The organism is Microcella alkaliphila, assembly GCF_002355395.1.
GTDB lineage: Bacteria > Actinomycetota > Actinomycetes > Actinomycetales > Microbacteriaceae > Microcella > Microcella alkaliphila_A.
In genome coordinates this window covers 1363573-1420060 of sequence record NZ_AP017315.1, presented here as the reverse complement: position 1 = coordinate 1420060, position 56488 = coordinate 1363573, and the positions used below count along the sequence as shown (strand labels likewise).

General features: G+C 68.8%; 56 protein-coding genes, 4 tRNA genes and 1 pseudogene (2 of these 61 running past the window's edge). 6 read left to right on the top strand and 55 right to left on the bottom strand.

Annotated elements, in window-relative coordinates:
• The 34 genes from coaBC to CPY97_RS06790 form a co-directional block, all read right to left on the bottom strand.
• On the bottom strand, positions 1-426 hold the 5' portion of the coding sequence (coaBC, locus tag CPY97_RS06955) for a bifunctional phosphopantothenoylcysteine decarboxylase/phosphopantothenate--cysteine ligase CoaBC (protein ID WP_096423470.1). It extends 753 nt beyond the left edge of the window; only the first 426 of its 1179 coding nucleotides appear in the window; it begins with the start codon at positions 424-426; its stop codon lies beyond the left edge, outside the window.
• Positions 427-453: 27 nt separating this feature from the next.
• The gene (gene rpoZ / locus CPY97_RS06950; RefSeq protein WP_096421372.1) at positions 454-711 is read right to left on the bottom strand and encodes a DNA-directed RNA polymerase subunit omega; all 258 of its coding nucleotides are present in this window, start codon (positions 709-711) and stop codon (positions 454-456) included.
• Position 712: 1 nt separating this feature from the next.
• A complete protein-coding gene (gmk, locus tag CPY97_RS06945; protein WP_096421371.1) occupies positions 713-1642 on the bottom strand; it encodes a guanylate kinase in 930 nt (309 codons plus the stop codon).
• A complete protein-coding gene (gene pyrF / locus CPY97_RS06940) occupies positions 1639-2472 on the bottom strand; it encodes an orotidine-5'-phosphate decarboxylase (RefSeq protein WP_096421370.1) in 834 nt (277 codons plus the stop codon). Before pyrF ends, gmk begins: the two co-directional genes overlap by 4 nt.
• On the bottom strand, positions 2469-5753 hold the full coding sequence (gene carB / locus CPY97_RS06935) for a carbamoyl-phosphate synthase large subunit (RefSeq protein ID WP_096421369.1): 3285 nt from the start codon (positions 5751-5753) through the stop codon (positions 2469-2471). The genes pyrF and carB overlap by 4 nt, the downstream gene beginning before the upstream one ends.
• Positions 5753-6916, bottom strand: coding sequence for a glutamine-hydrolyzing carbamoyl-phosphate synthase small subunit (gene carA / locus CPY97_RS06930; protein ID WP_096421368.1), 1164 nt, complete (start codon positions 6914-6916; stop codon positions 5753-5755). The genes carB and carA overlap by 1 nt, the downstream gene beginning before the upstream one ends.
• Entirely contained in the window at positions 6906-7430 is a 525-nt protein-coding gene (locus CPY97_RS06925) for a hypothetical protein (protein ID WP_096421367.1), read from the bottom strand. The genes carA and CPY97_RS06925 overlap by 11 nt, the downstream gene beginning before the upstream one ends.
• A gap of 1 nt (position 7431) precedes the next feature.
• Positions 7432-8757, bottom strand: coding sequence for a dihydroorotase (locus CPY97_RS06920; RefSeq protein WP_096421366.1), 1326 nt, complete (start codon positions 8755-8757; stop codon positions 7432-7434).
• Positions 8754-9707 carry an aspartate carbamoyltransferase catalytic subunit gene (locus CPY97_RS06915; RefSeq protein WP_096421365.1) on the bottom strand — a complete coding sequence of 318 codons (954 nt, stop codon included), beginning with the start codon at positions 9705-9707 and terminating at the stop codon, positions 8754-8756. The genes CPY97_RS06920 and CPY97_RS06915 overlap by 4 nt, the downstream gene beginning before the upstream one ends.
• Positions 9704-10234: a bifunctional pyr operon transcriptional regulator/uracil phosphoribosyltransferase PyrR gene (gene pyrR / locus CPY97_RS06910; protein WP_096421364.1), complete on the bottom strand. Its 531-nt coding sequence runs from the start codon at positions 10232-10234 to the stop codon at positions 9704-9706. The genes CPY97_RS06915 and pyrR overlap by 4 nt, the downstream gene beginning before the upstream one ends.
• Before the next feature lie 61 nt (positions 10235-10295).
• Positions 10296-10967, bottom strand: a complete 672-nt coding sequence (locus CPY97_RS06905; RefSeq protein WP_096421363.1) for a cyclase family protein — start codon at positions 10965-10967, stop codon at positions 10296-10298.
• Positions 10968-10976: 9 nt separating this feature from the next.
• Positions 10977-12395, bottom strand: coding sequence for a purine-cytosine permease family protein (locus tag CPY97_RS06900; RefSeq protein WP_096421362.1), 1419 nt, complete (start codon positions 12393-12395; stop codon positions 10977-10979).
• Positions 12396-12431: 36 nt separating this feature from the next.
• Positions 12432-12848 (bottom strand): YybH family protein, encoded by a 417-nt coding sequence (locus CPY97_RS06895; protein ID WP_096421361.1) that lies wholly within the window; start codon positions 12846-12848, stop codon positions 12432-12434.
• Positions 12849-13014: 166 nt separating this feature from the next.
• Positions 13015-13911: an ABC transporter permease gene (locus CPY97_RS06890; RefSeq protein WP_096421360.1), complete on the bottom strand. Its 897-nt coding sequence runs from the start codon at positions 13909-13911 to the stop codon at positions 13015-13017.
• 17 nt (positions 13912-13928) lie between these two features.
• Positions 13929-14966, bottom strand: coding sequence for an aliphatic sulfonate ABC transporter substrate-binding protein (locus CPY97_RS06885; RefSeq protein ID WP_096421359.1), 1038 nt, complete (start codon positions 14964-14966; stop codon positions 13929-13931).
• A 66-nt stretch (positions 14967-15032) separates the two neighbouring features.
• Positions 15033-15851, bottom strand: coding sequence for an ABC transporter ATP-binding protein (locus tag CPY97_RS06880; protein ID WP_096421358.1), 819 nt, complete (start codon positions 15849-15851; stop codon positions 15033-15035).
• 109 nt (positions 15852-15960) lie between these two features.
• On the bottom strand, positions 15961-16827 hold the full coding sequence (phnE, locus tag CPY97_RS06875; RefSeq protein ID WP_096421357.1) for a phosphonate ABC transporter, permease protein PhnE: 867 nt from the start codon (positions 16825-16827) through the stop codon (positions 15961-15963).
• Positions 16824-17636 carry a phosphonate ABC transporter, permease protein PhnE gene (gene phnE / locus CPY97_RS06870; protein WP_096421356.1) on the bottom strand — a complete coding sequence of 271 codons (813 nt, stop codon included), beginning with the start codon at positions 17634-17636 and terminating at the stop codon, positions 16824-16826. The genes phnE (CPY97_RS06875) and phnE (CPY97_RS06870) overlap by 4 nt, the downstream gene beginning before the upstream one ends.
• On the bottom strand, positions 17633-18460 hold the full coding sequence (gene phnC, locus CPY97_RS06865; RefSeq protein ID WP_096421355.1) for a phosphonate ABC transporter ATP-binding protein: 828 nt from the start codon (positions 18458-18460) through the stop codon (positions 17633-17635). The genes phnE (CPY97_RS06870) and phnC overlap by 4 nt, the downstream gene beginning before the upstream one ends.
• 79 nt (positions 18461-18539) lie before the next feature.
• On the bottom strand, positions 18540-19544 hold the full coding sequence (phnD, locus tag CPY97_RS06860) for a phosphate/phosphite/phosphonate ABC transporter substrate-binding protein (RefSeq protein WP_096421354.1): 1005 nt from the start codon (positions 19542-19544) through the stop codon (positions 18540-18542).
• A gap of 130 nt (positions 19545-19674) precedes the next feature.
• Positions 19675-20358, bottom strand: a complete 684-nt coding sequence (locus CPY97_RS06855; protein WP_096421353.1) for an HAD family hydrolase — start codon at positions 20356-20358, stop codon at positions 19675-19677.
• A gap of 6 nt (positions 20359-20364) precedes the next feature.
• Positions 20365-20775, bottom strand: a complete 411-nt coding sequence (gene nusB / locus CPY97_RS06850; RefSeq protein WP_096421352.1) for a transcription antitermination factor NusB — start codon at positions 20773-20775, stop codon at positions 20365-20367.
• Between the two features lie 39 nt (positions 20776-20814).
• Complete coding sequence (gene efp / locus CPY97_RS06845; protein WP_096421351.1) at positions 20815-21378, bottom strand: elongation factor P; 564 nt, start codon at positions 21376-21378, stop codon at positions 20815-20817.
• Positions 21379-21456: 78 nt separating this feature from the next.
• Positions 21457-21900, bottom strand: coding sequence for a type II 3-dehydroquinate dehydratase (locus CPY97_RS06840; protein ID WP_096421350.1), 444 nt, complete (start codon positions 21898-21900; stop codon positions 21457-21459).
• A gap of 20 nt (positions 21901-21920) precedes the next feature.
• The gene (aroB, locus tag CPY97_RS06835) at positions 21921-22997 is read right to left on the bottom strand and encodes a 3-dehydroquinate synthase (protein WP_096421349.1); all 1077 of its coding nucleotides are present in this window, start codon (positions 22995-22997) and stop codon (positions 21921-21923) included.
• Entirely contained in the window at positions 22994-23521 is a 528-nt protein-coding gene (locus CPY97_RS06830; protein WP_231923869.1) for a shikimate kinase, read from the bottom strand. The genes aroB and CPY97_RS06830 overlap by 4 nt, the downstream gene beginning before the upstream one ends.
• Positions 23522-23525: 4 nt before the next feature.
• Positions 23526-24728: a chorismate synthase gene (aroC, locus tag CPY97_RS06825; RefSeq protein ID WP_096421348.1), complete on the bottom strand. Its 1203-nt coding sequence runs from the start codon at positions 24726-24728 to the stop codon at positions 23526-23528.
• A 52-nt stretch (positions 24729-24780) separates the two neighbouring features.
• Positions 24781-25620, bottom strand: coding sequence for a shikimate dehydrogenase (locus CPY97_RS06820; RefSeq protein ID WP_096421347.1), 840 nt, complete (start codon positions 25618-25620; stop codon positions 24781-24783).
• The gene (gene mltG / locus CPY97_RS06815; protein WP_161494094.1) at positions 25613-26896 is read right to left on the bottom strand and encodes an endolytic transglycosylase MltG; all 1284 of its coding nucleotides are present in this window, start codon (positions 26894-26896) and stop codon (positions 25613-25615) included. Before mltG ends, CPY97_RS06820 begins: the two co-directional genes overlap by 8 nt.
• Entirely contained in the window at positions 26893-27360 is a 468-nt protein-coding gene (gene ruvX, locus CPY97_RS06810; protein WP_096421345.1) for a Holliday junction resolvase RuvX, read from the bottom strand. Before ruvX ends, mltG begins: the two co-directional genes overlap by 4 nt.
• Before the next feature lie 5 nt (positions 27361-27365).
• Entirely contained in the window at positions 27366-30023 is a 2658-nt protein-coding gene (gene alaS, locus CPY97_RS06805) for an alanine--tRNA ligase (protein WP_096421344.1), read from the bottom strand.
• Positions 30024-30026: 3 nt separating this feature from the next.
• The gene (locus CPY97_RS06800; RefSeq protein WP_096421343.1) at positions 30027-30254 is read right to left on the bottom strand and encodes a hypothetical protein; all 228 of its coding nucleotides are present in this window, start codon (positions 30252-30254) and stop codon (positions 30027-30029) included.
• A gap of 138 nt (positions 30255-30392) precedes the next feature.
• Positions 30393-31022, bottom strand: a complete 630-nt coding sequence (gene rpsD, locus CPY97_RS06795) for a 30S ribosomal protein S4 (protein ID WP_096421342.1) — start codon at positions 31020-31022, stop codon at positions 30393-30395.
• A 165-nt stretch (positions 31023-31187) separates the two neighbouring features.
• Positions 31188-32534, bottom strand: a complete 1347-nt coding sequence (locus tag CPY97_RS06790; RefSeq protein WP_096421341.1) for a replication-associated recombination protein A — start codon at positions 32532-32534, stop codon at positions 31188-31190.
• Between the two features lie 102 nt (positions 32535-32636).
• Between CPY97_RS06790 and CPY97_RS06785 the strand changes: the two genes are divergently transcribed.
• Positions 32637-33407: a peptidylprolyl isomerase gene (locus CPY97_RS06785; protein WP_096421340.1), complete on the top strand. Its 771-nt coding sequence runs from the start codon at positions 32637-32639 to the stop codon at positions 33405-33407.
• Positions 33408-33520: 113 nt separating this feature from the next.
• Positions 33521-34753, top strand: a complete 1233-nt coding sequence (locus tag CPY97_RS06780) for a DUF349 domain-containing protein (RefSeq protein ID WP_096421339.1) — start codon at positions 33521-33523, stop codon at positions 34751-34753.
• Positions 34754-34852: 99 nt separating this feature from the next.
• Here CPY97_RS06780 and CPY97_RS06775 read toward each other — a convergent pair whose 3' ends face one another.
• A complete protein-coding gene (locus CPY97_RS06775) occupies positions 34853-36097 on the bottom strand; it encodes an IS701 family transposase (protein ID WP_150129172.1) in 1245 nt (414 codons plus the stop codon).
• 112 nt (positions 36098-36209) lie between these two features.
• On the opposite strand from CPY97_RS06775, the pseudogene CPY97_RS13880 reads away from it, so the two are divergent.
• Positions 36210-36746 (top strand): annotated as a pseudogene (locus tag CPY97_RS13880) (hypothetical protein); the annotation flags it as partial.
• Between the two features lie 18 nt (positions 36747-36764).
• On the opposite strand, the gene CPY97_RS06765 reads toward CPY97_RS13880, so the two are convergent.
• The 11 genes from CPY97_RS06765 to pdxS form a co-directional block, all read right to left on the bottom strand.
• A complete protein-coding gene (locus CPY97_RS06765) occupies positions 36765-39023 on the bottom strand; it encodes a RelA/SpoT family protein (protein WP_096421337.1) in 2259 nt (752 codons plus the stop codon).
• A 38-nt stretch (positions 39024-39061) separates the two neighbouring features.
• Complete coding sequence (gene secF, locus CPY97_RS06760; protein WP_096421336.1) at positions 39062-40072, bottom strand: protein translocase subunit SecF; 1011 nt, start codon at positions 40070-40072, stop codon at positions 39062-39064.
• Positions 40069-41886 carry a protein translocase subunit SecD gene (secD, locus tag CPY97_RS06755; RefSeq protein ID WP_096421335.1) on the bottom strand — a complete coding sequence of 606 codons (1818 nt, stop codon included), beginning with the start codon at positions 41884-41886 and terminating at the stop codon, positions 40069-40071. Before secD ends, secF begins: the two co-directional genes overlap by 4 nt.
• Positions 41887-41961: 75 nt before the next feature.
• Positions 41962-42330: a preprotein translocase subunit YajC gene (gene yajC / locus CPY97_RS06750; protein WP_096421334.1), complete on the bottom strand. Its 369-nt coding sequence runs from the start codon at positions 42328-42330 to the stop codon at positions 41962-41964.
• A gap of 69 nt (positions 42331-42399) precedes the next feature.
• On the bottom strand, positions 42400-43422 hold the full coding sequence (gene ruvB, locus CPY97_RS06745; RefSeq protein WP_096421333.1) for a Holliday junction branch migration DNA helicase RuvB: 1023 nt from the start codon (positions 43420-43422) through the stop codon (positions 42400-42402).
• Complete coding sequence (gene ruvA / locus CPY97_RS06740) at positions 43419-44063, bottom strand: Holliday junction branch migration protein RuvA (protein ID WP_096421332.1); 645 nt, start codon at positions 44061-44063, stop codon at positions 43419-43421. Before ruvA ends, ruvB begins: the two co-directional genes overlap by 4 nt.
• Complete coding sequence (gene ruvC / locus CPY97_RS06735; RefSeq protein ID WP_096421331.1) at positions 44060-44653, bottom strand: crossover junction endodeoxyribonuclease RuvC; 594 nt, start codon at positions 44651-44653, stop codon at positions 44060-44062. The genes ruvA and ruvC overlap by 4 nt, the downstream gene beginning before the upstream one ends.
• An 8-nt stretch (positions 44654-44661) precedes the next feature.
• The gene (locus tag CPY97_RS06730) at positions 44662-45426 is read right to left on the bottom strand and encodes a YebC/PmpR family DNA-binding transcriptional regulator (protein WP_096421330.1); all 765 of its coding nucleotides are present in this window, start codon (positions 45424-45426) and stop codon (positions 44662-44664) included.
• A gap of 34 nt (positions 45427-45460) precedes the next feature.
• Complete coding sequence (locus tag CPY97_RS06725) at positions 45461-45898, bottom strand: hypothetical protein (protein ID WP_096421329.1); 438 nt, start codon at positions 45896-45898, stop codon at positions 45461-45463.
• 57 nt (positions 45899-45955) lie between these two features.
• The gene (pdxT, locus tag CPY97_RS06720; protein ID WP_231923868.1) at positions 45956-46555 is read right to left on the bottom strand and encodes a pyridoxal 5'-phosphate synthase glutaminase subunit PdxT; all 600 of its coding nucleotides are present in this window, start codon (positions 46553-46555) and stop codon (positions 45956-45958) included.
• Entirely contained in the window at positions 46545-47435 is an 891-nt protein-coding gene (gene pdxS / locus CPY97_RS06715; RefSeq protein ID WP_096421327.1) for a pyridoxal 5'-phosphate synthase lyase subunit PdxS, read from the bottom strand. The genes pdxT and pdxS overlap by 11 nt, the downstream gene beginning before the upstream one ends.
• Positions 47436-47524: 89 nt before the next feature.
• Here pdxS and CPY97_RS06710 point away from each other — a divergent pair, with 89 nt between their 5' ends.
• Positions 47525-48865: an aminotransferase class I/II-fold pyridoxal phosphate-dependent enzyme gene (locus tag CPY97_RS06710; RefSeq protein WP_096421326.1), complete on the top strand. Its 1341-nt coding sequence runs from the start codon at positions 47525-47527 to the stop codon at positions 48863-48865.
• A 7-nt stretch (positions 48866-48872) separates the two neighbouring features.
• On the top strand, positions 48873-49724 hold the full coding sequence (gene pdxY / locus CPY97_RS06705) for a pyridoxal kinase PdxY (protein WP_096423466.1): 852 nt from the start codon (positions 48873-48875) through the stop codon (positions 49722-49724).
• A gap of 2 nt (positions 49725-49726) precedes the next feature.
• Here pdxY and CPY97_RS06700 read toward each other — a convergent pair whose 3' ends face one another.
• The 8 genes from CPY97_RS06700 to CPY97_RS06670 all read right to left on the bottom strand — a co-directional run bounded on the left by CPY97_RS06700 (position 49727) and on the right by CPY97_RS06670 (position 56202).
• Complete coding sequence (locus tag CPY97_RS06700; protein ID WP_096421325.1) at positions 49727-50293, bottom strand: HIT family protein; 567 nt, start codon at positions 50291-50293, stop codon at positions 49727-49729.
• Positions 50294-50298: 5 nt separating this feature from the next.
• Entirely contained in the window at positions 50299-52212 is a 1914-nt protein-coding gene (thrS, locus tag CPY97_RS06695; protein WP_231924082.1) for a threonine--tRNA ligase, read from the bottom strand.
• A 170-nt stretch (positions 52213-52382) separates the two neighbouring features.
• Positions 52383-53588, bottom strand: a complete 1206-nt coding sequence (locus tag CPY97_RS06690; protein WP_150129214.1) for a hypothetical protein — start codon at positions 53586-53588, stop codon at positions 52383-52385.
• A complete protein-coding gene (locus CPY97_RS06685; RefSeq protein ID WP_096421322.1) occupies positions 53581-55470 on the bottom strand; it encodes a glycosyltransferase family 2 protein in 1890 nt (629 codons plus the stop codon). Before CPY97_RS06685 ends, CPY97_RS06690 begins: the two co-directional genes overlap by 8 nt.
• Positions 55471-55536: 66 nt before the next feature.
• On the bottom strand, positions 55537-55665 hold the full coding sequence (locus tag CPY97_RS13810; protein WP_269457814.1) for a hypothetical protein: 129 nt from the start codon (positions 55663-55665) through the stop codon (positions 55537-55539).
• Between the two features lie 244 nt (positions 55666-55909).
• Positions 55910-55984, bottom strand: a tRNA-Val gene (locus CPY97_RS06680).
• Between the two features lie 39 nt (positions 55985-56023).
• Positions 56024-56094 (bottom strand) — tRNA-Cys (locus CPY97_RS06675).
• Between the two features lie 36 nt (positions 56095-56130).
• A tRNA-Gly gene (locus CPY97_RS06670) sits at positions 56131-56202 on the bottom strand.
• 130 nt (positions 56203-56332) lie between these two features.
• On the opposite strand from CPY97_RS06670, the gene CPY97_RS06665 reads away from it, so the two are divergent.
• Positions 56333-56408 (top strand) — tRNA-Val (locus tag CPY97_RS06665).
• Position 56409: 1 nt separating this feature from the next.
• Here CPY97_RS06665 and CPY97_RS06660 read toward each other — a convergent pair.
• Positions 56410-56488 carry the end of a hypothetical protein gene (locus CPY97_RS06660; RefSeq protein WP_096421321.1) on the bottom strand. The gene runs 989 nt beyond the window's last position, so 79 of the gene's 1068 nt are visible here — the last part of the coding sequence; its start codon lies beyond the right edge, outside the window — the gene reads right to left on this strand; its stop codon occupies positions 56410-56412.

Sequence of the window (56488 nt, the reverse complement as noted above, 5' to 3'; positions counted from 1 at the left end):
GACGATGAGGGCGCCGCGCTCTCGCAGGGTGGCGATGTTCGCCTGCGTCGCCGCGTTCATCCACATTTCGGTGTGCATCGCGGGGGCAATGACGAGCGGGGCCTCGGAGGCCAGGACGGTCGTGCCGAGCAGATCGCCGGCGAGCCCCGCGGCCAGTGACGCGATGGTATGCGCCGTCGCGGGAGCGATCACGATGAGATCAGCACGCTGACCGAGCGCAACGTGGCGAACCTCGGCGACCCCCTCGTAGAGGTCGGTGTGGACGGGGTTGCGACTGATCGCCTCCAGTGTCGGACGGCCCACGAAGCGCAGGGCGCCCTCGGTTGCCACGACGTGGACGTCGTGTCCCGCGGCAACGAAACCACGCGCAACGCCCACCGCCTTATAGGCGGCGATGCCCCCGGTGATGCCGACAACGACGGTCAGCGGGGCGCCGGAGGCCGGCATGATCGACTAGTCGGCGTTGCGGGTGAGGACCAACTTGTCTTCGTTGATCTCGTGCAACGCGACCGACAGCGGCTTGTCGTCGACGGTCGAGTCGACGAGCGGGCCGACGTTGTCGAACAGCGAACCCTCGTGCAGGTCGGAGTAGTAGTCGTTGATCTGTCGGGCGCGCTTGGCGGCGAAGATCACGAGCTGGTACTTCGAGTCGACCTTCGACAGCAGCTCGTCGATGGGCGGGTCAATGATGCCCTGGGTCTTGTCGGCCATGTCAGCTCCGGTTTCGGTTCGTATCGCGAGAGTCGGGGGCGTGCGCGGGGCGCACGGCAGTCAGCAAGTCTACGACCTCCTGGGCCGCACGCTCGACATTGTCGTTGACGACGTGGACGTCGAACTCGTCCTGGGCGGCCAGTTCGACCTTCGCTGTCTCGAGTCGGCGGGCCTGCTCGGCGGCCGTCTCGGTACCGCGCCCAATGAGGCGGCGCACGAGTTCGTCCCAGGTCGGCGGCAACAGGAACACCAGAACGGCCTCGGGCATCGCCCGCTTCACCTGCCGAGCGCCCTGCAGGTCGATCTCCAGCAGCACGCTGCGCCCCGACGCGAGCGTCGCCTCGACGGGTGGCCGGGGGGTGCCATAACGCGACAGGTTGTGCACGGTCGCCCACTCGAGAAACTCGTCGGCCTCGACCATGCGGTCGAACTCGGCGTCGGAGACGAAGTAGTAGTGCACCCCGTCGCGCTCGCCCGGTCGGGGGGCGCGCGTCGTCGCCGAGACGCTCAGCAACACGTCGGGGTGGTGGTCGCGAATGAAGGCCGAGACGGTGCCCTTTCCCACGGCCGTCGGGCCGGCCAGAACGACGAGGCGACCGCGTTCTCGCGTGGCCGTTCGCCCGCGCAACCAGTCCCCCAGGACCTGGCGCTGCCGCACGCCCAGCCCGCCCAGCTTCTTGACCGGGGAGATGCCGAGTTCCTCGAGCACCGCCGCGACACGAACAGGGCCGAAGCCGCGCAAACTGCCGAGCAGCTCGCGAACACGCAGGCTTCCCTCAACGCCGGCGGGGTCTCTCCAGGCGGCCTCGGCCACACTCAGCGCGTCGCGCTCCCCCGCCGCGACCGCAGCCTTCACCGCAGCACGCGCCTGGCGGGCGGCAACAGCGGCGCGCCCGGCGGCGGCGCGATCGACCTCGGGAGGCCGGTTCATGCGGCAAGCTCCCTCTGGTGCCGCTCGATCACCGCGACGAGACCGTCGGCGCCGGCGGCGAGCACGCTACGCGAGACGCTCGCGAGGGTGCGCTCCGCGAGCGGGCCGTAGTGCGCATCCAGAGCCGTGAGCTGGCCACCCTGGTGCCCGAAGCCGGGTGCGAGTACCGGCACCGCCGGCAGGGTGTCAGGGTCGAGTCCGACCTCGGCGAGCGGGACGGTTGCGCCGATCACAAGCCCGAACGATGACCACGTGTCGCGCCGGGCCGCCGCTGCCCCGAGGGCGGCGACGTCGGCGGCGACCACCGCCGCCACGGTGGCGCCGTCTGCATCCACGGCGGTCTGCACCCGCGCACTCTCGGGGTTGGAGGTGGCCGACAGCACGAACAGGCCGGCGCCGTTGCGGTGGGCGCGCTCGACGGCGGGCGCGAGCGATCCCACGCCCTGGTAGGCCGAGACCGTCATCGCGTCGCTCGCGAGCGACGAGGTCGCCTCCAGCCACGCCTCGGCGTAGCCGTCGAGGGTGCTGCCAATGTCGCCGCGCTTCGCGTCGGCGATGACGAGGATGCCCGCCTCGCGCGCCCGGCGGATCACCCGCTCGAGCACCGCGATGCCCGCAGACCCGTGCCGCTCGAAGAACGCCACCTGCGGCTTCACGACGGCCACGCGGCCCTCGGCCGCGCGAATGACGGCGTCAGCGAAGCCCTCGAGGCCCGTCGGATTGTCCGGAAGTCCCCAGTCGGCGAGCAGGCTCGCGTGCGGGTCGATGCCGACGCAGAGCCTGCCGTTGGCCGCCACCGCGGCGCGCAGCCGCTCACCGAACGGGGTCATCGCCGGGCCCGGGCCGCGTCGTACTCCTGCAGGCTCGTCACCGACACCGGCTCGTCGCTCGACTCGAGTGAGGCCACCGCCGCGCCGAGGGTGGCGATGGTGGTGAACAGCGGCTTGTCGGCGGCGACCGTGGCGGTGCGAATCTCCACCCCATCGGCGCGCGCCGTGCGACCACTCGGAGTGTTGATGACGACGTCGACCTGACCGGAGTTGATGAGGTCAACGATCGTCGGCTCGGAGCCGTCGCCACGCTCACCGTGCTTGCGCACGACGCGCGCGGCGATGCCGTACCGCGACAGCACCTCGGCGGTGCCTCCCGTCGCCCAGATCTCGAAACCGAGCTGGTTGAGGCGAAGAATCGGCAGCACGACGCTGCGCTTGTCCCGGTCGGCGACGGAGGCGAACACGACGCCCGACTCCGGGAAGCCGCCGTACGCCGCATCCTGGCTCTTGCGGAACGCGCGCGGGAAGTCGCGGTCGATGCCCATGACCTCACCGGTGGACCGCATCTCGGGACCGAGCACGCTGTCGACGACAGCGCCCTCGCGGGTGCGGAAGCGGGTGAAGGGCAGCACGGCCTCCTTCACAGCGACGGGCGCATCCAGCGGCACCCGCGAGCCGTCCTGTTCCGGAAGCAGGCCGCTGTCGACGAGCTCGTCGATCGAGCGGCCCACCATGACGAGCGAGGCGGCCTTCGCCAGGGGGATGCCGAGCGCTTTCGACACGAACGGAACGGTGCGCGACGCTCGGGGGTTCGCCTCGAGCACGTAGAGCACGCCGGCGCCAATCGCGAACTGCACGTTGATCAGGCCCCGCACGCCGATGCCGCGAGCGATCGCCTCGGTCGCCTGGCGCACGCGGTCGATGACCTCGCGGCCGAGCGTGACGGGCGGCAGGGTGCACGCCGAGTCGCCGGAGTGCACACCGGCCTCCTCGATGTGCTCCATGACGCCGCCGACGTAGAGGCGCTCGCCGTCGAAGAGAGCGTCGACGTCGATCTCGACCGCGTCGTCGAGGAAGCGGTCGACGAGCAGGGGCATGCCGGGGCCGATGATCGCCTGGTCGCGCACGCGGTCGAAGTAGTCGACGAGGCTGTCGGAGTCGTAGACGATTTCCATGCCGCGACCGCCGAGCACGAAGCTCGGGCGCACGAGCACGGGGTAGCCAATCGACTCGGCGACGCGCACGGCCGAGTCGGCGTCGATCGCCGTTCCATTGCGGGGCGCGACGAGGTTCGCGGCGTCGAGGATGCTCGCGAAGGCTCCGCGCTCTTCCGCCAGGTCGATCGCGTCGGGGCTCGTGCCGAGAATCGGCACGCCCGCGGCGGCAAGGCCCTGGGCGAGGCCGAGCGCGGTCTGGCCGCCCAACTGCACGATGACGCCGAGCACGGTGCCCGATGCCTGCTCGGCTTCGATGACCTCGAGCACGTCTTCGAGGGTGAGCGGCTCGAAGTAGAGACGGTCGGAGGTGTCGTAGTCGGTCGACACGGTCTCGGGGTTGCAGTTGATCATGATCGTCTCGTACCCGGCGTCGCGCAACGCGAAGCTGGCGTGCACGCACGAGTAGTCGAACTCGATGCCCTGCCCGATGCGGTTGGGGCCTGAGCCGAGGATGACGACCTTGGTCGCGTCGCTCGGGGCAACCTCCGTCTCGAGGTCGTAGCTCGAGTAGTGGTACGGCGTGAGTGCCGGGAACTCGCCGGCACACGTGTCGACGGTCTTGAACACGGGCCGAAGGCCCCGGTCGCGGCGCAGCTGTCGCACCTGCACTTCAGCGACTCCGCGCAGGCTCGCGATCTGCGCGTCTGAGAAGCCGTGCTCCTTCGCCTCGCGCAGCGTGTCGACGTCGAGCTCCTCGGCGGCGGCGACGCGCTCGGCGACCTCGTTGATGAGCACAATCTGGTCGAGGAACCACGGGTCGATGCCGGTGGCCTCGAAGGCCTCCTCGATCGTGGCCCCCGCGCGCAGCGCCTGCTGCAGCGTGACGATGCGACCGTCGGTCGGTTTTTTCGAGGCGGCAAGCAGCGCATCCTTATCGCCGGGTTCGCCGTCCCAGTGGAAGGAAGATCCGCGCTTTTCGAGGCTGCGCAGCGCCTTCTGCAGCGCGGTCGAGTAGTTGCGACCGATTGCCATCGCCTCGCCGACCGACTTCATGGTCGTCGTGAGGGTGTCGTCGGCGCCGGGGAACTTCTCGAACGCGAAGCGCGGCACCTTGACGACGATGTAGTCGAGGGTCGGCTCGAAGCTCGCGGGCGTCACCCCCGTGATGTCGTTCGGAATCTCGTCGAGGCGGTAGCCGATCGCGAGTTTTGCGGCGATCTTCGCGATCGGGAAGCCCGTGGCCTTCGACGCCAGGGCGCTCGAGCGCGAGACGCGCGGGTTCATCTCGATGACGATGACGCGACCCGTCTTCGGGTCGACGGCGAACTGCACGTTGCAGCCGCCCGTGTCGACGCCCACGTCACGAATGATCTGCAGACCGATGTCGCGCAGGTTTTGGTACTCGCGGTCGGTGAGGGTCAGCGCGGGCGCGACGGTGATCGAGTCGCCCGTGTGCACGCCGACGGGGTCGACGTTCTCAATCGAGCAGACGACCACCGTGTTGTCGGCGCGGTCGCGCATGAGCTCGAGCTCGTACTCTTTCCAGCCGAGAATCGACTCTTCGAGCAGCACCTCGGTCGTCGGCGAGGCGTGCAGGCCGTCGCTCACCATGCGCTTCAGCTCGGCCTCCTCGTACGCGAAGCCCGAGCCGAGGCCGCCCATCGTGAACGACGGGCGAATGACCATGGGGTATCCGAGGTCGTCGGCGGCGGCCAGCGCCTCGTCGACCGTGTGCACGATCGCACTGCGGGCGACGTCGGCGCCCGCGTCAAGCACGAGCTGCTTGAACGCCTGGCGGTCTTCGGCCTTGTGGATCGCCTCGAACGATGCACCGATCAGCTCGACGCCGTACTTCTCGAGAATGCCGCGCTCGTGCAGCTTGATGGCCGCGTTCAGCGCCGTCTGGCCGCCGAGGGTCGGCAGCACCGCGTCGGGCTTCTCTTTCGCGATGATCGCCTCGATGATCTCGGGCGTGATCGGCTCGACGTAGGTCGCATCGGCGAAGTCGGGGTCGGTCATGATCGTCGCCGGGTTCGAGTTCACGAGGATCACGCGGATGCCCTCGCTGCGCAGCACGCGGCACGCCTGGGTTCCCGAGTAGTCGAACTCGGCTGCCTGCCCGATCACGATCGGGCCGGAGCCAATGACGAGGACGGAGTTGATGTCGTCGCGCTTGGGCATCAGGCCTGGCCTTCCGAATCGGCGGCGGATGCGCGGTTAAGGTTCTCAAGAACCATCTCGCGGAACCGGTCAAACAGGTACGTGGAGTCGTGGGGGCCGGCGGCCGCCTCCGGGTGGTACTGCACGCTGAACGCGGGCACGTCGAGCGCGCGCAGGCCCTCGACCACCTGGTCGTTGAGGCCGATGTGGCTCACCTCGACGCGGCCGAAGCCGGCGGGGCTGTCGACGACGCCCTCGAGCGGTGCGTCGACCGCGAAGCCGTGGTTGTGCGCCGTGATCTCGATGCGGCCGGTCTCTTTGTCGAGCACGGGCTGGTTGATGCCGCGGTGCCCGTACGGCAGCTTGTAGGTGCCGAAGCCGAGCGCCCGGCCGAGCAACTGGTTGCCGAAGCAGATGCCGAAGAACGGCGTGCGATCGCGCAGCACGTGCTGCAGCAGCTCGACGTGGCTCTCACTTGCCGCGGGGTCACCCGGGCCGTTCGAGTAGAAGACGGCGACCGGGTTCAGAGCGCGCAGCTCGTCGATCGTCGTCGACTGCGGCAGCACGTGCACCTCGAAGCCACGCTCGGCAAGGGCACGCACTGTTGCTGACTTGATCCCGAGGTCGATGATCGCGAGCGTGCCGATGCGCTCCCCCTCGGCCGGAACGACCTCGCCCGTCTCGACGCTGACCTGGGCCGACAGGTTTTGGCCGGTCATCTCGGGGGCGGCGGTGACGCGCGCGAGCTGGTCAGCAGCATCCAGCTCGGCCAATTCGCCCGAGAAGATGCCGGCGCGCATGGCGCCCACCTCGCGAATGCGGCGCGTGAGCGCGCGCGTGTCGATGCCGCTGATGCCGACGATACCGTCGCGCTCGAGATCGTCATCGAGGCTGCGCGTCGCGCGGTGGTTCGACACGACGCGCGAGGGGTCACGCACGACGTAGCCCGCCACCCAGATGCGGCGACTCTCGGGGTCTTCGGGGTTCATGCCCGTGTTGCCGATGTGCGGCGCCGTCTGCACGACGATCTGCCCCGCGTAGCTCGGGTCGGTCAGCGTCTCTTGGTAGCCGCTCATGCCGGTCGAGAACACGGCTTCGCCGATGGTCTCGCCGCGGGCGCCGTAGGCGCGCCCGGTGAAGCGGGTGCCGTCCTCGAGGACGAGCACGGCCTTCTCATGCGTCATCGGTGGACCTTTCGTCGGGGGTGGAAGAAGCGTTCGGGATGCGCGCGCGCACCGCGTCGATAACCTCGCGGTCGTCGCGTGCGGGTAGGCGCAGCCAGGTGTCGACCTCGGTGTCTCCGAGGCGCCAGCTGAGCACCGTCAAGCCGTCGGGCTCGACGGCCTTGTCGATGGTCCAGGTGCCGCGACCGACGCCGATGATGTCGGCGGCCGGCACGAGGATGGGCTCGTCGCCGGGGTAGGCGAGCACGACGCCCTCATCGTGGACGCCCACCTGGATGCGCGAGCGGTAGCCGAGCCCGTGCGCGTTGACGCGCTCCAACGGCTGGCTCGCGAGGGTCGTGGCGTGCGCGATCGCCTCGGTGAGGAACAATGGTGCGCCGAGGGTGTCGGGCGCGCGGTGCGGAGCGGCGAACCCGCCCTGGCGGCGGCGGCGACCGCGCCACCCCCACCAGGCGAGCGCGAGCAGCGCCAGCATGAGGGCAATCATGAGCGCCCCGGGCAGAAGACGGTCCATGTCAGCGCCCCGTCCCCGCCGCGGCGGCGACGGTCTCGGCGTCAACGAGGGCGCCGTCGAGCACGGTGGGCACGCCTCCGTGCACGGTGGCGACCACGCGGCCGGGCAGGGTGAGTCCCGTGTACGGCGTGTTGCGGCTGCGGCCGCGCAGCTCGCCGGGCGACCACGTGCGCGAGGCGGCCGGGTCGACGAGCGTGAGGTGGGCGGGCGCGCCGACGCTCAGGGGCCGGTCGTAGCCCGCGAGACGGCCGATGTGCGCCGGGGTCGTCGAGAGCACGCGGGCGACGGATGCCCAGTCGAGCATCCCGGTGTCGACGAGAGCGTGCTGCACGACCGACAGCGCCGACTCGAGGCCGACCATGCCGAAGGCCGCCTCCGACCAGGCGCACTCTTTGCTTTCGTCGGGGTGCGGGGCGTGGTCGGTCGCGACGATGTCGATCGTGCCGTCGGCGACGGCGGCGCGCAGCGCGGCGACGTCCTCCGCGCGCCGCAGCGGCGGGTTCACCTTGAAGCGGGCGTCGTAGTCGCGGGCCGTCTCGTCGGTGAGCAGCAGGTGGTGTGGGGTCACCTCGGCGGTCACCAGGATGCCCCGCGCCTTCGCCCACCGGACCACGTCGACGCTGCCGGCGGTCGAGACGTGGCACACGTGCAGTCGCGAGTTCGTGTGTTCGGCGAGCAACACATCGCGGGCGATGATCGACTCTTCCGCCGCCGCCGGCCAACCCGTGAGCCCGAGTTCTCCCGACAGCGGGCCCTCATTCATCTGGGCGCCCTCGGTGAGGCGCGGCTCCTGCGCGTGCTGCGCGACGACGCCGTCGAATGCGGCGACGTACTCGAGAGCGCGACGCATCATGAGCGGATCCGCGACGCAGTGGCCGTCGTCGCTGAACACGCGCACCTGGGCGCGGGAGGCGGCCATCGCGCCGAGCTCGGCCAGCTGCTGCCCGGCGAGCCCGACCGTGACCGCGCCGATGGGGCGCACGGTCGCGTAGCCGTGCTGGCGGCCGAGTGCCTCCACCTGCTCGACGACCCCGGCGGTGTCGGCCACCGGCGTCGTGTTGGCCATCGCGAACACGGCGGTGAAGCCGCCCGCGGCCGCGGCGCGCGTGCCGGTGAGCACGGTTTCGGATGCTTCTCCCCCGGGCTCGCGGAGGTGCGTGTGGAGGTCGACGAGGCCCGGGAGGGCCACGAGGCCGTCGGCGTCAATGACGTGATCGCCCGACTCGGCGGATGCCGACCCGACGGCGACGATCGCGCCGTCAGCGATGCGAATATCGGCGCGGTCACCGCCCATAAGCGACGCACCGCGGATCAGGATGCCGCTCATGCTCGACCCCCGTCGGTTCCGGAAACGAGGAGGTAGAGCACTGCCATGCGGATCGACACCCCATTCGTGACTTGTTCAAGCACCGTCGATCGGGTCGAGTCGGCGGCGACGGACGCGATCTCGAGCCCACGATTCATCGGGCCGGGGTGCATCACTATCGTATCGGCGGGAAGAGCGGCGAAGCGCTCGGCCGTCAGCCCCCAGATGCGCGCGTATTCGCGCTCGGTGGGGAAGAAGGCGTCGTGCATCCGTTCACGCTGGATGCGCAGCATCATGACGGCGTCGGGCCCAGTCGCGAGCGCGTCGTCGAGCAGCTCGTGCACCGTGGCGGGCCACGCCTCGATCCCCGCCGGTTGCAGGGTTCGGGGGGCGACCAGGTGCACCTCGGCGCCGAGCGTGGCGAGCAGCCAGACGTTCGAGCGGGCGACGCGGGAGTGCAGGATGTCGCCGACGATCACGACGCGGGCGCCGTCGAGGGCGCGACCGCGGGCATCCTCACCGTGCAGACGCCGCCGCAGGGTGAACGCGTCGAGTAGCGCCTGCGTGGGATGCTCGTGGGTGCCGTCGCCGGCGTTGATGATGGCCGCGTCGATCCAGCCGGCGTGGGCGAGCCGGTGGGCGGCACCCGAGGCGTGATGCCGCACGACGATCGCGTCGGCCCCCATGGCGACGAGGGTCTGAGCCGTGTCTTTCAGGCTCTCACCCTTCGACACGCTCGAGCCCTTCGCGCTGAAGGTGATGACGTCGGCGCTCAGGCGCTTGGCGGCCGACTCGAACGAGAGCCGGGTGCGCGTCGAGTCTTCGAAGAACAGGTTGACGATGGTTTTGCCGCGCAGCGCCGGCAGCTTCTTGACCTCGCGGTCGGCGGTCGCCGCCATCTCTTCGGCGACGTCGAGGATGCGCACCGCGTCGTCGCGGGCCAGGTCTTTCGTCGTGAGCAGATGCCTCATGAGCTGATCGCCACCTCATCGACGCCGTCGACCTCGGTGAGGCGCACGAACACGCGCTCGCTGGTCGCCGATGGCAGGTTCTTGCCGACAAAATCGGCGCGGATCGGCAGTTCGCGGTGCCCGCGGTCGACCAGCACGGCGAGCCGCACGGCGCGCGGTCGACCGTGGTCGGCGAGCGCGTCGAGGGCGGCGCGCACGGTGCGGCCGGAGAACAACACGTCGTCGACGAGGACGACGACCGCGTCATCGATGCCGCCAGAGGGGATGCGGGTCGGCGAGGGGGCGCGGGTTGCGCTTCGCCCCAAGTCGTCGCGGTGCATCGTCACATCGAGGGTGCCGGCCTCGGCGACGCCGGGCTCGATCTCCTCCACGATGGCGTGCAGGCGCTCGGCGAGGGCGGCTCCGCGAGTCGGAATGCCGAGGAAGACGAGACGGCCGTCACCGCGTCGTGCCTCGAGGATTTCGTGGGCGATACGGCGCAGCGCGCGGGCAATGTCGGCTGTCTGCAGCACAGGGCGTGCGGACATCGCGACCTCCTTCCCCGCCTCACAGGACGGTGCTTAAAGGACGTCTGGGTCGCTCACCACTCTACCGGTCGCTGGCGGCCTGCTCGTCCGGCACGCGAGCGACGGCTCGCACGGGAGCGCCGTCGAGCCCATCGAGGCGCAGCGGCAGGATGATCGCCTCGGCCCCGCTCGTGGGCACGCGGTCAAGGGCTGCCAGGTTTTCGACGATCACTCCCCCGTTACCGAGCCAGAACTCGTGTACGGGAAGTGCCCAGGCGCCGTTGTCACCCGGCCACGACGCATCGGGGTTCAGGGTGTCGACGCCCAGCACACGCACGCCACGGTGCCAGAGCGCGGTCGCGAGAGCAACGTCGATGACGGGATGCTCGAGGTACGTATCGTCGCCAAATCGCGCGTCCCAGCCTGTCCGCACCGCGACGATGTCACCGGGCGCGATCTCCGGTGCGGCGTTCAGCACGTCGACACCGATGCGGTCTCGGGCGGCGCGGCCCGTCGCGTCGAGCACGACGAGCGGGGCGACCAGGTCGTCGAGGGCGACCGCCTCGAGGGTGGCGCCGTCCGCGATGGAGTGCGCGGGAGCATCCAGGTGGGTGCCGGTGTGGGTACCCAGGTGGAGGGAGCTGACGCGGAAGCCGTCGGTCTCGATGCTCGCCGCGTTCTCGATCGAGACCGCCGGATCGCCGGGGAAGACGGTCATCCCCCCGGCGATCGGGTGGCTCAGATCGATCAGCATCCCCAGAGGCTACGCCTCGACCGCCCGTTCGGGTGCGGCGTCCGCGAGGTGCTGGTGCTCGGGCTCGGAGCCGTCGCGCGTCAGGCGGCCCGTCAGCGCTGCGGCGGCAACAGCGATCACGACCGTGAACACGAATGCCGGAATCGTCGCACCGATGGGGCTCGGGAACTGGTAGGTCAGCAGCAACGAGAAGCCGAATCCGAGCACCCACACGATGATCATCGGAATGTTCACGCCGCCGGTGAACCAGTACCGGCCACCGCGGTGCTTCAGGATGTCGGCCGTGTAGACGCGACGGTTGACGACGTAGTAGTCGACGATCATGATCGCGAACACGGGAATGAAGATCGCCCCGATCACGAACAGGAAGTCGATGAAGAGGCCGAGGAGGCCGAGGAACGTCGAGCCGATGACCGTGATCGCGCCGATCACGAGCGCGGTCGGCAGGAAGCGGAGCTTCAGGCGCGGCAGCGCGTTGATGGCCGACGTGGTCATGCCGTAGACGACGAGCGTGTTGGTCGCCATCACCGAGACGAAGATGACGGCGGCCAGCGCGACGCCGAACTCGCCGACGATGACGCCCGGGTCGAACTCGACGACCTCGCCGCCAGCAAGCACGACGTAGGCGATCGCGGTGGCGCCGAGCGTCATCGACAGGAAGGTCGAGACGACGTAGCCGACACCCGAACCGACCACGGTCGGGCGCGTGCTGCGGCCAAGGCGGTTGAAGTCGGCCGACAAGACCGTCCAGGAGATGGCGGTCGCGATCACGATGTCGAGCACGGTGAGGTTCGTCAGCCCGATCGAGGCGTCGGCGGGAACCGCGAAGTAGGCGCTCGGCGGGAAGGTCGTGAATGCGACGGTCAGGACGTACCCGATGATGCCGATCATGACCACGGCGAGCCACGGCTCGACCCGGCTGATGCCCTCGTGGCCGAAGATCGCGAGGCCAACGACGATCAGCTGGCAGATTACGGCGAACAGAGCGGGGTTCGAGTAGCCCGTGAACTCGGCGACGACGAAGTCGACGGTGATGCCCGCGAGCATCGCCTGCACCCAGCTCCAGCCGAGCAGAATCAGCAGGTTCGCGGCGACGGGAAGAAGCGAACCACGCGTGCCGAAGGCGCCGCGCGTGAGCGACATCGTGGCGAGGCCCGTGCGGGTGCCGATGGCCCCCACCGTGACGAGCACGGCACCACCGATGATCGAGCCAACGAGAATCAGCATCAGCGCTTCGCCGTAGCCGACGCCGGGCACGAAGATGGTGCCCGTCAGCATGGTCGTGACGACAAAGTTCGAAGCGAGCCAGATCATGGCGATCCGGCGCCAGGTCAGGCTTCCGCGCAGCGGGCCCGAGCCGTCGGCGTTGGCTTCGAGCCGGTCAGACAGGCGGCGCCACGCTGAGGGGCGAGCGGTCGTGGTGGACATCGGTGACTCCTTTGTCGGGTGGGGTGGGGGGGTGAATCAGGTCGTGGGGGCCGTCGACAGGTGTTCGTGCACGGCGAGCACGCTGCCGTCTGTCTGGCGCTGGAACACGATCGTCTCGCGCTCGAGGGTTGTCGCGTCGCCTCCGGGCACGCCCGCTGTCGTCGTGACCGTGTGCGTGAAGATCGCCGTCTCACCGAGCAGCTGAACGAGCGGTTCATTGCTCACGCACGAGACCACCCGCCACCCCTCGGCGAGCCAGCTCGCCCAGAGCTTCTCATAGTCGGCTCGACTGTCGAGGCGGGACGCTTCGGGGTGAAACACGAACGTCGCCGCGGGATCGAACTCGGCAAAGTAGGCGTTCGTGTCGGTGCGGGCGAAGGCGTCGACGATGCGAGCGGCCGCGGCGGTGACCTCTGCTTCCGTCAGCGGTGCGGCGGCGGTCGTGCTCGACATCGGTGTCCTTCCCTGCGCAGTCAGGTGCCTCTAGTGCACCAATCGTTGTCTGTTAGACAACATACGCAATGGTCGCTCGCGTCGCTCCTCCTGTCAAGCGCAACGCGCCCCGCGCCGCCGTGGGGCGGCGCGGGGCGCGTTTGCGTGCGCGCGGGATGCGCGGGGCTCAGCCCCAGCGCTTCAGCAGCTGACGCTCTCCCAACCCGACAAGTGCGTCCGTGGTCTTGCCGAGGATGGCGAGCAACACGATCGCCAGGAAGAGCCGGTCGATGCGGCCATTGTTCTGCGACTCGATCAGCAGGAAGCCCAATCCCATGGTTGACCCCACCAGTTCGGCGGCGACCAGGAACAGCCACGACTGCGCGAGCGCGAGCCGCAGGCCCGAGACAACGGAGGGAACGATCGCGGGCAGCTGCACGGTCGCGAGCAGCGACACACCGCGGTAGCCGTAGGCGCGGCCGAGCTCGACGAGCTGGCGGTCGACATGGCGCAGCGCCCCGGCGACCGTCGTGTACACGGGGAAGGCAGCACCAATGGCAACGAGGGCTACCTTCGAGTCTTCACCGAAGCCGATGTAGAGCATGAGCAGCGGAGCCCAGGCGAGCGACGGCACGGCGCGCAGGGCCCCGACCGTCGGCGCGAGAGCGCCGTCGGCAAGCTTCGAGAGCCCGACGATGGCACCGAGTACGAGTCCCACGATCGCGCCGAGCGCGAAGCCGATCACCACGCGTTGGGTCGAGATCGCCACGTAGAGGCCGAGAAGCCCGCGCTCGCCGAGGTCGATCGCGGCCAGCACAACCGACTCGGGCGTCGGCAGGCGATGCGCCGGAACCCAGCCGAGGGTCGAGGCGAGCTGCCACAGGACGAGAATCAGGATCGGCAATGCGGCGCCGAGGGCGACGTAACCGAGTCGACGGCCGCGCGGTCCGCGATCGCGCGCGGGCCTGCGGTCTATTCCTGACGAGCCGACGTCAGAGCCGGCGACGGTGGGCGCCGCGACGCGGCGGCCCGATTCCTCGGGTCGCCGCGTCGCGGTTGCGCTGGTGCGCTGGTCAAGGGCCATGGCTGGCGTCCTCCGGGCTACTCGAACCGACTGGGGTCGGCGTTCCGGGCGAAGTCGGGCAGGAACAGTTCGGCGAGAGCCGCATCCACCGCGTCTTGCGAGGCAATGTCGCCGTTGGCGACCTGGATCGGGCCGATCGTCGTGAGCACGTCGAGCTGCACGTCGCCGGGCACCGGGTCGAGGTCGATCACGGTTCGCTCGAGCAGCACGACGCGAGCGATGTCGATGTCGATCGCGCCCACCTCGGCGAGAATCTCGGCGGTCTCCTCGGGGTTCTCGAGCGCCCACTGGCGAGCCCGCTCGTAGGCGTCGACAACGAGCTGCAACAGATCGGGGCTGCGCTCGGCGAACTCCTCCGTCGCGTTCAGCACGCCGTAGGAGTTGAAGTCGATGTTGCGGTAGACGAGCGTCGCGCCGGTCGCCTCGGCGGAGGCCATGATGGGGTCGAGCCCCGACCAGGCGTCGACCGTGCCGTTGGCGAGGGCCGCAGCTCCGTCGGCGTGCTGGAGGTTCTGAATAGACACCTCGGACGGGTCGACACCGGCCTCCTCCAACGCCTGCAGCAGGAAGAAGTAGGGGTCGGTGCCGAAGGTGACGGCAACCGTCTTGCCGCGCAGGTCGGAGACCTCGGTGATGTCGGAACCCTCTGGCGCGACAATTGCCGCCCACTCCGGCTGCGTGTACACGGCGACCGTGCGAATCGGCGAGCCGTTGGCGCGGGCCAGCAGCGCGGCCGAGCCGGCCGTCGAGCCGAGGTCGAGCTCGCCCGCGCGCAGGCCCTCGTTCGCGCGGTTCGAGCCGAGAGACTGGGTCCAGACCACCTCGACGTCGTCGCCGAGCTCGGCCTCGAGCCAGCCCTGGTCGCGAATGATCAGGCTGAGCGGGTTGTAGGTCGCGAAGTCGAGCGAGAGGCGGTCGCTCGACCACTCCCCCGCGGCGGCGCTTTCGGTGGGCTCGGGAGCGATGGCACTGCCCTCGCCTGCGACGCAACCCGTCATCGCCATCGTCGCGACAGCGGCGACGGCGGCGAGCGAGATGAGGGGACGGCGAGTCATGGTGGTGCCTTTCGTGTGTGCCAGAGGGCGGTTGGGGTGGTGGCGGGTGGTGCGGGGTGGTGCGGTCTAGTGGCCGTGATGGCTGTCGACGCCGAGCGCGTCGAGCAGCTCGGCGCGCAACTCGGCGAGCTGGGCGTCAGCCCGGTCGCGCGGCCGCGTTCCGGGCACGTCAACGATGCGGCGGATGCTCGCCCCGGGCGCTCCGTCGGGGTCCCGTCCGAGAAGGACAACACGGTCGGCGAGGGTGAGCGCCTCGTCGACATCGTGGGTGACGAGCACGATCGTGGCCGGCTCGACGGCGTGGATGTCGACCAGCAGGTCTTGCATCGTCAGGCGGGTGAGCGCATCCAGCGCGCCGAAGGGCTCGTCGAGGAGCAGCACGCCCGGGCCGCGCGCGAGCGCGCGGGCCAGCGACACCCGCTGAGCCATGCCGCCCGAGATCTGACGGGGGCGCAGCGCGGCGGCGTCGGTGAGCTGAACGAGTTCGAGCAACTCGGCAACACGCTCACGACCGGCGGCGCGGTCGAGGCTGCGCGGGATGCCCAGTTCGACGTTGCGAGAAATGGACCGCCAGGGCAGCAGACGCGGCTCCTGAAAGGCGACCGCGCAGCGCTGATCGGCGGGGGCGACCGCCTCGCCGCCGATCGTGACCGAGCCGGTGGTGGGCGCATCCAAGCCGCTGATCTGACGCAGCAGCGTCGATTTTCCGCAGCCGGAGGCACCGATCAAGGCGACGATTTCACCGGCGGCGATGTCGAGGTCGACGTCGCGGAGCACGGGGCGCTCCCCCGAGCCGGCGTCGTCGGTGAACGAGCGCCCCACGCCCGACAGGCGCACGGGAAGTGCGGGCGAGGTCGCCAGAGTCGAGGGAGCGGTGAACGTCATGCCGCCACGGTACGGAGCCGCGTCGTCACGCCTCAAGCGCAGGCGACACAGTGTGACACCCGGTGAAACATTGCGTCACACAGGCATCCTGGGGCGCCTCGACGCGTGCCTAGACCAGAGCCGTCCGCTTCGACGTGGGCGCACCCTCGATCACACGGTGGCGCACCGCTCCGGAAATCTGGTCGACGATGATCGTGACGATGATGATGACGGCAAGCGTGATGCCGACCCGCTCCCAGTCGCGGCGCTCAAACACCTGGGCGAGCAGTGAGCCAACGCCGCCGGCACCCAGGATGCCAAGGATGGCGCTCGCGCGAATATTGATCTCGAAGCGGTAGAGCCAGAAGGCAATCACCTCGGGCAAGATTTGCGGCGTTACGGCAAACCGCAGGCGCTGCAGCGTGCTCGCTCCGGCTGCTCGCAGCGCCTCGCTGGGGCCGGGCGGTACCGACTCAATCGCCTCACTCGTGAGCTTGCCCAGGGTTCCGATCGAGCCGACGCCGATCGCCAGGGCGCCGGCGAGCGGGCCGAGACCGAAGATCGGCAGCATGATCGCGATCGCGAACACCAACTCGGGGATCGCCCGCACGATATTCAGAAACTGCCGGGTCGGGAAGACAATCCAGCGCGGGGCCACCGTCGACGCCGCGAGAAACGCCAAGGGGAACGACAGCAGCGCGCCGATGACCGTGCCGATCCACGCGATCTGCAGCGACTCGAACATGAGTCGCAGTGCGTCGCTCCAGTAGGTGGCGTATGGCTCGGAAAAGGGGTTCTGCAGGACCCCGCGCAGCATGAGCTCGCCGTACACCAGTGACTGCGCGGGAATCTCAGCCAGTCGCTCCCAGCGAGCATTCGCCACGGTCACGGCGATCACGATCAGGGCCAGGAGGCCGAGTTGCATCAGGGTGTAACGCGTGCGGGACGGGGCGCTGGGGCGCGGCGACGCTCCGCGGCGCGCGGCGGGGGCGGTCATGCGAGCCTCCGTCGAATCGACTGCGACACGAGGTCGATCGAGAACACCACGACAAAGAGCAACACGACGATGGCCGACACGTTCGAGTAGTTGAATCGCGCAAACTCAACGCTCAGCGTTGCGCCAATACCGCCGCCGCCCACGATGCCGATCACGACCGAAGCGCGAATGTTGAGCTCGAGCACGTAGAGGCAGTACGAGAGATAGTTCGGCAGGATCGACGGTGTGACGACATAGCGCGCGCGTTGCAACGCGTGCGCGCCCGCCGCGTCGGCCGCCTCCAGCGGGCCGCGATCGACAGCGTCGATCGTCTCGCTCGTGAGCTTCGCAATGATGCCGATGTTGAACATGATCAGCGCGAGGATCCCGGCGAGCGACCCCGCCCCCACCAGGGCAAAGAACAGCAGGCCATAGCCGACGTCGGGCAGCGAGCGCACGACCGACAGAAACAGCTTGGCCGCGCGATACAGCACGGGGTTCGCCGTGGTGACCCGAGACGCCAAGAGCGCCATGCCCAGTCCGATGGTGCACCCCACCGTCGTCGCGATGAGCGCGATGGACAGCGTTTCGGTCCACGGGCCGACGGTGCGAGCGATGAACGCCCAGTTCGGCTGCAGGAACTCCTGGATGATGAACCATCCGCGCCCCAGATCGGTCCAGAGCGGTGACAGGTCGAACTCGATACCGACGGCGGCCCACACCGTGATGGCGATCACCGCGAGAGCCGCGAGGTAGGCGCCGGGCCCGGTTCGGGGCTTCCGCGGCCGCGCCGACGGCGGCGCCGACGCCGACTTGGCGGTTGCCGTCACGCTCCCGCCCCCGAGGTGCCGTGGCTCGACTCGGGCACGTCAGACTCGAGGGCCTCGAGGTCGTCGGTGAGCACGTCGTCAGCCGTCAAGGACCGGCCGTAGATCTGCTCGAACACGGCGTCATCGGCCTCGGCGGGCGTGCCATCAAAGACGACCTGCCCGGCGCGCATGCCGATGATGCGGTGGGCATAGCGGCGAGCGAGGTCGAGGAAGTGCAGGTTGACGATCGTCGTAATGCCCAATTCGGCATTGATGCGCTGGAGATCGCGCATGACCATATTCGCCGTGGGCGGGTCGAGCGAGGCGACCGGCTCGTCGGCGAGAATCACGGCCGGATCTTGGGCGAGCGCCCGCGCAATGGCGACGCGCTGCTGCTGTCCCCCCGAGAGCTGATTGGCGCGAACGTATGCCTTGTCGACGATGCCCACCCGTTCCAACGCGACAAACGCCTGCTCTCTATCGGATGCGCGAACGTAGCCGACGAGGGACGGCACAAGTGGCGTCGCGTGCAGGCGACCGACGAGGACGTTGCGCAGCACGGTCACGCGGCCGACCAGGTTGAACGACTGGAAGATCATTCCGATGCGCGAGCGCAGCGCTCGCAGCCGGCGCGGAGTGGCGCCGTCAACGCGCACGCCGTCAACCTCGAGTTCGCCGCCGGTGACCGGCACCAGGCCGTTGATCGTGCGGATCAGGGTGGACTTTCCGGCGCCCGAGAGTCCGACAACGACAACGAACTGACCCGCAGGAATCTCGAGCGTCACACCATCGAGGCCGACGGTGCCATTGGGATAGGTGACGCTGACGTCACGGAAGCTGATCACAACTCTCGCCTTTGGGGGCTGGGGGTGGACGACGGACAGAGGGCCGGGGCAGCTGACCGCCCCGGCCCTCGCGACGGTACTACTCGCCGAAGTTTGCCTCGACCTGACGCGCGGCGTCCAGGGCGTCGAGGTCGGCGGGCACCAAATCCTCAATGCTGTAGACCGCGTCGAGGGCGGCGAGACCCTCGTCGGTCGCCGCGATCGCGAGGAACGCATCCGTGATCATCTGCTGCACCTCGGGGCTGAGGTCACCGGCGACGGCGACGCCGTCGTTCGGAATGTTGGTCGACCACGCAAAGACGACCACATCTTCGCCCACGGTCGGCAGCTCCTCGACGACGTTGGTGCGCGCATCGTTGAAGCTCACACCCACCGTCGCGTCGCCGCGAGCGACCGAGAGCACCGAGTTGGGGTGACCACCCGCGAAGAACGCACCCGAGAGATCAAACGGGTCAAGTCCGGCGTTCTCCAGCTGGGTCGCCGGGTAGTAGTACCCCGAGGCCGAACCCTCATCGACGAATGAGATGGCCTCGTCTTGCGTAATGTTCGCGAGCGCCTCTTCCCCGACCGGGCCCGAGGTGGCCTCGTCAACGCCGTTGCAGAACGAGTAACCGTCTTCGTCAACGACAACCGGGGTGGAGCAGAAGCGGTCAGGGTCGTTGGTGAACCACTGCGTCACGTAGGTGCTCGACCCAAAGCGCACCGACTGCAGCACCGGCACGGCGCCCGCCTGGTCGGCGGCCTGGACGAGAGCGATCGGGCCGAACATGCCGATCTGGGCCTGGCCTGCCTGCATGGCGACAACGAGCGCGTTGTAGCTCTCGGTCACCTCTGCCCGCACGGGAATTCCGAGCTCCTCACTCAGCAGCTCGCCGAGCACCTCGGCGTCGAGGACGAGCTGGTCGACCTCCTGCGAGGGCACGAGGCCGAGCACGAGCTCCTCGGGCATCTCGACATCAGTCGAGGTGCCGGGGTCGGTCGTCGGGTCCTCGGTGGCCTGCTCGTCGCTCGCGCAGGCGGCAAGGCCGAGCGCGAGGACGGATGCGGCTGCGACGACGCCGAAGCGGCGCGGAAAAGCAGTCATGGGGGTCTCCTCTGGTGCGGTGTCAGGGGGGGACCCGCCGCGTGTGCCCGGCGGACTTCTTCGACCTTACGTCGAGACGGTTGTTCTGAGGAGAGGTTCCGTATTCCTGGACGCGAAATTTACGTGACGTTCACTCTGTCGTCGCCGCGCCGTCGCGAACCGTGCGGAGCTCGTCGAGCACGTCCTGGATGCGCGGTGCACGGACGCTGGGGGTGGCCTCCGGTTGAGCGTGCCGCTCAATGAGACCGGTGAGGCCTCCGCGCGCGGCCACCGGCGCCAGGTCATTCACCCAGATGTCCCCGACCGACACCAGCGGCTCTCCGGAATTCCAGCCCAGGCGGTCCGGCTGCGCGAGCAAGCGCTCGAGTCCGCCGGGCTTGCGCGCGTCCCCCACCACGTCGTCGATGAGGGACGCGATGCCGAGCGTCTCCAGCAGGGCCGAGGTGCCCGCCCCCGGCGCGTTGGTGACGAGAACCCGGCGATAGTCCGACCACTCTCCGAGAAGTTCGTGGATCCCGTCCGGTGCCGAGATGTCGAGGTGACCCGAGTCGAGTGCCCGCCTCGAGCGCGTGTACGCCGTGCTGAGCGCCGCGTCGTTCAGGCCATGCTGTCGCGCGAGGTGCGCCACGGCCTGGTATCCGTCAACCACCCCCTCGATCGTCGACACGCGCGTAGCGAGAAACGCGTCGAGGGGTTCGTTGATCAGCGCCGGGTCGCCCCCGAGTAACGCGGCGACCTCGGCGGCGTAGGCGCGCACCGGGGCATCACCCAGGCACAGCGTCCCATCGAAATCGAGGATCAGGACGCCGCGCACGCCGACCTAGCGACCGTCGGCGATCGCCCCGAGAACGCCGTTCACGAAGGCCGCCGAGTCATCAGTCGACAGCAGCGTCGCCGCCTCGATCGCCTCGCTGATCGCGACCGCGTCGGGCACCTCGGGGTTGTGCAGAAGCTCCCAGACGGCGACGCGGAGGATCGCGCGGTCGACGGCGGGCATGCGGGCGAGGCTCCAGCCCGTCGCGTGCAGTTCGATCAGACGGTCGATGCCGTCGGCGTTGTCGATCACGCCGCGCACGATTTCCTCGGCGTACGGCCAGCTCGACGAGCGCTGGGGCTGGGCGGCAGAGCGCTCGGCCTCCTCGCGCAGGATGTCGCGCAGGCTCGCCTGGCGAACGTCGGCGATATAGAGCATGTCGAGGGCGCGCTTGCGCGCCTTCGTGCGGGCGCTCACGCGTGGCCCCGCGGGGCTCGGATCGGGTGCGTCACGACGCTAGTCGTTGACGCGGCCGAGGTAGTCGCCCGTGCGGGTGTCGACCTTGACCTTCGTGTTCGCATCGAGGAACAGCGGAACCTGGATCTCGTAGCCGGTCTCGAGCGTGGCGGGCTTCGTGCCGCCGGTCGAGCGGTCGCCCTGCAGGCCCGGCTCGGTGTACGTGACCTCGAGCACCACCGACGCGGGCAGGTCGAGGTAGAGCGCGACGCCCTCGTGCATGGCGATCGTCACGTTCTGGTTCTCAAGCATGAAGTTCTTCGCGTCGCCGACGGTCTCCGACGGGACCGTGATCTGGTCGTAGTCGGTGAGGTCCATGAAGACGAAGCCGTCGCCGTCCTGGTAGAGGTACTGGTAGTCGCGGCGGTCAACGACGGCGAAGTCGATCTTGGTGCCCGCGTTGAACGTCTTGTCGACGACCTTGCCACTCGTGACGTTCTTCAGCTTGGTGCGTACGAACGCGCCGCCCTTGCCTGGCTTCACGTGCTGGAACTCGATGACGCTCCAGAGCTGGCCGTCGAGCGAGAGGACGCTACCGTTCTTGATGTCGTTCGTGGTGGCCATGGCGTGTTCGTATCCGTTCGTTTGGTACACAAAGTCGTGTGCGGTGCGCCGCGCACCGCCGGGGAAGTCTAGTCGACGCTAACCTTGGCGCCGCACCTGGTCGAGGGCGAGCAGGTAGGAGTGCTGACCGAAGCCGGCGATGACACCGGTCGCGACGCCGCTGATCACACTCGTGTGTCGGAACGTCTCGCGCGCGTGGGGGTTCGACAGGTGCACCTCGATCAGCGGAAGGCCCGCCTCCGTCACGAGAGCGGCGGCATCCCGCAGGGCGTACGAGTAGTGCGTGAAGGCGGCGGGGTTCAGGATGACGGGCAGGCGCTCGTCAACGGCCTCGTGCATCCAGCCGATCAGGGTCGCCTCGTCGTTCGTCTGGCGCACGTCGAGGGCGACGTCCGGATGGTGCTCGGCGAGCATCCGCTCGATGTCAGCGAGGCTCATCGTGCCGTAGATTTCGGGCTGCCGGGTGCCGAGCCGATCGAGGTTCGGGCCGTTCAGCACCAGCACGCGGTCGGTGTCTGCCATGCGTTCACCCTACTGGCGGCTCAAGAGCCGACCTCTTGGTACGCGCTGAACAGCAGCGACTCGTCGGTCCCGTTGAGAACCCGGGGGCGGCCGACGTCATCGAGCACGATGAAGCGCAGCATGCCCGCACGCGTCTTCTTGTCGCGCTGCATGGTCGCCAGCAACGTCTTCCAGCGTCCAATCGGATACGAGGTTGGCAGGGTGAGCGACTCGAGGATCGCGCGGTGGCGGTCGACGACGGCGTCGGGAAGACCCGTGGCGAGCCTCGACAGCTCGGCGGCGAAGATCATGCCGATGGCGACCGCCGAACCGTGTCGCCACCGGTAGCGCTCGGCGTGCTCGATGGCGTGTCCGAGGGTGTGGCCGTAGTTCAGAATCTCGCGACGGCCCTGTTCGGTGAAGTCGTCGCTGACAACCTCGGCCTTCACGCGAATGGCGCGTTCGATGAGTTCACGGAAGACCGCGCTGCTCGGGTCGGTCGCCGTCTCCACGTCAGCCTCGATGAGCTCGAGGATGCGCTCATCGGCGATGAAGCCGGCCTTCACGATCTCGGCAAACCCGGCAAGGATGTCGTTCTTCGGGAGCGTCGCGACAAGGTCGAGGTCGGCGACGACCGCGCGCGGCGCCCAGAAGGCGCCGACGAGGTTCTTGCCCTCGGCGGTGTTGATGCCGGTCTTGCCGCCGACGGCCGCATCAACGGCTCCGAGCACGGTCGTCGGAACGGCGACCCACGGCACGCCACGCAGCCAGGTGGCGGCGACGAAGCCGGCGAGGTCTGTGGTCGCTCCCCCACCGAGCCCCACGATCGCGTCGGTGCGCGTGAAGTCGGTTTGGCCGAGAATCTGCCAGCAGAAGGCCGCGACCTCCACCCGCTTGGCCCCTTCGGCGTCGGGCACCTCGGCGAGCAGCACCTCAGTGCGGCCCGCCAGTTGCTCGCGCAGGCGTTCGGCGGCGGGCGCCATCGCGGGCGCGTGGATCACGAGCACTTTGGCGGCGTTCGGCGGCAGCACGGAGCCGAGAGAATCGACGAGGCCGCGGCCGACGTGGACGTCGTAGCCCCCGCCCGAGGCAACGGAGATGATCGTGGCGTCCGTCATGACGCTTCCTTCCCCTCGGGCGCACCCAGGCGCACCCAGTCGGCAATCTCGATGGCGATGGTGTCGGCGGGGCGACGGGAGGTGTCCCAGGTGGCCCGCGCGAGCATCCGATAGGTCGGCATGCGGCGCTCGACGAGGGCCGCCCACTGCGCAACGCCGCCCGCGACGAGGGGGCGCGACGAGCCCGACCGGGTGAGGCGCGCCTCAGCGGCCTCCTCGGTGATCGTGAGCAGCGCGATGGGGAGGCCGGCGAGGCGGTCTGCCGTCTCTGGGGTCATGACCGCTCCCCCGCCGAGCGCGACGACCGCGCCGTCGAGGGTGAGCGCGTCGGCGACCGCATCACGCTCGTAGGCGCGGAACGTCGGCTCACCCTCGTGCTCGAAAATCTCGGGGATCGGGCCGTGACGATCCACGATCATCCGGTCGGTGTCCACGAACTCCGTCTCGAGAGAGCGCGCGATGCGCTTACCGATTCTCGTCTTGCCGGCCGCCGGCGGGCCGATCAACACGACGGCGGGATGCACGCGGTCAGTCACCGGTGATGACGGCTGTCGCGAGCGTGGCCGGGATAGCGGCGCGGTACGCCTCGAGGTTGCGCCGTGTTTCGGCGACGGAGTCGCCGCCGAACTTGTCGAGCACCGCGTCGGCGACGACAAGCGCCACCATGGCTTCGGCGACCACCCCAGCGGCGGGGACAGCGCAGACGTCGGAGCGCTGGTGGTGGGCGGGTGCGGCGTCGCCGGTCGCGGTATCGATCGTTCGCAGGGCGTGCGGCACCGTCGCGATCGGCTTCATGCCGGCGCGCACGCGCAACACCGTGCCGGTCGACATGCCACCCTCGGTGCCTCCCGCGCGGTCGGTGAGGCGTTCGACGAGGCCGTCGCCGGGCACCAGCTCGTCGTGTGCGGCCGAGCCGCGGCGACGGGTCGTCTCGAAGCCGTCTCCGACCTCAACGCCCTTGATGGCCTGGATTCCCATGAGCGCGTGCGCGAGCTTCGCGTCGAGGCGACGGTCCCAGTGGGTGTACGAGCCGAGGCCCGGGGGCACGCCGTAGGCGAGCACTTCGACGACGCCGCCGAGCGTGTCGCCGTCTTTGTGGGCCGCGTCGACCTCGGCCACCATCGCCGCGGATGTCTCAGCGTGCAGGCAGCGCAGCGGGTCGGCGTCGAGGCGATCAACATCGCCGGGACGCGGCAGCGGGGCGTCGTCGGGCACCCGCACGGGGCCGATCGAGAGGGTGTGGCTGACAAGGCGGATACCGAGCTCAGCGAGGAAGGCGCGGGCGACGGCGCCGAGGGCGACGCGCGCGGCGGTCTCACGGGCGCTCGCGCGCTCGAGCACGGGGCGCGACTCGTCGAAGCCGTACTTCTGCATGCCGACGAGGTCGGCGTGGCCGGGGCGGGGGCGCGTGAGCGGGGCGGCGCGGCCGCCCGTCAGCTCGGCGGGGTCGACCGGGTCGGGGCTCATCACGGTGGTCCACTTGGGCCACTCGGTGTTGCCGATGCGCAGCGCGACGGGGCTGCCCATGGTGACGCCGTGGCGAATGCCGCCCGAGATGTCGAGCTGGTCGGCCTCGAACTTCATGCGCGCGCCGCGCCCATAGCCGAGCTTGCGGCGCGCAAGGTCGGCCTGAATGGCCTCACGCGTGACGGGCACCCCGGCGGGGAGGCCTTCCAGAATGGCCACGAGTTCGGGCCCGTGCGATTCTCCAGCGGTCAACCAGCGCAGCATTGTTCCATCCTCCCACGGCTATTCGAGCGCGGGATGCACGGGGTGCGGCCCGTCAGGACGCCTCCGGCAGCGCGGCGCGCATCGCCGCCTCGACCAGTTCCTCGTCCGGCAGCGGCGACTCCGTCTGGCCGCTGACGAAGAAGCGCACCTGGCGGACGGCCTGGTGCAGCAACATGTCACGGCCGGACGCCACGCGACCGCCTGCGGCCAGCCACGGTTCGGCAAGCGGGCCCGGCCACGGCGAGTAGGTGACGTCCAGCGCGACCGCGTTCGGCGCATCCGTCAGGGTCAGCGGGGTGGGCAGGGGAACGCCGTTCGGAAGAGTCCAGGCGACGACGTCTGTGCCGTCGACCAGGTGGCGAAGCTCGGCGACGTCGACGAGGTCGAGTTCGAGACCGAGCTCCTCGGCGAGTCGGGCGAACGTTACCGCCCGGGAGGGGTCGCGGACGAGCGTGGTGACGCCGCGGAGACCCAGGTGGTCGAGCGCCACGAGCACGCTGCGCGCCGTCGCGCCCGCCCCAACGACCACGGCGTGTTCGACGTCGGTCGCGCCCGCATCGGCGAGAGCACGCTCGACGCCTGCGACGTCGGTGTTGCGGGCGATACGGCGACCGCCGTCGAGCAGCAGCGTGTTGGCGGCGCCCGTCAACTCGACGGTGCGATCGGCGCCGTCGGCAAGTTCGGCCGTCTCCTCCTTGAGGGGCATCGTGACCGACAGCCCGCGCCACTGACGGTCGAGGCCGTCGACGAACGCGGTAAGGCCTCCGGCGCGCACCTCGTGGCGGTCGTAGCCCCAGTCGAGGCCGAGTGCGCGGTAGGCCGCGCGGTGCAGGGCAGGAGACAGCGAGTGCGCGATCGGCGAACCGATCACGGCGAGCCGGCGATCAGGCACAGAACTGCGCGTTCTCGTCGCTCTCGCGACACCACGCGCGCAGGCGTTCGACGCCCTGCTCGTGCTCGGCGAGCGTGACCGAGAACTGCGTCTCGCCCGTCGCGAGGTTCACCGTGACGAAGTAGATCCAGTCGCCCTCGGCGGGGTTCAGGGCCGCGTCGATGGCGAGATCGCCGGGGGCGGCAATCGGCCCAATGGGCAGTCCCACGATGGCGTAGGTGTTGTACGGGTTGTCCGCTTCGAGCGCGTCCGCGCTCGACCACACCGAGCCGGTGTCGCCCGCGCCGTACTGGGTCGCCGAGTCGAACTGCAGCATCATGTCGATCTCGAGGCGGTTCTGAATGACGCGCGAGACGCGGAAGAAGTCCTCGTCGAGCCGCGCTTCGCGCTGAATCAGCGAGGCGATGGTGAGCACCTCGTGACGGTCCTCTGCAGCGACGCCCCGAGCATCCAGGCGAGAGAAGGTCTCGTTCACCATGCGCTGGATGTGGTCGAACGCGGTGCCGCCCGGCTCGAACGTGTAGGTCGCCGGGAACAGGTAGCCCTCGATGTTCGGGGCCTCGTCGGGGATGCCGAGTGCCGCGAGGTCGTCGGCGACCGTCTCGTAATCCTCGATGGGCACACCGGTCGCGTCAGACAGCGCGGCGAACACCTCGCCGGCGCGCAGGCCCTCCCGCACGAGCGCGCGGATCGTGATGATGTTCTCGGGGTCGCGCAGGATATCGAGGGCGGCCTGGGCCGACATCTGCTCCTGCAGTTCGTAGGTGCCCGGCTGGAACTGGATGCTCGGATCGGCGAGCAGCAGGTCGTAGAACGCGTCGAAGGTCATGGTGACGCCGGCGTCGACCAGGTTCGTGGCGACGTCCGAGCCGATGTCCCCCGGCTTGATCGCGAAGAGCACCTCGGTGCCGTTGCCGGCCCCCTCGTAGTCGTTGGGCAGTTCGATGCCGAGCAGGCTGCGGATCTGCGGCTCGTAGTTCGACCAGGCCCAGTATGCGGCGGCACCTGCGCCGCCGAGCAGCAGCAGGAATACGGCGAGCAGCACCCACGGCCACTTTCGCCGCCGCTTCTTCGGCGGCGCGCCAGCACCGGCGTCGCCACGCGACCGGCTCAGGCGCCCGCCCACGGCCCGGGCCTCGCGCCGGCTCTGCGGCGCGGCGGCGGTGGGGGGCGGAGCGGCCGCCTCGGGTTCGTCGCTCGGCTGGGTGCGGAAGATCGCATCCCAGGCGTCGTCGTTCGCGTCGGCGCCGGCGCTGTCGGGGCGGGAGTCGGTCACGATGTCGGGTGTCCTCCGTCGGCCGTCAGGATGGCGCCCGGCGCGTCCCCGCGGGAACGCTCATGGTCGAGCGCGTGCTGGAGCAGAATAACAGCGGCCACTTGGTCGACGACCGAGCGGCTCGACTTCGTCGTGCGGCCAGCGCCGTGCAGGGCGCGCTGGGCGGAGACGGTGGTGAGTCGCTCGTCGACGAGCCGCACGGCCAGCCCGCGGGCGGCGAGTTCTGCCGCCAGCTGCCGGGCATCGGCCGTCGATGCGGTGTCAGCACCGCTCATCGACAGCGGCAGCCCCACGACGAGTTCGATTACGTCGTGTTCTGTGGCGAGGGCAACCAGGCGGTCGACCGTGTCGGGACGACGCGGCACCGTCTCGACCGGGGTGGCGAGTATGCCGTGCAGATCGCTTTTCGCGACACCGACGCGGGCCTTCCCCACGTCGATGCCGAGCCGCACTCCCGACCGCACGGGGTTTAGCCTCGAAGCGCGTCGCGAACGGCCGCCAGCGCGTCACCCACCTGGTCGAGGTTGGGTCCACCGCCCTGGGCCAGGTCGTCCTTGCCGCCTCCGCCGCCGCCGAGAACGGCGGAAGCCCGCTTCGCGAGATCGCCCGCGCGGGCGCCGACGTCCCGAGCCTCGGGGGTCGTCGCGACGATGACGGTCGCCTTGCCGGAGTTCGCGCCGGCGAGCGCGACCACGGCGGGCTGGCCCGCGAGTCGCTCGCGCACCGACTGGGCGAGCCGACGCACATCATCGGCCGACGACACGGCGCCGAGGTCGGCGGCGACGAGCTGCACGGCGCCGAGCGACTCAGCCGACTGAGCGAGTGCGGGCACACGCTCGGACAGCTTCTGAGCCTCGAACTGCTGGATGCGCTTCTCGGCGCTCTTCAGCTGCTGGGCGAGGTCGGCGATGCGGTCGGCGAGGTTTTCGCGCGGCGTCTTCAGCTGCGCGGTGAGCTGCTGCACCAGCGCGCGCTCGGCGGCGAATTCGCGGAACGCCTCCAGCCCGACGAGCGCCTCGACGCGGCGGTTCGTCGAGCCGACGCTCGACTCGCTCACGAGGCTGATCATGCCGATCTCGGCCGAGCGCGACACGTGCGTGCCGGCACACAACTCGCGCGACCAGGGGCCACCGATGTCGACGACGCGCACGCGGTCTCCGTACTTCTCGCCGAACAGCGCCGTCGCGCCGAGCGACTTCGCCTCGTCGAGCCCCATCACGCGGGTTTCGACGGCGAGGTTGTCGCGCACGGCGATGTTGCTGATCTCCTCGATCTCGCTGCGGGTTTCCGGGCTGAGTGCCTGGTTCCAGCTGAAGTCGAGGCGCATGTAGCCAGCCTTGTTGTACGAACCGGACTGGTGGGCCTCCGAACCGAGGGTCTGGCGCAGGGCGGCGTGGATGACGTGGGTCGCCGAGTGCGCCTGGGTCGCCGAGCGGCGGTATTCGCGGTCGACGATCGACCGAGCGGCCATGCCGACCGCGACCTCGCCCGTGCGCACCTCGACGCGGTGGCTGACGAGCCCCGCAATCGGACGCTGCACGTCGAGGACGTCGAGTTCGAAGCTGTGGCCGACAATCGCGCCTTCATCCGCGTCCTGGCCGCCCGACTCGGCGTACAGGGTCGTGTCGGCGAGGATCACCTCGGCGAGCTGGCCGGCGCTCGCCCGGTCGACGCTCTGGCCGTCGACGATGATGCCGACGACCGTGGTCTCGGCCTCCAGCTCGTCGTAGCCCAGGAATCGCGTCTCGCCGAGGGAGCGGAAGCTGCCGTACACCGACACGTCGGCGAGCACGGCCTTCTTCGACTTGGCGTCGGCCTTCGCCCGCGCGCGCTGCTCAGCCATGAGGGTGTCGAAGGCGGCGCGGTCGACCGACAGCCCCGCTTCCTCCGCCATTTCCAGCGTCAGGTCGATCGGGAAGCCGAACGTGTCGTGCAACTGGAAGGCAGTGTCCCCGGGAAGCACGCTGCCGCCTGACCGCGTGGTCTCGGCGACGGCCACATCCAGGATGCTCGTGCCGCTCGCGAGCGTCCGCAGGAATGCGTCCTCCTCGCCGAGTGCGAGGCGCGAGACGCGGTCATAGTTCTGTGAGACCTCCGGGTACGCGGCGCTCATCGCGTCGCGCGAGGCGGCGAACAGCACCTCGAAGCTCGGGGCGTCCACGCCGAGCAGACGCATCGCGCGGATCGAGCGACGCATGAGGCGGCGCAGGATGTAGCCGCGCCCCTCGTTGCCGGGCGCGACACCGTCGGTCATCAGCATGAGGCTGGAGCGCACGTGATCGGCGATGACGCGCATCCGCACGTCGTCGTCGTGGCTCACACCGTAGCGGCGGCCCGACAGCTCGGCCGCCGCGTCGAGGACGGGGCGCACCTGGTCGATCTCGTACATGTTCTCGACGCCCTGCTTCAAGAACGCGACGCGCTCCATGCCCATGCCGGTGTCGATGTTCTTGTTCGGCAGCTCTCCGAGAATGCGGAACTCGGTCTTCGACGTGACCTGGTCGATCGCGTACTGCATGAACACGAGATTCCAGATCTCGATGTAGCGCGTGTCGTCAACGGCCGGCCCGCCCTCGGGCCCATAGGCGGGGCCGCGGTCGAAATAGATCTCGCTGCACGGGCCCGCGGGGCCCGGCTGCCCGGTTGACCAGTAATTGTCTTCCTTACCCATCGACTGGATGCGCTCATCGGGAAGCCCCGCGATGCGCTTCCACAGCTGACGCGCCTCGTCGTCGTCTTCGTAGACGGTGACCCAGAGGTCTTTCTCGTCGAAGCCGAGGCCGCCGTCGGCCTCCGACATCGTGAGCAACTCCCAGGCGTACTCGATCGCGCCTTCCTTGAAGTAGTCGCCGAACGAGAAGTTGCCGTTCATCTGGAAGAACGTGCCGTGCCGGGTGGTCTTGCCGACCTCCTCGATGTCGTTCGTGCGAATGCACTTCTGCACGCTGGTGGCGCGCGGGTACGGCGCCGGCACGACACCGGTCAGGTACGGGATGAACGGCACCATGCCCGCGATCGTGAACATGACCGTGGGATCATCGGCGATCAGGCTGGCGCTGGGGACGACGGTGTGGCCCCGCTGCCCGAAGTAGTCGAGCCAGCGGCGCTGAATATCGGCGGTCTGCACCGGTTACTTCAGCTTGTTCGACAGATCAGCGATCGTGTCTTCCGCTTCGGCGACGGCGGCGCGCAGCTCGGCCTCGCGCTGCTTGTAGCCGTCGATGACGGCCGAGCCGAACTCGCGGGCGCGGGCGTCAACCTCGTCGAAGAACTGGGCGCCCTGCTCGGTGCGCGAGTACTGGTGGGCGGCGACGGCACCCACCGCAACGCCGACGATGAACCAGAGAGCGTTCTTCATGAGGGACTCCTTACAGCCGAGGTGTGGTGGCGTGCGCGGTCTCGCGCGTACGGGCAGTCACCCAGCCTAGCGGCCCCGAGAACGACGTCGGGGGCCCGGCAAACATGCCGAGCCCCCGACGGGGTGAATCAGTGTGCGCTAGCGCGCGGCGTAGTACTCAACGACGAGCTGCACGTCACAGGTGACGGGCACCTCGGCACGCTTCGGGCGGCGCACCAGGCGCGCCTGCAGCTTGTCGAGCTCGACCTCGAGGTAGCCCGGGGTCTTCGGCAGCACGTCGACGTGGCCACCGGCGGCGGCGACCTGGAACGGCTCCATGCCCTCGCTCTTCGGCTTGACGTGGATGAGCTGGCCCGGCTTCACGCGGAACGACGGGCGGTCGACGAGCTGGCCGTCGACGAGGATGTGGCGGTGCACGACCATCTGACGGGCCTGCGCGGTGGTGCGGGCGAAGCCGGCGCGCAGCACGAGCGCGTCGAGGCGCATCTCGAGCAGCTCGACCAGGTTCTCACCGGTCATGCCCTCGGTGCGGCGGGCCTCCTGGAACACGTTGCGCAGCTGCGCCTCGCGAATGCCGTACTGGGCGCGCAGACGCTGCTTCTCGCGCAGACGGACCGCGTAGTCGCTGTCCTGCTTGCGGCGGGTGCGGCCGTGCTCACCAGGGCCATAGGGACGCTTCTCGAGGTACTTGGCGGCCTTCGGGGTGAGGGCGATGCCGAGCGAGCGCGAGAGGCGGGTCTTGCTGCGGGTACGTGACTTAGTCGACACGAACGGTTTCCTTCCATGACGTGGCCGCGGCGTTCGCGACTCACGGACGTACATCCCGCCTCCCTGCCCGGGCGCACGTCGCAGCGTTCCGGAGGATCCGATAAGGAAAGGGTGGGATGTGCTCGTGACCTGACGAGCCGGTAAAGCTTAGCAGAATGGCGGCGTTCAGCCCTCGCTCGCGCGGCCCCGCACGATCGCGCGCAACTTTTCGAGCCGGGCGGCGATGTCGCGCTCGGCACCGCGAGCCGTCGGTCGGTAGTACTCGCGCCCCACGAGGCGGTCCGGAAGGTACTGCTGCGTCGAGACGCCGTGCTCGTCGTCGTGGGGGTAGCGGTACCCCTTTCCGTGGCCAAGTGTTTTCGCGCCGGGGTAGTGCGCGTCGCGCAGGTGCAGGGGCACGACCCCGGCCTTCCCCGCCCGCACGTCGGCGAGAGCCGCGTCGATGCCGACGTAGGCAGCGTTCGACTTCGGCGCGGTCGCGAGGTACACCACAGCCTCGGCGAGCGGAATCCGCCCCTCCGGCATGCCGATCAGCTGCACCGCCTGGGCCGCGGCGACCGCGAGCGGCAACGCCTGCGGGTCGGCGACACCAATGTCTTCAGCCGCAGAGATGATCACGCGTCGCGCGATGAAGCGCGGGTCCTCCCCCGCCTCGATCATCCGCGCCAGGTAGTGCAGGGCGGCGTCGGGGTCGCTGCCGCGAATCGACTTGATGAACGCGCTGATGACGTCGTAGTGCTCGTCGCCGGCGCGGTCGTAGCGCAGGAGGGCCCGGTCGACGGCGGCGGAGACCGCTTCCGCCGTGATTACGGGATGCTCGTCCTCCTCATCGACGGTCGCGAGCGTTGTCTGCGCGGCCGCCTCGAGCGCGGTCAGCGCGCGCCGGGCATCCCCGGACGCCAGGCGAACGAGCGCGTCGCGCGCCTCGTCGTCGAGCGTGACGCGACCGGCGAGCCCGCGAGGGTCGACGACGGCGCGGTCCACGAGCATCCCGAGGTCGTCGTCCTCGAGCGGTTTCAGGGTGAGCAGGAGGCTGCGGCTGAGCAGCGGGGAGATCACCGAGAAGCTGGGATTCTCTGTCGTCGCGGCGATCAGCACGACCCAGCCGTTCTCGACGCCGGGGAGCAGGGCATCCTGCTGAGCCTTGGTGAATCGGTGGATCTCGTCGAGAAACAGCACGGTCGTCGAGCCGTAGAGGTCGCGGTCGCTGAGGGCGCGCTCCATGACCTCGCGCACGTCTTTGACTCCGGCCGTGATCGCCGACAGTTCGACGAAGCGGCGCCCTGACTGACGGGCGATCGCTTGGGCGAGCGTCGTCTTTCCCGTTCCGGGAGGCCCCCACAGAATCACCGAGACGGCGCTCGGGCGCGCCTCGACTCCGTCAGCGGCGAGCGCGACGAGCGGCGAACCGGGGCCCAGGAGGTGGTTTTGGCCCGCGACCTCGTCGAGCGACGTCGGGCGCATGCGAACCGCGAGCGGGGTCGCGCCGCGATGAAGCCCCTCCTGCTGCATCGCTCCAGGCTAACGGGCTGCGGTGAGGCTCCCGGGCGGGGCTCGACTAGAGTTCGACGCGGTGAAAAAACGTGGCGAGATTCGCCGCCCAAGGAGGAGCGCATGGCCCAGGCGTCGTCGAAAGATCGGGAGTCTCGCGAGCGGCTGCGCCGCTATCAGGCCAGGCAGACCGTGCACGACACCGCCGTCCGGCGCCGGAAGCGCGACAACGTGGGTGGCGTGCTGGCGCTGGTCGCCGTCATCGCCCTGTCGAGCGCCGCGCTCGTCGGCTACGAGCTCGGCCCGGGTGCGCCCGAGCCTGACCCCGAGGCGACGGTCGAGCCGACGCCGGAACCCACCGCCGAGGCGCCCGACCCGTCCCTGGCCGAAGACCGCACCTGGACAGGCCAGCTGACCCTCAACGACGAGATCGAGCTCGGCATCGAGCTCGATGGTGCCGCCGCCCCGCAGGCGGTCGCTGCCGTCACCTCCCTCATCACCGACGGGTTCTACGACGGCCTCACGTGCCACCGCCTGACCACCTCCAACATCTTCGTCCTCCAGTGCGGCGACCCCGACGGCACGGGAGGCGGCGGCCCCGACTTCCGTTTCGGTCCAGTCGAGAATGCGCCGGCCGACAGCCTGTACACAGCGGGAACTCTCGCCATGGCGCGCGTCGGCGGCGACGCGTTCAGCATGGGCAGCCAGTTCTTCATCGTCTACGGCGACTCGGCGATTCCGAGCGACGCGGCCGGTGGGTACACCGTCATTGGCGAGGTGACGTCGGGCCTCGATCTGCTGACGAGCGAGATCGTGGCCGGCGGCGTCGAGGGTGGCGCGCCCGATGGCCGCCCGCGCATCGAGACGACCATCACCTCCATCACGATCGAGTAGCGATGGATGCTCGCCCCGCCACCCAGCCGGATGCGGGGCGAGAGCGTGGAATATGCTGAACCCCGCCCGCAGGACTCGCCTGCGCGCCTGGCGTCGATGAGGATGATGCACCCGTGGCAGTGAACGAGAAGACCGCTTTCGGCCGAGTCGATGAGACCGGCACTGTCTACGTCACCGACGACGGAACAGAACGCGTCGTCGGACAGTACCCCGACGGCACCGCTGACGAGGCCCTCGCCTACTTCACGCGTAAGTACGACGACCTCGAGGGTCAGGTGCGGCTCGTCGAACAGCGTGCGCGCAGCGGAGCACCGGCCGCCGATGTGGCGAAGACAGTTGCAAGCCTGCGTCAGACGCTCACCGACGCCGCAGCCGTGGGCGACCTGCCCGCGCTGCGCGCCCGCCTGGACGCCCTCGGCGGCACCGTCGAGAAGCTGACGGAGGAGCAGCAGGCCGAGGCGAAAGCCGCACTCGAGGCCGCCATCGCCGAACGCGAGGCGATCGTTGTCGAGGCCGAGGCTCTGGCGGCAAAGGACCCGCAGTCGGTGCAGTGGAAGCAGGCGTCGACGCAGATGGAGGCCCTGTTCACCCGGTGGAAGGACCACCAGCAGTCGGGCCCTCGCCTGCCGAAGAGGCAGGCCGACGAACTCTGGAAGCGCTTCCGGACCGCCCGCGGAACGCTCGACAGCAACCGTCGCGCTTTCTTTGCGGCGCTGGATGCCGAGCACAAGGGCGCGAAGCAGGCCAAGCAGGCGTTGATCACGAAGGCCGAGGCGCTTGCCCCCCAGGGGCCCGCCGGTATCCCTGCCTATCGGCGCCTGCTCGACGAGTGGAAGGCCGCCGGCCGGGCCGGCAAGAAGGTCGACGACGCACTGTGGGCGGCGTTCAAGGCCGCGGGTGACGTTCTCTATCAGGCCAAGGCCGAGGTCGACGCCCGTGAGAACGAGGAGTTCCAGGGAAACCTCGAGCAGAAGCTGGCGCTGCTGACCGAGGCCGAACCGCTGCTGAACGCCACCGACCGCGTCGTTGCCCGCAACACGCTGACGAACATCCAGCGACGCTGGGATGCGATCGGCAAGGTCCCTCGCGACCAGGTACGTCCTATCGAGGACCGTCTGCGGAAGATCGAGCAGGCCGTGAAGGCGCTCGAGGAAGCGCACTGGGAGAAGTCCAACCCCGAGAAGAAGGCTCGCTCGGAAGGACTCGCGTCTCAGCTGCACGATGCCATCGCGCAACTCGAGGCAGAGCTCGCCGAGGCGAAGAAGGCAAAGAACGAGAAGAAGGTCGCCGAGCTCACCGAGGCACTCGAGGCGCGTCGCGCCTGGCTCGCCGCCGTCGGCGACTAGTAGTACTTGGTTAGGTTGGTCCAGCGCGTTGGCAGTAGGGGCAGTGGCTGAGCAGGCGGATGACCGCGGTCTGAAGGTCGCGGAGGATGCCGTAGAAGCTCAGGCTGCCCCGCGGGCTTTTGGGTCCGCGCTCAGGCGCTGGATCGTGATGAACAGGTGCGCGGCGCTCACGAGCGTGACGTGGTGGTGCCACCCGGGCCAGGTGCGTCCTTCGAAGTGGTCCAGGCCCAGGCCGTGCTTGAGTTCGCGGTAGTCGTGCTCGATGCGCCAGCGGATCTTCCCGAGCCGAACCAGCTCCGCGATCGGCGTGTGGGCGGGGAGGGTGGACAGCCAGTAGTCGGTGGGCTCGTCCGCGTCGTCCGGCCATTCGGCGAGTAGCCAGCACTCGGGTAGCGATCCGTCGGGCTCGCGGGGCAGGTTCCGGTTCGCGGGGCGCACCCGCGTGGCGGTGAACCGGCTGGTCATCATGCCGCGTGATCCTTGCCGCCACGACACCTGCTCGAACGCGTCGTCGCCGAGGGCTGCGATGAGGCTCTTCGCGCGGATCGGGTCACTGCGGTAGCTGGCCTGCACGGGTGGCCGCCCGCGTCCGCGGTAGGGCGGCATCTCGAACACCGCGGCTTCGGGGTGCATGCTGGTGTCCGACTTCACCTGCACCACGTAAGGGATTCCGCGGTCGGTGAGCGCGGTGCGGAAGTAGCCGATCTCGCCGTATCCGGCGTCGGCGCAGATCAGCGGCGGCAGCAGCCCCCAGCTGCGAAGCTCGTCGATCATCTCCAGCGCGAGCTCCCACTTCGGTCGATGCCGCACCGCGTCGGGGATCTGCGCCTTCACCCGCCGCGCGACGACGAGGTCGGCGTGCTCGTTGGTGTCCGAGCAGGTGTCGTCCCACGATTCGGGAAGGAACAGCCGCCAGTCCAACGGGCAAGACGCCGCATCGGTGACCGCGTGCACGGTGACACCGATCTGCACGTTCCCGACCTTTCCGAGCGTGCCCGAGTACTGCCGCGCCACCCCAGGTGAGGCTGGGCCGTCCTTGACGAACCCGGTGTCATCGACAACCCACGCCTCCGGCGACAACAGCGACGCCGCCTTACGGGCGAGCCGACGACGCACCGGCTCGACAGGCCACGGCGAGGAGGACACGAACTGCTGCAGCTGCTGATAATCGATGCCGAGCCGGTCGCCCATCGGCTGCATCGACTTCCGCCTGCCCTCCAGCATCAGGCCCTGCAGATACAGGCCACCCTTGGACCGCTGATCCTTCCGAGCCAGCGACGCGAACACCTCACCGACGAACTCGTCCAACTCGACCCGCACCCGCTCGATCTCATCCACCCGCACGCCGCGAGGTTAACAGTCACCACGACCATTAACAAGGACCTAACCAAGTACTACTAGGCAGGCGCGGGGTTATCCCCAGCGCGGGGTTGCACGCGGTTATCCTCCGTTCGGGATGATCGGGGCGGCGCTTCGCACGCGGCCCCACACACTGCGGCGCATGTCTGCCGTCCGTACCGTAACCCTGTCCCCCACTGAACTACGCGCCGCCGAACTCGACGGAGAGCTCACCCGCGTCGGGGATGCTTTCCTGCCGATCGATGTGCCCGTCGGCGCCGCGGATCGCGCCCGCTCCATGAGCGCTGTGCGCCGGGAGTCACGCCTGTTCGTGCAGCGACGAAGCGCGGCGTGGGTCTACGGCTGGTGCGCCGAGCCAGCCACGCCCTCACTCGCCGCGTCGATCGGGTCGCGTGTCCCGTCGGGGACGCGCATGCGCACGGGGGCGCGCGAGCTCGTCATCGACGCCGATGACCTGCAGCTCGTCGGCGGTGTCCTCGTCACGACCCCGGTGCGCACGCTTCTCGACCTCGCCCGAGCCAACGACGACGAGTGTCCGCTCGCGGACTTGCACCGAATGATCGAGCTGTCCGGGCTCGGTGCCGACGCGGTGCTGGAGGCGCTCACTGCGGCCCGCCGCGCGCCGTACACCGCGCGGGCAAGGCAACGCCTGCTAGCCGTTGCTGACGCGGTACACGTCGTACACCGCGTCGATCCGGCGCACGGCGTTCAAAACGCGGTCGAGGTGCGTGACGTCGCCCATCTCGAAAACGAACTTCGAGATGGCCAGGCGGTCGCGTGACGTGTTGACGCTCGCCGACAAGATGTTGACGTGGTGCTCGGACAGCACACGCGTGACATCCGACAAGAGCCCGCTGCGGTCCAGCGCCTCGACCTGGATCTGCACGAGGAAGACGCTCTTGGTCGTGGGCGCCCACTCCACCTCGATCATGCGGTCGGGCTCGGCCAACAGACTCTGAACATTGGTGCAGTCGCCGCGGTGCACGCTCACGCCCTGGCCGCGCGTGATGAAGCCCACGATCGCGTCGCCCGGCACGGGCGTGCAGCACTTCGCAAGCTTGACGAGGATGTCCGGAGCGCCGCGGACGAGGATTCCGGAATCGCTCGTGCGAACCGGCGTGCGCGCCCGGTTCGGCAGCGTGAACGGCTCGTCATCGGATTCCGCCTCGACGTGCAGCGTCGACAGGATCTTCTCAATGACCGACTGCGTGGAGACGTGACCTTCGCCGACCGCCGCATAGAGAGCATCCACCGTTTCGTAGCGGAGCGTCGCCGCAGCCTGCGCGATCGAGTCCTGCGACATCATTCGCTGCAGCGGAAGGTTTTGTTTGCGCATCGCGCGGGCGATCGCGTCCTTGCCCTGCTCGATCGCCTCGTCGCGGCGCTCCTTGGTGAACCACTGTCGAATCTTTGACTTGGCTCGCGTGGACGTCACGAAGTTCAGCCAGTCATGGCTCGGGCCGGCGTCGGGGTTCTTCGACGTAAAGACTTCGACCGTGTCTCCACTCGAGAGCGTCGAATCGAGCGGCACGAGGCGGCCATTAACCTTGGCCCCCATGGTGCGGTGGCCGATCTCGGTGTGCACGGCATAGGCGAAATCGACGGGGGTCGCGCCGGAGGGAAGGCCGATGACCTTGCCCTGCGGGGTGAAGACGTAGACCTCTTTCGCGCCGATCTCGTAGCGCAGCGTGTCGAGGAACTCGCTCGGGTCGGCCGTCTCGGCCTGCCAGTCGGAGATGTGCTTCAGCCACGCCATGTCGGTGTCGTGGCCGAGCGCAGCGCTGCCCTCGGCCTTCGAGCCGCCGGAGGCCATGCGCTCCTTGTATGCCCAGTGCGCGGCGACACCGAACTCGGCGCGCTGATGCATCTCGTGCGTGCGAATCTGCAGCTCGACCGGTCGCCCGCCCGGGCCGAAGACCGTTGTGTGCAGCGACTGGTACAGGTTGAACTTCGGCGTCGCGATGTAGTCCTTGAAGCGCCCTGGCATCGGGCTCCAGCGCGCGTGCACCGCGCCGAGCGCGGCGTAGCAGTCGCGAATCGAACTCACGAGGATGCGCACGCCGGTGAGGTCGTAGATGTCATCGAAGTCGCGGCCTCGGTGCACCATCTTCTGGTAGATCGAGTAGTACTGCTTCGGCCGCCCGGCGACCTGCGCCTTGATTTTCGCCTGACGGAGGTCACCGTTGACCTCGTCGATGACCTGCTGCACGAACTTCTCCCGTTCGGGCGTGCGGTTCTTGACGAGGCTTTCGATCTCGACGTAGAGCTTCGGGTGGAGCACGGCGAACGAGAGGTCTTCGAGCTCCCACTTGATGGTCTGGATTCCCAGCCGGTGGGCGAGGGGGGTGTAGATCTCGAGAGTTTCTTGCGCCTTGCGCTTTGCGGACGAGCCCTCGACGAAGCCCCAGGTGCGGGCGTTGTGCAGCCGGTCGGCCAGCTTGATGACGAGCACGCGGATGTCTTTCGACATGGCGACAATCATCTTGCGCACCGTCTCGGCCTGTGCCGAGTCGCCGTACTTCACCTTGTCGAGCTTGGTCACCCCGTCAACGAGCATCGCGACCTCGTCGCCGAACTCGACGCGCAGCTGGTCGAGCGTGTAGTCGGTGTCCTCGACGGTGTCGTGCAGGAGGGCTGCCGCGAGCGTCTTCACCCCGAGGCCGAGCTCGGCGAGAATCTGTGCGACCGCGAGCGGGTGCGTGATGTACGGCTCGCCGCTCTTACGCGTCTGGCCCTCGTGCGCATTCTCTGCCACGCGGTACGCGCGCTCGAGAAAGGGAATGTCAGCCTTCGGATGCTGCGCCCGCACCGTGCGGTACAGCGTTTCGAGCGCTCCGGTGGGCTGGGCACGCGAAAACAGGCGCGGCAGGAGCGAGCGCAATGGCACTGGCGTCTGCGTCAGCTCTGTCATCGCACCCTCCGAGGGCAGTCTACGAGGTGCGGCTGTGGCTAGCGGACCGCACCCGACTCCGGCCGCGGCGCCTTCTTGCGGGCGCCCTGCTTCTTGACCTCGGGCTCATTCTCGCGCAGGTGCACATACAGCGGCGCCGCGATGAAGATCGACGAATACGTTCCGACGATCGTGCCGACGAAGAGCGCGAGAGCGATGTCTCGCAGGGTGCCGGCGCCGAGGATCAGCGAGCCGATGAAGAGAATCGCAGCCGTCGGCAGCACCGCGACGACAGACGTGTTGATCGACCGAACGACGGTCTGATTCACCGCCAGGTTGACCGACTGCGCGAAGGTGCGACGTGATTCGACGCCGTCCTCACTCGTGTTCTCGCGAACCTTGTCGAACACGACGACGGTGTCGTAGAGCGAGTACGACAGGATCGTCAAGAACCCGATCACGGCGGCCGGCGTGATCTCGAAGCCGAGAGCGCCGTACAGGCCCGCCGTCAAGACGACGTCGTGCACCAGGGCGACGAAGGCCGCGATGACCATCTTCCAGGTTCTGAAGTACAGCGTCATCACCACGCTGACGAAGAGCAGGAAGACAATCAGCGCGATGATCGCCTGGCGCGTGATGTCTTGACCCCAGGTCGCGCCGATGAACGACGAGGTGACCTGTTCCACCGGCACCTCGAAGGCGTCGGCGAGCTCCGCTCGCAGCAGGTTCGTGTCTTCCTGCGTGAGCTGGTCGGTCTGCACGCGCACCGAGTCGGTGCCGACCGTCGACACGCGGGGGTTTCCGCCGACGACCGTGGTGTTCACGACGTCGGTGGCGAGCTGGGTCGCCCCCGACGGGTCCTCCACGACGAGGGACGCCTGCGAGACGCGGAACTCCGAGCCGCCGCGGAACTCGATGCCGAAGACGAAGCCACCGCGCAGGGCCGTGGCACCGATCGCGATCAGCAGGAGAACGGCGGCGATCAGGTACCACGTGCGGCGGCGGCCGATGAAGTCGATTGACTTGTCGCCGGTGTACAGGCCATTGCCGAGGCGGGTGAGCATGCTCATCGGGCGTCCTTCTTTCCGGCCATCTCAGCCTCAGCGGCCTTGCGCTCGGCGATCGTCTGTCGACGCTGCGCCTCGCGCGAGCTGCCCGTGTTCTTCTTCGGCGTCGCGACGGGCGCGCGGAACTGCGCGCGGCCACGATAAACGGCGCCGAGGGCCTTCGGGTCGAGGCCCGACAGAGGGTTACCGCTCGCGAAGAACTCGGTGCGCGCGATCAGTCGCAGCATCGGGTAGGTCATGAGGGTCACGATGACGATGTTGACGAGCGTCATGATGCCGAGCGTGAAGGCGAAGCCGCGCACGTTGCCAACCGCGAGCACGTAGAGCACGACCGCGCCGATGAAGCTCACCACGTTCGAGATCAGAATCGTGCGGAATGCGCGCGACCAACCCGCCTCGACGGCGTTCGGCAGAGAGCGGCCATCGCGCAACTCATCACGCACGCGCTCGAAGTAGACGATGAAGCCGTCGGCGATGACACCGATCGAGATGATCAGACCGGCGACGCCCGCCAGCGACAGGCGGTACCCCTGCTGGTTCGACAGGTACAGGATCACGAAGTACGACAGCACGGCGGCCACCATGAGGCTCGCGATGATGACCCCGCCGAGGGCGCGGTACTGGAACAGCGCGTACCCCATGACGAGCAAGAGGCCGATGACGCCGGCGATGATGCCGCTCTCGAGCTGTGAGATACCGAGTGTCGCCGAGATGTTCTCTTGGCTCAGCAGTTCGAAGCCGATCGGCAGCGCTCCGAAGCGCAGCTGGTCGGCGAGCACCTGCGCGGTCTCCTGGGTGAACGACCCCGAGATCTGCGGCTGACCGTTGGTAATGGCGGCCAGGGTGCGCGGGGCGCTGATGACCGAGCCATCCAGCACGATGGCGAACTGGTTCTGGATGCCCTGGAACGTGATCAAGCGTTCGGTGACGGTGCGGAACTGCTGCGTGCCGACCGCGTCGAACTCAATGTTGACGCCCCACTCGGTCGTGGTGACGCCGGTCTGCGAGGCGATGAGGCCGGCGCGGGCGTCGACGATGCTCGCACCCTCGACCTCGACGGGCCCCAGGATGTACTTGACGATGCCGTCCACGTCGCAGGTGACGAGCGGCTCGTCGACGGGCGCGACGTTCGTGCCGAGCTCGTCGAGGGCCATGCAGTCGACGGTGTCGAAGAGCTCACGCACCTCCGGGGTAATCCACGCGAGGTCGCTGGCGTCGGTCGGCGCGACGGGCGGGGCCTCGGGGGCATCCGTCTCGTCGGTTGCGGCCCCGTCCTCCGCGGCCGCATCGTCGGTCGCGGCGCCGTCGCCGGCGGCGCCATCCTCCGTGCCGTTCTCGGTTGCCCCGTCGTCGGTGGCGCCCTCGTCCGTGCCGCCGTCCTCCGTGGCGTCCTCGTCGGTGCCGCCAATCGTGGAGTTCGACGCTGCGTCCGCCGCGAGCACGGGACGGAACTCGAGCTTCGCCGCGGACTGGATGCGGTCGATCGTCGCCTGGTCGGGCGTGCCCGGAATCGACACGACGATGTTGCGTCCACCCTGCGTGTTGATCTCGGCCTCGCTCACGCCGCCGGCGTCAACGCGCTGGCGGATGATCGCCACGGCCTGGTCGAGCTGCTCCTGCGAGACATCCGCGCCCTCCTCGATCTGCGGTTCGAGGATCAGCTGCGTGCCACCCTGCAGGTCGAGGGCGAGCCTCGGGGTCCAGTCCCCCTCGTTGAGGGCAACGCTCGCCGCATTCGCCGACACGAGGCCGATGATGATGACGAGCAGCCACACGAGGGAGCGCAGGGCTTTACGCTCGGGTGTCGATCTAGCCACGGAGGTTACTCATTTCTCGGGGGTGGTGGAGCGGGATGGTCGTCCCGCCGCCCGGGTGCGCGTCGTTGCGCAGCGTTAGTCGTCGGTCTTCTTGCGCTCGGTCGGGTCGACGCTCGACTCGTTGAGGCGCGGCCCGGCCTCGTCGATGACGGGAGCGTCGTCGGCCGGGTCTTCCACGGGCTCGTCGTCTTCGATGACCCGGGCAAGCGTCTGCCGGTGCACGCGAATGGTGCTGCCCGGCGACACCTCGATCGTCGCGATGTTCTCTTCTTCGTCGAGCTCGACGAGCGTTCCGAAGAGCCCGAAGTTCGTCATGACCTCGGCGCCGGGCACCATCTTCTGCTGGAGGTTCTCCATGTCGGCGCGGCGCTTGCGCGAATTGCGCACCATGAAAAAGATGAGCATGCCGAGTACGCCCAGCATCACAATGGTCAACGGATCCATGACGACCTTTCGAGGGGGAAGGGGACGGCACGCACGGCGGAGCAGAGCCCCGCGGCGGCCTGCCGTCAACTATAGGTCATCGATGAGGCGCGGCTCGGGCGCAGGCTCCCGGCGCCCCAGGTGCCGCCAGCCCTGCGCGGTGGCGACGCGCCCCCGGGGCGTGCGCGTCACGAGGCCGGAGCGCACGAGGAAGGGTTCGACGACCGACTCGATCGTCTCGGCCTCCTCTCCCACGGTGACAGCGAGCGTGGACAACCCCACTGGTCCCCCGTCAAAGCGCTCGACGATGGCCGACAAGACGGCGCGATCCAGACGATCGAGCCCGTGCTCATCGACGTCGTACAGCTCGAGCGCGGCCGAGACGGCGGCGTGATCCGCCGCTCCCCCGTGCACGAGGGCGTAGTCGCGGACCCGACGCAACAACCGGTTGGCGATGCGCGGCGTTCCGCGGGAGCGTCCTGCGATCTCGCGCAGAGCATCCGTGTCGATCTCGAGGCCGATGAGGCGCGATGCGCGCTCGATGACCTGGTGAAGCTCGTCGGTTTCGTAGAACTCGAGGTGCGCGGTGAAGCCGAAGCGGTCGCGCAACGGGTTCGGCAGCAGCCCCGCGCGCGTGGTGGCCCCGACGAGCGTGAACGGGGCCAGTTCGAGCGGGATGCTCGTGGCGCCGGCTCCCTTTCCGACCATGATGTCGACGCGAAAGTCTTCCATCGCGAGGTACAGCATCTCTTCGGCGCTGCGCGCCATCCGGTGGATCTCGTCGATGAACAGCACCTCACCGGGCACGAGTGACGACAGCACGGCGGCGAGGTCACCCGCGTGCTGGATTGCCGGTCCGCTCGTCATGCGCAGCGGCCGCTCGCCCTCGTGCGCGACGATCATCGCGAGCGTCGTCTTGCCGAGCCCGGGAGGACCGGCGAGCAGGATGTGATCGGGCGCGCGGTTCTGCAGCTGTGCCGCGTCGAGCAGCAGCTGCAGTTGGCGGCGCACCTTCTGCTGGCCGACGAACTCGGCCAGCGACCCGGGGCGGAGGGCGCCCTCGAAGGCCAGGTCGTCGGCGGCCGCCTCCGGCTGCAGGATCTCGTCGCTCACGGGCGGCCCCCTGCCGGGCCGAGCTCGGCGAGCGCGAGCCGCAGCAGGGCGGGGAGGCCCGGCAGCTCGCCGTCGCCCGCGTCGGCGCGCGCCGCCGCGACGACCGAGGTTGCCGTCGCCACCGCCGTGCGCTCGGGCCAGCCGAGGCCGGTGAGCGCGGCCGCGAGCCCGGTGCGGGTCGCAGCGTCGCCGGCAGGCAGCGTCGGGGTATTCGCGGTGTCGGCGGTCGCGGGGGCTCCGGGCGGTGCGATGCGGCCCGAGAGCGACACGACGATGAGCTTGGCCGTCTTCGGCCCGATGCCGCTCACCTTCCGGAAGGGTGCGTCATCGCCGTCGGTGATGGCGCGTGCGGCCTCGTCGGGGGTCATCGCCCCGAGGACGCCGAGCGCTGACTTCGGCCCCACGCCCGAAACACTGCGCAGCAGGTCGAAAAGCCCCAGTTCGAGCTCGTCGGCGAAGCCGTACAGACTCATGTCGTCTTCGCGCACGATGAGAGCCGTGTGCAGTCTCGCGGTCTCGCCGACCCGCAGGGTCGCGGCGACGCGCGGGGTGATCGCGACGGCGTATCCGACCCCGTGCACGTCGACGACGGCACGGCCGCCGCTCACGGCGGCGACGGTTCCCTGGATGCTCGCGATCACCTCTCGAGCCTAGGCGTGCGGGAGGCGCGCTCCGCGTCGCGCCACGCACGCTGGGCGGGAGTGAGGCCCGCGTCGGCCGCGCGCGCGCCCGCACCGCCCGTCGCCGAGGGCGGCGCCCCCCGCCAGCCGTGGCAGATGGCGAGCGCGAGCGCGTCGGCGGCGTCGGCGGGCTTCGGCGGGGCGTCGAGGCGCAGGATGCGCTGCACCATCGCGGTGACCTGCCGCTTGTCGGCCCCGCCGTGCCCGGTGACCGCTGCCTTCACCTCGGTCGGCGTGTGCAGGGCGACGGTGAGCCCGCGCTCGGCGGCGGCGGCGAGCACTACGCCGGAGGCCTGGGCAGTTCCCATGACCGTGCGCACGTTGTGCTGGGCGAACACCCGCTCGAGAGCGACGGCGGAGGGCGCGTGTTCGTCGAGGAGTGCGGCGACTCCCAGCTGGATGCGCCGCACGCGCTCGGCGAGCTCCAGCTCGGACGCAGTGCGGATCACCTCGACCGCCACCAGCGTCGCGCGCCGGTCGGACGCGATGTCGACGATGCCGACACCGCACCGGGTGAGCCCGGGGTCGACGCCGAGCACGCGCAGCGCCACCGTCTCAGCTATTCGTCGTCGGCGTCGAGCTCGGCGCGCACCTCAGCGCTCAGCTGCACGTTGGTGTAGACGTTCTGCACGTCGTCGCTGTCTTCCAGCGCGTCGACGAGGCGGAACACCTTGCGGGCGGTGTCGGCGTCGGCCTCGACCTGAATGTTGGGCACGAACTCGGCCTCGGCCGAGTCGTAGTCGATGCCGGCGTCCTTCAGAGCGTTGCGCGCATCCAGCAGTTGCGAGGGGTCGGTGATGACCTCGAAGCCGCCGCCCTGGTCGACGACCTCCTCTGCGCCCGCCTCGAGCACGGCGAGCAGGATGTCGTCCTCCGTGACGCCGTCCTCCTTCGTGATCGCGATGACGCCCTTGCGGCTGAAGTTATAGGCGACGCTGCCCGGGTCGGCCATCGTGCCGCCGTTGCGGGTCATCGCCGTGCGCACCTCGGCAGCGGCGCGGTTTCGGTTGTCGGTCAGACACTCGATGAGCATCGCGACGCCGCCCGGGGCGTAACCCTCGTACATTATCGTCTGGTAGTCGACGGCGTCGCCCGTGAGGCCGGCGCCGCGCTTGACGGCGCGATCGATGTTGTCGTTCGGAACCGAGGTCTTCTTGGCCTTCTGGATCGCGTCGGCGAGCGTCGGGTTGCCGGCCGGGTCGGGGCCGCCGATCTTCGCGGCAACCTCGATGTTTTTGATCAGCTTGGCGAACGACTTGGCGCGGCGGGCGTCGATGACGGCTTTCTTGTGCTTCGTCGTCGCCCACTTGGAATGGCCTGACATGCGGCTCCTCTACTCGGGGCGGTACCCGAGAAGTTTAGGGCAGGAGGTCTGACGCGACGCCGAGGCGGCGCAGCACGAATCTGACGCGGGGCCAGACCCATACGAGGGCGATCAGCGTGAGCAGGCTGAGGGCGACGACCCAGCCGGCGATGACGGCCGCGGTCTCGACCACGTCGATGACGGCGGCGCCGGCATCGCTGACCGAGTCTCCCGCTCCCGCGGCAGCGTCGAACGGCCGACTCACCGCGTCGCCGATCAGCGGGATGCCGCCCAGGCGCTCCCCCGCGGCGCTCAGCCCCTCGCTGATCGACCCGCCGGCCGCCTCCAACTGACGGCCGAGTTCCGCGACAGCGCGGATCGCCGCGACCACCGCCGAGGTCACGATGACGACGGCGACGACCGCGAGGATGCCGGCCGCGTCAGCCGCGATCTGGCGAGCGCGCTGCGCGGGGTATGGCGAATACGGCAGCATGCGGCCATGCTCGCGCCACCGTCGCGGCGCCGGCGGGCGGCGCGCCGACGAGGGCGGTCAGGATGCGGCGCGCACCCTCTCGAGGAACCGCGCGTGGAACCGGAACTCGCCGGCCACCTCCGGGTGGAAGGCCGTGCCGAGAAGGGGTCCCTGCTCGATCGCGACGATGCGTCCGTCGTCGACGCGCGCGAGCACGTCGACTCCCGGACCGACTCGCTCGACCACCGGCGCACGGATGAACACGGCGTGCATGGGATGCTCGCCAAGCGCCGGAATCGCGAGCTCGGTTTCAAATGAGTCGAGCTGTGTGCCGAACGCGTTGCGGCGGACGGTCGCGTCGAATCCGCCGAACGTTTGCTGACCCGCAATGCCGTCGACGAGGTCGTCGGCGAGCATGATGAGGCCGGCGCAGGTGCCGTAGACGGGCATCCCGCCGGCGATGCGCGCGCGAATCGGGTCGCGCACCTCGAAGATGCGCGACAGCTTGTCGATCACGCTCGACTCGCCGCCCGGGATGACGAGCCCGGCGACCTGCTCAAGGTCGGCGGGACTCTTGACGGGCCGAGCGTCGGCGCCGAGCGACGCCAGGGCGGCGAGGTGCTCGCGCACGTCGCCCTGCAGAGCGAGAACGCCGACCGGCGGGGTGTTACCAGCCACGCTCGGCGAGGCGGTGCGGCGCGGGCAGGTCGGCGACGTTGATGCCGACCATGGCCTCGCCCAGCCCGCGCGACGCGTCGGCGATGACCGCCGGGTCATCGAACGCCGTCGTCGCCTTAACGATCGCCTTCGCGCGGGCGACGGGGTCGCCCGACTTGAAGATGCCCGAGCCGACGAACACACCGTCGGCCCCGAGCTGCATCATCATCGCCGCGTCGGCGGGGGTGGCGACACCGCCGGCGGTGAACAGGACCACGGGAAGCTTTCCGGTCTCGGCGACTTCGCGCACGAGCTCGTACGGGGCCTGCAGCTCTTTCGCGGCGACGTAGAGCTCGTCCTTCGTGAGCGAGCGCAGGCGGTTGATCTCGCCCGTGATGGTGCGGATGTGCTTGGTCGCCTCCGAGACGTCGCCCGTTCCGGCCTCACCCTTCGAGCGGATCATCGCGGCGCCCTCGGTGATGCGGCGCAGCGCTTCACCCAGGTTCGTGGCACCGCAGACGAACGGCACGTCGTAGCCCCACTTGTCGATGTGGTTGACGTAGTCGGCGGGGCTCAGCACCTCCGATTCGTCGATGTAGTCGACGCCGAGCGACTGCAACACCTGCGCCTCGACGAAGTGGCCGATGCGGGCCTTCGCCATGACGGGGATCGAGACTTCGGCCATGATCTGCTCGATCAGGTCGGGGTCACTCATGCGGGCGACGCCTCCCTGCGCGCGGATGTCGGCGGGAACGCGCTCGAGGGCCATGACAGCGACGGCGCCGGCGTCTTCGGCGATGCGCGCCTGCTCGGCGGTGACGACGTCCATGATCACGCCGCCCTTCAGCATCTCGGCAAGTCCCCGCTTCACGCGGGCGGTGCCGGTCTCAGACGTGCTCATGAGGGAATCCCTTCGACAAGTGGTGCGCCGACGCGCAGGATGCTGGCACGAACGTATCGTTGGCCTAGGCCAAAAGATAGCATGGGGCAATGGCACCCCAGATCACCGGACGCTCAGCCGCCGACATCGCCGCCAGCGTGCGGGCGCTCATCGAGCGCGGCGTGCTGGCCCCGGGGGATGCGCTGCCCCCCGTGCGGAACCTCGCCGACGAGTTGGGGGTGAACCGCAACACCGCGGTCGCGGCCTACCGACAACTCACTCAAGCAGGGATGGTCGTGACGCTCGGTCGCGGGGGAACGAGGGTCGCCGACCGCTCCCCCGTCGCCCAAGAAGGCTTTGCGGCCGACAGCGTGCTGCGCGACGTAGCCACCGGTAACCCCGACCCGGATCTCATTCCGAACCCGTCGCGCGCGCTGGGCGGCGTGATCGGCCGCCCCGTGCTCTACGGCGAGCCGGTGATCGATCCGGACTTGGAGGGCTGGGCGATGTCGTGGATGCGCGCCGATCTCGAGCCTCGGGAGGCGCGGCTCACGGTGACGAGCGGTGCTGCGGATGCTGTCGATCGCCTTCTCGCCCAGGCTCTCGTACGCGACGACGCCGTCGCTCTGGAGGACCCGTGCTTCTTGACGAGCATCCACACGGTTCGGGTGAATGGTTATCGCCCCGTCCCGGTTCCCGTCGACGAGGAGGGGATGACCGTGGACGGCCTGCGCGTGGCGCTCGAGCAGGGAGTGCGCGCGATCGTCTGTACGCCGCGGGCGCAGAATCCCACCGGCGCGAGCCTCGGTCCGGAGCGCGCCGCGGCGTTGCGGGCGGTGCTTGCCGACTACCCCTACGTGCTCGTCATCGAAGACGACCACTTCTCGATGCTGTCGCGCACGCCGTTCCGGTCGCTGATCGGGCCCGAGCACAAGCGGTGGGCGCTCGTGCGCTCCGTTTCGAAGTTCTTGGGGCCCGACATGTGCCTCGCGGTCGTCGCATCCGACCCGGACACGGCCGAACGGCTCGCCACTCGTCTCACGCCCGGCACCACGTGGGTCAGCCACCTGCTGCAGCGACTCGCGCTGTCGCTGCTCACCGATGACGCCGTCGTCAGCGACATCGCTCGCGCCGCCGACCACTATTCGTCCAGAAACGCTGCCTTCGCGCAGAAGCTCAGTGCAAATGGCGTCCCGACAACCGCCGGAGACGGACTGAACCTGTGGGTGGCGCTCCCCGTACCGGCGCGGGATGTTTCCGAGCAGCTCATGCGTCGCGGCTGGCTGGCACGAACGGGCGACGAGTTTTCGCTCGGAGCCGTCATCACGGATCACCGGCTGCGGCTGACCGTTCACGACCTTGACGATGGCGATGCTGAGCGTCTCGCCGCCGACATCGCCGCCGCCGTGCGCGCCGCGGGTGGGCGGCTCGAGCGGGTCGAACTGGGATGATCGAGAGATGAAGGTGCTCTCCATTCAGTCCGCCGTCGCCTACGGGCACGTCGGCAATTCGGCCGCCGTGTTCCCGCTGCAGCGCATCGGTGTCGAGGTCATGCCCGTCTACACGGTGGCCTTCTCGAACCACACCGGCTATGGCTCGTGGCGCGGCCCGCTTATCAGCCCGGACGACGTGCGGGAGGTCATCACCGGCATCGAGGAGCGCGGGGTCTTCCCGCAAATCGACGTGATCCTCTCGGGCTACCAGGGCTCGGAGGGCATCGCCGACGTCATCCTCGATGCGGTCGCGCGCATCAAGGCTGCGAATCCCGCCGCGATCTATGCGTGCGACCCCGTGATGGGCAACGCGAAGAGCGGGTGCTTCGTCGCCCCGGCCATTCCGATTCTGCTGCGCGAGCGCGTCGTGCCCGCTGCCGACATCATCACCCCCAACCAGTTCGAGCTCGGCTACCTCACCGGCACCGAGCCGGACACGCTCGAGTCAACGCTGCGCTCTGTGGACCTCGCCCGCGACATGGGCCCGCGCACGGTTCTCGTCACGAGCGTCGAGCGACCTGACCGCGAGGAGGGCACGCTCGAGATGCTCGCGGTCACCGACAACGGCGCCTGGATCGTCACCACCCCGCAGCTGCCGATGACGGCGAACGGTTCGGGGGACGTGACGGCGGCGCTCTTCACCGCTCACTACCGGCGGACGGGCGATGCCGCCGACGCACTCGCCCGAACGGCCTCGAGCGTCTTCGACCTGTTGCAGAACACCCTCGACTCCGGCGAGCGCGAACTGCAGCTCGTCGAGTCGCAGGAGGCGTATGCGCACCCGCGCATGCAGTTCGCGGTGCGCCAGGTGCGCTAGGTTCACTCGGCCGTCGGCCAGGCGGCAGCGAGCTCGTCGCGCACCTCGCCGAGCAGCCGCGGCACCGCCTTCGTGCGCGCCACGATGGGGAAGAAGTTCGCATCTTGCGCCCACCGCGGCACGATGTGCTGGTGCAGGTGACCGGCGATCCCCGCACCGGCGACCGCGCCCTGATTCATGCCGATGTTGAAGCCGTCGCAGCGGCTCGTCGCGCGCAGCACCCGCATGGCCGTCTGCGTGAGAGAGGCGATCTCAGCGGTTTCTTCGGCCGTCGCCTCGTCGTAACTCGCCACGTGGCGGTACGGGCACACGAGCAGATGGCCGCTGTTGTAGGGATACAGGTTCAGCAACACATAAGCGTGCACGCCGCGGGCAACGATGAGACCGGTCGCATCGTCGAGTCCCGGCGCTCGACAGAAGGGGCACCCCGAACGCTCCCCCGATCGGTCCTCGTCGTCGATGTACACCATGCGGTGCGGCGTCCACAGCCGCTGGAAGGCGTCGGGAACGCCCGCGAAGTCGTCCGCCGCCTCGGGGGGCGAGCCGGCGTCGTTCGCGTCCGTGTGCATCCCCCTTAGAGTTCCTGCGATCGGGAGGCGATCGCGCCCGTGATGCGGGCGATCGCCTCGTCGACCGGCACGCCGTTCAGCTGCGTACCGTCTCGGAAGCGGAAGCTGACCGCGCCGTTCGCACGGTCATCCTCGCCCGCGATGAGCAGGTAGGGCACCTTCTGCGTCGTATGCGTGCGGATCTTCTTCTGCATGCGGTCGTCGGAGTGGTCGACGTGCGCGCGCACGCCCTCCGCCCGCAGACGGCCGATGACGTCTTCGAGGTAGTCGCCGTACTGCTCGGCAACCGGGATGCCCACCACCTGTTCCGGGGAAAGCCACGCCGGGAACGATCCGGCGTAGTGCTCGACCAGGATGGCAAAGAAGCGCTCGATCGACCCGAACAGGGCCCGGTGGATCATGATCGGCCGCTGCTTCGTGCCGTCGGAGGCCGTGTACGTCAGGTCGAAGCGCTCGGGCAGGTTGAAGTCGAGCTGGATGGTCGACATCTGCCAGGTGCGCCCGATCGCGTCGCGCGCCTGCACCGAGATCTTCGGCCCGTAGAAGGCGGCGCCGCCCGGGTCGGGAACGAGTTCGAGGCCCGACTCTTCGGCGACCTCCTGCAGAGTCTGCGTCGCCGTCTCCCACAGTTCGGGCGAGCCGACGAACTTCTCGCTCTCGGGGTCGCGGGTCGACAGCTCCAGGTAGAAGTCGTCGAGGCCGTAGTCGCGCAGCAGCCCGAGGACGAAGTTCAACGTGCCCGTGAGCTCGCTCTTCACGAGTTCGGGGGTCGTGTAGATGTGCGCGTCGTCTTGCGTCATGCCGCGCACGCGGGTGAGGCCCTGCAGCGTGCCCGACTTCTCGTAGCGATAGACGCTGCCGAACTCGAACATGCGCAAGGGCAGCTCGCGGTACGAACGGCCGCGCGAGCGGAAGATCAGGTTGTGGAAGGGGCAGTTCATGGGCTTCAGGTAGTAGTCCTGGCCCTGACGGGTAACGTGGCCCGTCTCGTCGCGCTCCTCGTCGAGGTGCATGGGCGGGAACATGCCGTCGGCATACCACTGCAGGTGGCCGCTCGTCATGAAGAGGTTCGACTTCGTGATGTGCGGCGAGTACACGAACTCGTAGCCGGCCTCCGTGTGCCGCTGGCGCGAGTAGTTCTCCATCACCTGGCGGATGATGCCGCCCTTCGGGTGGAACACCGCAAGCCCCGAGCCGATCTCGTCGGGGAAGCTGAACAGGTCGAGCTCGGTGCCGAGGCGACGGTGGTCGCGCTTCTGCGCCTCCTCCAGGCGGTGCTGGTGGGCGCGCAGCTCGTCCTTCGACGGCCACGCGGTGCCGTAGATGCGCTGCAACTGCGGGTTCTTCTCGCTGCCGCGCCAGTAGGCGGCGGCGACGCGCATGAGCGCCCAGCCGTTGCCGATCATGCGGGTGTTCGGCAGGTGCGGGCCGCGGCACAGGTCTTTCCAGTGCACCTCGCCCGTCTTCGGGTCGACGTTGTCGTAGATGGTCAGTTCGCTGCCGCCCACCTCGACGCTTTCGCCGTCGCTCCCCTCGGCAGCGGCACCCTTGAGCCCGATGAGTTCGAGCTTGTAGGGCTCGTCGGCGAGCTCGATACGCGCCTCCTCCTCCGTGACGACCCGGCGCACGAAACGCTGCCCGGATCGGATGATGCGCTCCATCGCCTTCGACAGCGCCGACAGGTCGTCGCTCGAGAACGCGGCGGGCACATCGAAGTCGTAGTAGAAGCCGTCGGTGACGGGTGGTCCGATGCCGAGCCGGGCATCCGGATTGATCTGCTGCACCGCCTGGGCGAGAACGTGCGCGGCGGAGTGTCGCAGGATGTTCAGCCCGTCGGGCGACGAGATCATCACCGGCTCGACGTGGGTGCCGGCCGGCACGCGGCGAGCCAGGTCGAGCAGTTCACCGTCCACGCGCATCGCGACGACACTTCGGTCACGGAACAGCCCGAAGCCGTCTGTGTCCTCCGTCGTCTCCACCGGCTCGACAGCAACGGCGGGGGCAGGGGCGTCAGTCACCGGAGGACCTTTCGACGGCGGGGCATGGGCCCGTCCATGCTAGCGGCGGCGCGGGCGCGTCTCCGCCCGCGCTAGAGGCCCACCGCGACGCGCATCGCCTCGCTGACGATGAGCATCCAGTCGACGACGAGCTCACGATCGAGTGCGATGACCCATCCCACCACGAGCTGGCCGAGGACGACCACGGTGAGCACCGCATTCTGAATGACCGAGCGACCGGTGGGCAGAAGGGTGATCGCGAGCAGCGTGACGACTAGATAGGTCGTCCCCACCGCACCGACCGAGACGAGCCCGACGACGAAGCCAGCCTGGATCAGGGCGAAGGCGGCGACGGCGACAAGGGCCACGGTGGGGCGCCGCGTCATGATGGCGATGAGGAGGGCAACCAGAACCGGGCTGGCAAGCAACAGAGCGGTGACGGGGGCCTCGGTGTAGACGATGCTGAGCTGCTCCGCGCGCTCGGGAATCGACGCCCACCGTTGACCCCCTGTGTCAGGCCACACGACCCGGAAAAAGGCAATGTTCAAGAGGATGACGGTGGCGAGGGTGCCGAGCGCGGGAAACGCGAGGACCAGGGTGTTGGCCGCGCGAAGCCCGCGCGTGGTCCACCGGCCCGAGCGGAGGAACGGAGCGGCGACGAGAGCGACAACGAGCAGCACGACACCGGACGAATCGCTGAGGGCAGCTGCGGCAAGCAGGAGACCGGCGCGAAAACCGCTGCCCGTGTTGCCCCAGGTCACAAAACGCTGAACATCAGCGAGGGCCAAGCCGAAGAAGGTGATCGCGAGGAAGGCGGCAAGGTTCTCATTGACGAGAAAAAAGAACAGCGGGGTTGCCGCAAGCGCGACCATGAGGGCCGTTCCGAAGGAAACGGAGACGGCGCGTTGCGCCAGGATCTCGATGACGCCTTGCAGCAGGAATCCGGCCGCAACGACTCCGGCGATTGCCAGTCCCGCCGCCCCCCATGGCGCAAGAACCACCGCGATACCCGTTGAGATGTGGGGGTACAGCAACGACAGCCATAGCGAGTCGGCGCGGTCCCACTCGAAGGCCGTGGCGCGGGCCAACAACTCGGCGTTCGGAGAGCTCTCCCCCAGCATGCCCGGCACTCCAAGGGCCACGACGATGAAGCCCGGCACCATGAAGACGAACCGCAGAGCCCAGCGTCGCCACGCGCTGCGCGGAAACGGTAACGACCGGCGTAGCTGTTCGTCGCGTCGAGCCCGCTCACGGCGATCGAGTACAGCGGCACGCGAGAGCGAGGGGTTCTCAACCATGAGCATCCTGCTTCGTCAGACCGTGTTCGGTCTTCTCCCAGTAGTGCGGCTTCGTGATGAGCTGCCACAGCCCCTTGTACGACGCCCACGAGTGCAACAGCCAGTAAACGGGGTTCAGCAGCGCCCACAGCACGAGGTGGAACGAGCCGCGCTTGTACGGGCCCATCATCGACAGGTAGATCATCACCATGTTGCCGATGACGAAGTTCAGCAGCGTCAACCAGAGCACCCACACCGGAAAGTACGGCTCGACCAGCTCGCGGGGTAACCCCAGCGTGACGGCCGTGAGCAGGTACGCAGGGATCACGCCGAGGAACGTCAACGGGGTGCCTGCGATCAACAGCACAAAGCTGGCGAATCGCTTCATCCCCACCTCGCGGATGAGCGCGAGCGGCTGGCGGGCGTGCACGAGGCTCGTCTGCATGTAGCCCTTGATCCAGCGTGAGCGCTGCCGCACGAAGTTCGGAACGGAGGTGTTGGCTTCCTCCATCGTCGTGGAGTTGATGACGCCCACGCGATACCCGAGCGCGCTCGCGCGAATGCCGAGGTCGGCATCCTCCGTTACGTTGTACGGGTCCCAGCCGCCCAGCTCGAGAAGGGCTGCAGTGCGGAAATGGTTGGACGTTCCACCGAGCGGAATCGGCAGGTCGGCGACGTCGAGGCCCGCCAGCATGTAGTCGAACCAGTAGCTGTACTCGAGGGTGAACATGCGGGTGAGCACGTTCTCGGTGTCGTTGAAGTAGTTGAGGGCGGCCTGAACGCAGACCGTCTGCTCGCCACCGCGCTCGAACGCGACGACCGCCTTCTTCAGCTGGTCGGGGTCGGGGGTGTCCTCAGCGTCGTAGATGACGAGGTAGTTGCCGGTCGCGAAGTACAGGCCGACGTTGCACGCTCGCGGCTTCGTCTGCGGCTGGCCCTTCGGGATGGTGACGATGCGGAAGTGCGGTGGCGGCGACGACGCGAGCACCGCATCCCGCGTTTCGTGGTCCTCCTCCTCGATGAGAATCAGCACTTCGAGTTTCTCGGTCGGGTAGTCGAGGCCACGCAGGTTCTTGATGAGCTGCGCGACGATGTTGGCCTCGCGGAACACGGGCACGAGCACCGTGTACTTCGGCAAATCACGGTCGGTGAGCGCGGCGACCTCGGCGCGTGACACGCGCTCAACGACGTCGTAGCGGGCACCCAGCATTGCGACGACGAACTTGAAGCTCGTGCCGGCGAGAAAAACGAGGCTGACCAGGGTCATGAAACCGATCACCGTCTGCACCGGCCACACGATCGCGAGCACGATCAGGATGAGCGCGGCGATCGCGGCGCCGACCTTCTGGCCGCGGCTGAACGTGATGCGCGCCGACATCGCGGGGTTCTGCCGCCAGAGCTCATTTGCCGCCGAGTCGGCGATCTCGGAGCGAAATAGTCGCAGGCACGCGTTCTTGATGTTCCACGATGTGGTGGCCACGAAACGCGGCTCCGCCCCGATGGCCTCGCGGATGCGGTCAGCTCGCTCGGGGGACGGCTCACGGGCCGTCGCCACGAATACCCGATCTGCGCCATCACGTTTGATGGGGAGCCAGTTCTCGGCGAGATACCGCTGGCCGGTGTCGCCTTGACTGCGGATGAGGCCATCGTCGAACTTCACTGCATCGAGGTCGATCGGCAGCACGCCCCACGCCTCGGCCTCGGCGATGAGGAGCGACTCGCTGTCGAGCAGGCCCTCACTGATCAGGACCTGGTCGAACGATGAGCCCGTGCGAAGTTCAACTTCTTGCGCGAAGTCAAGTGCTTCTTGCGTGACGAGATTCGATCGCAGCAGCAGCTGCGCGAATGCGTCACGCTCGGCCGGATTGTCGTACGGCAGGGCCGCGGTCTCCCCCAGTGACATGGTCGAAGGCTACCCGTGGCGCGGTGCCAGTCGGGGCGCTGTGCCCGGTGCGTCAGGTCGTCAACGCTAGGGGCAATCCTGCGGCATGTTCAGCTCGTCCTCATCGACCTCGACGTCGCCGACGTCGTCGGGGCCACCCGTTCCGGGAAGGACGGTCGCCCGACCAGCCGCCTCGGGGTCAGCGTGCAGTCTCATGGCCATCCTGCTTGGCGTCGGTCTCGCGATCGCTGGACGGACTGTAGGCGGTGTCCTTCTCCGTTTGGCGCTTGTCACTCAGTCCACTGTCGTCAGTCATCCGACCACGGTAGATGGCACCTGCCCGGCGGTGTCCGGATGGTCAGGGAATACAGATGGTGTACCCCGAAGACCCGCTCTCCCAAAGGTAACCCACGCAATCACGTCAAAGATGCCAAAAGCCCCGGCTGACCGGGGCTTATCGTGGTGGGCGATACTGGGATCGAACCAGTGACCTCTTCCGTGTCAGGGAAGCGCGCTACCGCTGCGCCAATCGCCCGCTAGTTTTGGGCCCTGCGGGGGCCGGTTGGTAGCTGTGAGGTGGCGACGGGATTCGAACCCGTGTATACGGCTTTGCAGGCCGCTGCCTCGCCTCTCGGCCACGCCACCGTGGGTGACCCCCCAACTACCGAGGGGTGTCACTCGAGCGGATGACGAGATTCGAACTCGCGACCCTCACCTTGGCAAGGTGATGCGCTACCACTGCGCCACATCCGCGTGCCCTGTGGTCTCCCGCAGGGCGTGAGATGACTCTAGCGAATCGACCCGCGATGCGCCAAACCGGTGCCGCCGGGCGTGTCCAGCGGCGGCAGATGGGGGCGGCGAGTTGTGGCAAGATGGAGGCCGCGGGCGATTGGCGCAGTTGGTAGCGCGCTTCCTTCACACGGAAGAGGTCATCAGTTCGAGTCTGGTATCGCCCACCACTCACAGCCCCGGTTCGCCGGGGCTGTTGTCATTACCGCGGGCCGATTCGCGGCGAGTTGTGGCGCGCGCGACTCCGCCC

What these genes read in the sequence shown, in the direction of transcription:
- CPY97_RS06785 (WP_096421340.1), top strand. Translation starts at nt 32,637, where the DNA reads ATGGCCCAGGCGTCGTCGAAAGATCGGGAGTCTCGCGAGCGGCTGCGC.
- CPY97_RS06730 (WP_096421330.1), bottom strand. Translation starts at nt 45,426, where the DNA reads ATGTCAGGCCATTCCAAGTGGGCGACGACGAAGCACAAGAAAGCCGTC.
- CPY97_RS06725 (WP_096421329.1), bottom strand. Translation starts at nt 45,898, where the DNA reads ATGCTGCCGTATTCGCCATACCCCGCGCAGCGCGCTCGCCAGATCGCG.
- pdxY (WP_096423466.1), top strand. Translation starts at nt 48,873, where the DNA reads ATGAAGGTGCTCTCCATTCAGTCCGCCGTCGCCTACGGGCACGTCGGC.
- CPY97_RS06685 (WP_096421322.1), bottom strand. Translation starts at nt 55,470, where the DNA reads ATGTCACTGGGGGAGACCGCGGCCCTGCCGTACGACAATCCGGCCGAG.
- CPY97_RS06800 (WP_096421343.1), bottom strand. Translation starts at nt 30,254, where the DNA reads ATGAAGAACGCTCTCTGGTTCATCGTCGGCGTTGCGGTGGGTGCCGTC.
- CPY97_RS06900 (WP_096421362.1), bottom strand. Translation starts at nt 12,395, where the DNA reads ATGTCCACCACGACCGCTCGCCCCTCAGCGTGGCGCCGCCTGTCTGAC.
- CPY97_RS06700 (WP_096421325.1), bottom strand. Translation starts at nt 50,293, where the DNA reads ATGCACACGGACGCGAACGACGCCGGCTCGCCCCCCGAGGCGGCGGAC.
- pyrF (WP_096421370.1), bottom strand. Translation starts at nt 2,472, where the DNA reads ATGACCCCGTTCGGTGAGCGGCTGCGCGCCGCGGTGGCGGCCAACGGC.
- phnD (WP_096421354.1), bottom strand. Translation starts at nt 19,544, where the DNA reads ATGACTGCTTTTCCGCGCCGCTTCGGCGTCGTCGCAGCCGCATCCGTC.
- aroC (WP_096421348.1), bottom strand. Translation starts at nt 24,728, where the DNA reads ATGCTGCGCTGGTTGACCGCTGGAGAATCGCACGGGCCCGAACTCGTG.
- gmk (WP_096421371.1), bottom strand. Translation starts at nt 1,642, where the DNA reads ATGAACCGGCCTCCCGAGGTCGATCGCGCCGCCGCCGGGCGCGCCGCT.
- aroB (WP_096421349.1), bottom strand. Translation starts at nt 22,997, where the DNA reads ATGACGGACGCCACGATCATCTCCGTTGCCTCGGGCGGGGGCTACGAC.
- CPY97_RS06880 (WP_096421358.1), bottom strand. Translation starts at nt 15,851, where the DNA reads ATGACGTTCACCGCTCCCTCGACTCTGGCGACCTCGCCCGCACTTCCC.
- carA (WP_096421368.1), bottom strand. Translation starts at nt 6,916, where the DNA reads ATGACGCATGAGAAGGCCGTGCTCGTCCTCGAGGACGGCACCCGCTTC.
- CPY97_RS06915 (WP_096421365.1), bottom strand. Translation starts at nt 9,707, where the DNA reads ATGAGGCATCTGCTCACGACGAAAGACCTGGCCCGCGACGACGCGGTG.
- carB (WP_096421369.1), bottom strand. Translation starts at nt 5,753, where the DNA reads ATGCCCAAGCGCGACGACATCAACTCCGTCCTCGTCATTGGCTCCGGC.
- secF (WP_096421336.1), bottom strand. Translation starts at nt 40,072, where the DNA reads ATGAGCATGCTCACCCGCCTCGGCAATGGCCTGTACACCGGCGACAAG.
- rpoZ (WP_096421372.1), bottom strand. Translation starts at nt 711, where the DNA reads ATGGCCGACAAGACCCAGGGCATCATTGACCCGCCCATCGACGAGCTG.
- efp (WP_096421351.1), bottom strand. Translation starts at nt 21,378, where the DNA reads ATGGCCACCACGAACGACATCAAGAACGGTAGCGTCCTCTCGCTCGAC.
- phnE (WP_096421357.1), bottom strand. Translation starts at nt 16,827, where the DNA reads ATGACCGCCCCCGCCGCGCGCCGCGGAGCGTCGCCGCGCCCCAGCGCC.
- CPY97_RS06925 (WP_096421367.1), bottom strand. Translation starts at nt 7,430, where the DNA reads ATGGACCGTCTTCTGCCCGGGGCGCTCATGATTGCCCTCATGCTGGCG.
- CPY97_RS13810 (WP_269457814.1), bottom strand. Translation starts at nt 55,665, where the DNA reads ATGAGACTGCACGCTGACCCCGAGGCGGCTGGTCGGGCGACCGTCCTT.
- CPY97_RS06905 (WP_096421363.1), bottom strand. Translation starts at nt 10,967, where the DNA reads ATGCTGATCGATCTGAGCCACCCGATCGCCGGGGGGATGACCGTCTTC.
- CPY97_RS06765 (WP_096421337.1), bottom strand. Translation starts at nt 39,023, where the DNA reads ATGACAGAGCTGACGCAGACGCCAGTGCCATTGCGCTCGCTCCTGCCG.
- thrS (WP_231924082.1), bottom strand. Translation starts at nt 52,212, where the DNA reads ATGCGCGTGGACGGTGAACTGCTCGACCTGGCTCGCCGCGTGCCGGCC.
- CPY97_RS06840 (WP_096421350.1), bottom strand. Translation starts at nt 21,900, where the DNA reads ATGGCAGACACCGACCGCGTGCTGGTGCTGAACGGCCCGAACCTCGAT.
- CPY97_RS06690 (WP_150129214.1), bottom strand. Translation starts at nt 53,588, where the DNA reads ATGGTTGAGAACCCCTCGCTCTCGCGTGCCGCTGTACTCGATCGCCGT.
- CPY97_RS06885 (WP_096421359.1), bottom strand. Translation starts at nt 14,966, where the DNA reads ATGACTCGCCGTCCCCTCATCTCGCTCGCCGCCGTCGCCGCTGTCGCG.
- pyrR (WP_096421364.1), bottom strand. Translation starts at nt 10,234, where the DNA reads ATGTCCGCACGCCCTGTGCTGCAGACAGCCGACATTGCCCGCGCGCTG.
- CPY97_RS06920 (WP_096421366.1), bottom strand. Translation starts at nt 8,757, where the DNA reads ATGAGCGGCATCCTGATCCGCGGTGCGTCGCTTATGGGCGGTGACCGC.
- CPY97_RS06890 (WP_096421360.1), bottom strand. Translation starts at nt 13,911, where the DNA reads ATGGCCCTTGACCAGCGCACCAGCGCAACCGCGACGCGGCGACCCGAG.
- CPY97_RS06710 (WP_096421326.1), top strand. Translation starts at nt 47,525, where the DNA reads ATGGCACCCCAGATCACCGGACGCTCAGCCGCCGACATCGCCGCCAGC.
- yajC (WP_096421334.1), bottom strand. Translation starts at nt 42,330, where the DNA reads ATGGATCCGTTGACCATTGTGATGCTGGGCGTACTCGGCATGCTCATC.
- CPY97_RS06790 (WP_096421341.1), bottom strand. Translation starts at nt 32,534, where the DNA reads ATGCAGCAGGAGGGGCTTCATCGCGGCGCGACCCCGCTCGCGGTTCGC.
- pdxS (WP_096421327.1), bottom strand. Translation starts at nt 47,435, where the DNA reads ATGAGCACGTCTGAGACCGGCACCGCCCGCGTGAAGCGGGGACTTGCC.
- CPY97_RS06895 (WP_096421361.1), bottom strand. Translation starts at nt 12,848, where the DNA reads ATGTCGAGCACGACCGCCGCCGCACCGCTGACGGAAGCAGAGGTCACC.